Below are 42,278 nucleotides of genomic sequence, written 5' to 3' on the forward strand. Positions count from 1 at the left end.
CCCGACGAGGGAGATGGCCGGAACGGAAAGACGATGAACATGCGTGTGGCGGACGGGCAGCGGCTGCGACTGGGCGGGGTGGGGGTGTCCGTACTGCGTCCCCCGGCGCCCCCGTCCCCGCGCGTGCCCCAGCCGGTCCCGCGCTCGGCGCCCGAGCGCTGGCAGGTCGCGCTGGTGGTGGGCGGGACGATGAGGTTCGAGCGGAACCGCGACACGGTCGACTGCGAGAGCGGTGATCTGCTGCTGTACGACGCCGCCGCGCCGTCCGGTGCGACGGCGGTGCTCGCCAAGGGGCCCGCGCGGGCGGTGATCCTCCACCTGCCCGAGCACCTGGTGCCGGTCCCGGGGCACGCGCTGAGCAGCCTGACGGCGCGGCCGATCCCCGCGCGCCCCGGCCCGGGGGCGCTGCTGGGCGGGTTTCTGCGGGGGTTCGCGGAGGAGGCGGCGTGGCCCCGGCTGTCCGAGACGGGGCGGCTGGGCTCGGCGGCGGTGGACCTGGCGGTGGCCTTCCTGGCGCATCTGGCCGAGGCCGAGGGGCTGCTCCAAGAGGGTCTGCCGTCGGCCCGGGCCCGGCAGGAGGCGCTGCTGCGGGAGGTGAAGGGGTTCGTCCTGCGGAACCTGGGCCGCGAGGACCTGTCCCCCGCGACGATCGCGGCGGCCCACCACATCTCGGTGCGGTATCTGCACCAGCTGTTCCAGCGGGAGGAGCTGACCGTGCGGGACTGGGTCCGGGAGCGGCGGCTGGAGCGGGCCCGGGCGGACCTGGCCGACGCCTCGCTGGCCGAGCGGGGCGTCGGGGAGATCGGCAGGCGGTGGGGTTTCCCGGACGGCGCGGCGTTCAGCCGGGCCTTCAGGAAGGCGTACGGGGTCCCCCCGGGCGAGTACCGCCGCCACCCGCGCCCCTGAGGCGGCGGGCGGGCCGCTTCAGCCGCGCAGGGCGGCCCACGTGTGCACGCCCACCTGACCGTCGGCCCTGAGCCCGTGGTGCCGCTGGAAGCTCTTGACGGCGGCCAGGGTGTCGGCTCCGAACTGGCCGTCGATGCCGTGGGGGCCGATGTCGTAGCCACGGCCCTTGAGGATGCACTGCACCTGCACCACCCGCCTGTTCCGATCCCCCAACTGGGTGAGCGCCGTCCCCGCGTACGCGTCGCAGGACTTCCACGGCTGCGGCTCCCCGGTCGGGGCCGGGGCCTTGTGGGGGGTGGTGGCCTTGTCGCCCGGCTGTCGCGGCTGTGGCCGCGGCGAGGCGCCCTCCCCCGACGGGACGCCGTCCGCCGGCCGGCCGGTGGGCGGCGAGACGACGATCACGGTGGTCGAGCCGGGGGCCGGCGGGCTCTCCGTGCGGTGCTTCCCGCCCTTCTTGGGCGCCTTGCCGGTCGGGGCCGGGTGGGAGGGGGTGGCGGACGCGCTCCGCGGGGAGGCGGCCGGCTTCTCGGCCCGCTCCTTGGGGGCGGAGCCCATCCTCGGTACGGCGAAGGCGAGCGCTCCGACGGCGACGGCGGCGACGGCCGCTCCGGTGAGCACGAGCGGGCGCCGGCTCCGGGTCGCCTCCCCCGCCGCGCGCTCGGGCGCGGCGCGGCGCAGAACCGTCAGCTGGTCCATGGGCGGGACCGCGGCGGTCGGCCCCATCCAGGTGGCTCGGGACTCGATCACCCGCGCCACCGGGGCCGGCCAGGTGAGCGCGGGCTCGTGCCCGCGTGCCAGCTCGGCGATCCGGCGCGGGGTCGGCCGCTCGGCCGCGGTCTTGGCCAGACAGCCGGTGATCAGCTCGGCGAGTTCCGGGTCGGTCTCGGCCACCTTGGCCAGCACGGCCTCGTCCGGCGGGGCGTAGATCACGCGATGGACGACATCGCCGGTCGCCCCCTCGCCGAAGGGGGCCGTGCCGGCGGCGGCCAGCGCCAGGACCGAGCCGAGGGAGAAGACGTCGGACGCGGTGTCCACCTCGCGTCCGTTCGCCTGCTCGGGGGACATGAAGGCGGGGGTGCCCAGCTGCTGGCCCGTCATGGTCAGCGCGCTGGTGTCGGCGGTGTGCGCGACACCGAAGTCGATGACGCGCACACCGTCCCCGCCCAGCAGGACGTTCGACGGCTTGAGATCGCGGTGCACGATCCCGGCGGCCGCGATGGCGCCGAGCGCCTGCCCGATCTCGCAGGCAAGCCGCCAGACGACCGGGGCGGGCAGCGGCCCGAAGCGGCGTACGGCGTCGGCCAGCGAGAGCCCGGGGATGTAGGCCGTGGCCATCCACAGGCGTTCCTCGTCGTCGAACCCGGAGTCCAGCAGCCCCGCCGTGTATGTGCCGTGGACCCGCCGTACCGCCTCCACCTCGCGCTCGAAGCGGCGGCGGAACCCGGGGTCCTCGGCGTACTCCGGCCGGATCACCTTGATCGCGACGAGGGACTCGGCCCGGTAGCCCGCGGCGTCGCCCGCGTCCCGTCCGAGGTAGAGCCGGCCCATCCCGCCCCCGCCGAGCCGGGCGAGCACCCGGTAGGGGCCGATGTCGGCGGGGTCCGTCTTCAGCAGCGGTTTCGCGCCGAGCTCCTCGAGGTCGGCCGCGGTCAGCTCCCCGGCCTCGGGCCGGGCCGGTGCTCTCTCAGACATCAATCTTCCTCAGGGACGCCATGTTCGTTCGGGAACGCCGCCGTCCCGGGCCTGGTGCGGACTCAGCCGTTGCCGCCGGCCCGGGAGATCTCCTTCAGCACCGTGTCGAACTTCCGCTGGAACTCGTCCAGCGCCTGCTTGATCTTCCTCAGGTCGGCCTGCGCCCCCTGCCAGGCGGAACGGAACTCGTTCGCGTGGCGTCCGCTCCAGTGGGTCGGGTCGCTCAGCACGCTGCCGGCCGAGGACAGCTGGTCGATCGAGTGCTGGAAGCCTCCGTCGATGATGGTGAGGAACTTCCGGCTCGCGGTGTGCGCCGCCTCGTCGACCTTGACCGTGCCCGCTCCTGCTGCTCCTGACATGCTGCGATTCCTCTTTCTCTTTCCTGATGTTGTCCGACAGGAATTCTTCTGCCGGGGCTGTGGGGTGTCATTGGCGCCGGGCGCAGGGTCCTTGGCACCCGGCGCACGGCGGACACGCGCCGTCGCGGTGCCGTGCCGCGCCGGCTGACACGGCGGGGGTGGTGGTCAGCGGGCCACCTGGACGCCGGCGGCCGCGCCGTCGCTGATCAGGTAGCCGCGCCCGGGCAGGGCCGCCATCCGGTCGTGCCGGGGCAGCACGGCGCCCAACAGGTCCCCGTCGAGGTCGTGGTCGGGGACGAGGAGCACACCGCAGTGGCTCTCCCGCACCCGCTGGGTCCAGTGGCCGTAGCCCCGGCGGAGGGCTTCGGCGCGGCCCGCCGCGACCAGATGGCGGCCGGGGCCGGCCGAGGACAGCCAGCGGTCCACGACTCCGGTCTCGTCGTCCACCGTGTCGGCGTCGTCGATCAGCAGGAGGGTGGGGCCCGGGCAGCCGGCCAGGGCCTCTTCCAGGCCGTCGTAGCGGTCCACCAGGACCGTGGGGCCCGGCAGGTCCCGCAGGGGCGAGCGGCGGGGGGCGAAGGCGACGACGGCGGGCGGTTCGGCGGCGGCCCGCGTCAGGTGGGCGATGGTGCACAAGGCCGTGCTGCGGCCGGATCGCGGCGGCCCGGCGATCAGGGCGTGTTCGTGCTCGTACAGCCGCAGCCCGGCGCGGCCGAGGGTGTCCGCGTCCAGGCCGACCGGAATCCACCACGGCTCGCCGCCGGCCGACAGCTCCGCGCCGAGGTCGGCGCGGGACAGGTCGGTGGGGAGCAGCCCGATCCGCGGGGCGGTGCGCGGCGCGTCGGGGAAGCGGGCCGCGGTGTCGGCGACGGCCGCCGCCAGGTCCTCGCCCGGCCAGCCGATCTGGATCACCTGCCGGCTGTCCGCCACCACGGCGCGGCCGGGCACATAGCCGGGCACCGAGCCGCGCGGCACGTCGAAGTAGCCGTACTCGGTGGGGTCGGCGAGCCGCATCAGCAGCTTCTGCCGGGTCAGCGACGCCCAGGCGGACGGCACGGCGCCGGAGCGGTCGGCGGTGACCGCGAAGCGGATGCCGACGGCCGGGCCGTCGGCGTAGACCCGGGCGAGTTCGTCGAGGGTGTTCATCCCGGCGACGTCCTTGTCGAGGTCCGAGATCAGCGCGCCCAGGTTGTCCAGCAGCACCAGCCAGTCGGGCCGGTCGGCGGTGCCCTGGGCCTTGCGCTCGTCCAGTTCGCGGCGGAGCAGCCGGACGAGCCGCAGCATGCGCTCGCGTTCGGCCGAGCCGATGTGCGCCCCGGTGTGCGGCAGGGCGGCGAGCGGCGCCAGGTCCCCGGCGCCCAGGTCGAGGACGAACAGATGGCACCGGTCGGGCGGCTGGGAGCCGGCGACCGTCAGGGCGAGCGCAGCCAGCGCGGTGGTGGTCCCGGAGCCGCCCCCGCCGTAGATCAGGACGTTGCCCTCGGCCGGGTCCCAGCCGACGGGGTACTGCCGCTGGCGGTCGGGGTCGTCGGCGAGCGCGTACGCGGGCAGGCCGGCGGCCTCGCCGAGGAGCCCCCGCTCCGCGGCCGCGGGCAGGTCCGCGGAGCGTACGACCGCGGGCAGCGGGTCGGGCCAGGGGCGCCGGGGCGGGGCGAACCCGGCCCCCGCGGCGGCCTTCTGGGCGGCCGTGACCAGGCGGCGCAGGTCGGTGTCGCCGTCGGGCTCCTCGGTGACCGGGCCCACCGCCGGCAGGCCCAGCAGGAACGGGGCGACGGTCACCGGGGCGGTCACCGCGGCCTTGGGGGTGACGCCGGTGGACAGCGCGGTCTGCACCGGCAGCACCTCCCGGGCGCTGAGCCGGTAGTAGGCGCGGCCCCACTGTCTGCTGCCGATCCCGGCCGCCGCCGGGCTGTCGATCACGTCGCGGGAGTCCTCGGCGCTCTCCAGGCGCAGGGCGATGCGCAGTTTGACGTTGTTCTTGATGGCGTCGTTGACCGAGCCGGCGGGCCGCTGGGTGGCCATGATCAGGTGCACGCCCAGGCTGCGGCCGCGCTGGGCGATGCTGACCAGCGAGTCGACGAAGTCCGGCAGCGCCTTGACCAGGGTGGCGAACTCGTCGATCACCACGGCGAGCCGGGGCATCGGCTCGAGATCGGGACGCTCGTTGTCGCGCATCCGCTGGTAGTCGCGCACATGGCTGAGCCCGGTCTCCCGCAGCAGCAGCTCGCGGTGGCGGATCTCGGCCTCCAGGCAGCGCAGGGCGCGCTCGCTGAGCTGTTCGTCGAGGTCGGTGACCAGGCCGACGGTGTGCGGGAACTCGGCGCACTCGTCCAGGGCGCCGCCGCCCTTGTAGTCCACCAGCGCGAAGGTCAGGTGCTCGGGGTCGGCGTCGGTGGCCATGCTCGCGATGAGGGTGCGCAGCAGCTCGCTCTTGCCGGAACCGGTGGTCCCGGCGATCAGCGCGTGCGGCCCGTCGTCGTCCAGGTCCACGGTGAACAGGTCCCGCTCGCTGACCCCGAGCACGGCCCGCACCCGCAGGTCGGGGACGCGCCTGCGCCACCGCTCGCCGACCTCGGCCCCCGAGACGGCGGCCAGGTCCAGCAGCGGCAGCAGGGAGATACGGTCCGGCAGCCCGGCGCCCTCCACCCGCAGCTCCGGGTCCTCGAAACGGGCCAGCGCCCGGGCCGTGTCACGCGCCTGGTCGAACGGCATGCCGTTCAGCAGCACCTTGTCCACGACGTCGCCTGAGGCCACGTCGCGCACCCGCCCCACGCCCTCCGCGGTGGCGGTGACCACCGAGGTGCACAGCGCGGGCAGCCGCCTGGTCAGCACCAGCCCGCCGCACGGTACGGCGCCACCGGCCAGCAGCTCGCGCAGCGGGCAGGGCCGGCCCTCCAGCAGCGTGGCGCCGTCGACCACCACCAGCAGCACCGGGCGGCGCCGGCGGCCGTCCGGGGCCTCGCCCCGCGACGCGGCGAGCAGGGCACGGGCCAGCGTGTGTGCCTGTTCGGCGCCCACGGCCACCAGGCGGGCCGACCCCGAGCCCGGGTCCGCGCCGTGCGGCAGCCACTTCGTCCAGTCCCAGTCCGGCAGCCGCTCGGGGTCGGTGAACAGCGCGAGGGTCACATCAGCCGGTCCGCTGTCCACCACCGCCTGGCACAGCAGCGCCCGCGCGACGGCCAGCGCGGCCGGCCGGTCCCCTTCGAAGCCGACCGCCTCGCCGGCCGCCACCCCGACGACCACCGGCACCTGAGGCAGCGTGTCCCGCTCCGCCAGGATGTCCGCCGCCTCCGGGGCCTGCCCCGAGGAGCCGATGGCCAGCGGCGGGTTCCAGGGCAGATCGGCGGTGCCGGCCACGACCCGCAGGAAGTCCGGCGCGTCCGCGCGGCGCTCCCACAGCCTCAGGCCGGGCGCCTTCGCCCGGTGGACCACTTCGGCGGGATCGGGGTGGGCGGCCCGGCGGGCCCGGACCTCCGCCGCGTGGCGCTCCGCCACGGTCTTCTCGAACTCGGCCACCTTGGCGGCGTGTTCCCGCATGCCGCGGCGCAGGCTGAACCGGCCGCGCACCCGCTCCTCGAAGAAGTTCGCCAGGAACATCAGCGGGGTGAGGGCGGCGATCGCCGCGTACCGGATGTCGTGGGTCAGGGCCACGATCGCCCCGGCCATCAGCAGCGGGCCCAGCATGCTGGAGATGCTGAACGGAGGCTTGTCTGCGCGCGGGGGTGGCTCGGGCACGGCGATCGGGGACGGCTCGGGGGCGCGGCCACCGTGCGGCGCCCGGTTGAACGGCAGGGTCCCGGCGGGCCCCGCCTCGCGCACCGCGTTGACGCGCTGCACGGGGCCGAGGTGGTCCGGGGGCAGGATCCGGGCCAGGGCCTCGCCGCCGAAGGAGACGAGGTCGTCGGGGTGGACGCGGACCGGTTCCGAGATCCGGGTGCCGGCCACGTCCGTGCCGTTCCCCGACTCCAGGTCGGTGACCGACACGCTGCCGTCGGGCAGCACCTCCAGCGCGGCGTGCGACCGGGAGACGCCGGTGGCCGACAGCCGCACGTCCGCCTCGGCGCCCCGCCCGACCACGGTCCGCCCCGGCTCCAACGGCACGCTGCGGCCCGCCTCCAGCCCGCCGACCAGTCGCAGCACGGCCGCGGGCCTGCGGGCCAGCGGCACCCTGCTGGTGCGCGTGACCCTCGAGCCGTGCACCATGCCGGACTCGGTGAGCGCCACGTCCGGCTGGGTGGGGCGCTCGTCGACGGCCAGGGCGTGGCCGGGCTCGCCGAGGGCGGCGGCGAGGTCGGCGGTGGTGGCGTCGGGGCGGCCGAGGTGGAGCTGGAGTTCCTGTTCCGACTGGCCGTCGTCGTAGATGATGCGCATGGCGGTCATTCCTTGGGGTCGGCGAAGTGGTTGACCGCTTCACCCTCAGCGTGGTTCATGCTGGAGTTGGCCTTGTCCACCGAGGCTTTCATGGGGATGTTTTTTTCCTTGCAATATTTGACGAAGTCGCCCTTCTCCGGATCTCCCCACTCCTGCGGAGGCTTCTGCATAAAGATCTTTTGCTTCAGCTCCTCGGGGTCGACCCGGGGGAATTGGGTGATATGCGCGACCAAGGTGGACCTGAGCATCTGGTACACGAGTTCGTCGCCGGCCGCCTGGTCGCTATCGAAGGAAGGCAGCTGATTCCTGAGCTTTTTGTCCTCCAGGAGGCTCTGCGCCTGCTGGGTGAGCCAGTCACCGGCCTTGCCGTACCCGTACTTCACCCCTTCCTCATAAACTTCCTTGACTCCCTTGCCGAAGAGGTTGGCATAGGGGATGGGGAGGTATCCGATACCCGTGCCGACGAGTTGCTTGATCAGCTCGCCCTTCGCGTCGGACTGCTTCTTGTACTGCTCTCCGACCGCGTCGAGCATCTTCTCCCGCAGCGTAAAAATATGTCCCAGCGCGCCCATGCTCTGCGCCAGCGTCTCATCCGTCCCAATGCCGGAGGCGTATCGGGCGTCAAGGCCGATGCGGGTGCGGGCGATCTGGCTGTTGGCCAGGGCCCAGAAGGCCTCGTTGTCCAGTACGACATAAGCCAGGAGGGCGTCGTAGTCCTTCGCGGCCGAATCCTTACCCTCTAAACTGGTTTCCATGTTTTCCAGATGAGACCTCATGATAAGCCCGAGGGAATATCTGAGCCCGGAAAGCTGTTCCCATTGGCCGAGGTCCAGGACCTTCAGCTTTTTGCCGTCGGCTTTCACATTGGCGCGGATGTCCTTGCCCAGGGCTTCCCTGGCCTCCGCGAAAAGCCCCGCGGACTCCGGGTCGTCGTCCGACATCGCCGCTTTCATGGCGAGCCCCAGCGTGGTGCCGTGGTCCGTCCGCGCCCACTTCTCGCGCCGGTCGTGCAGCAGATAGCCGAGGTTGTTCTTGAGGAGGGCCTGGGAGGCCTCCTTGCTGAAGGCCGCCGCCTTCATCAGGCCGTTCAGGTAGTCGGTGGGCCGGTCGAGCCCGTTGCCCTGCTGGGCGGGGGCGTACTTGGCCGGGGTGAGCAGCCAGCCCAGGTGCAGCAGTCCGCCCAGGTCGGGCAGGGGGTCGGTGGACGTCGGGGGCTCGTAGGGCCTTCCGGGGACGATGGGCTGGGGCTTCAGCCCGGGCCGGGTCCGATCGAAGTCGATCATGTCGCGGCCGATCGTCCGCATGAACTGCGGCGAGAACGGCGGATGGCCGTCGCTCATCCCGAGCACCGTCGACAGCGACTGATATCCCCGGTACGTGCCGCCGCCGCCCGGGAAACGGTGCTCCGCGCGCCCTTCCGCCTTGAGCTGATGCATGAAGACGGAATCGGGATCCAGGCCGCGCGGCCCCGTGCCGACGGCCAGTGCCCTGCTGAGCATCTTGAGCGTGCCCACGATCAGCGTCCGGTCCGTGCTCGCCTTGTCCCCGTCGCCCGCGACCACATCGCTCTTGAGTTTCTTGGCGAGCGACGCGGGAAGCTCGATGACCCCCTTGGCGCCGAGCCCCAGCAGCAGCGCCTTGGCGAAATTGGGGTCGCCCGCCTGAGCGCCGTACTTCTGGAGCTGGGACAGCGCCTTGGCGTCGCCCTGCGCCGCCTTTTTCGCGAGTTCGGCCGCCTTGCCGCCGTCCATGCCGGCCTGCAGAGCGCGAATGTCGTCGGGAAGGTCCCACAGCGTCCCCGTCGGCGTCCACTGGGGAACGTACGCCGTGGTCGCCTGGAGATGTTGCAGGATCGCCTGGCGGCGCCTGAGGTCACTGGCCTCCGCGCGCATCCGGCCGGCCATGCCGCGCAGCCGTGTGGCCGGCCCGACGGGCAATTGGGCCTGGCTCAGCTCCCATTGCAGCGCCTGGGCGCACTGTTCCACCTGCCCGCAGGCGGCCGTGAACCGGGCCACCATCTGGTCGAAGGCGGGCTGCTTCACTCCGACCGCGCCGCTCATCGCAGCCCGCTCAGCTCGGTGCGCAATGCGGCGACCTTACGCCGGGCGCTTTCCACCGCTTCGCTCAGGGCGCCCTGCAGTTCCCCTTGGTGTGCGGCCGCGGCGGATCCGAAGGCCTGCCCCTTCGGGCCGAACCAGGCGCCGCCGTTCATGGCGGCGCAGGCCGAGGCGAGAATGCCCCAGTACTGGTCCGACAGGGCCTGGATGCGATTCAGCGCGCCCTGCGCCTGGTCGATCTTCTCTTGCAGTTCTCGCTTTCGGGCCTGCAGGTCCCCGTCAGCCACGGCAAAGCTCCCCGTACCCCAACTCGATTTCCCGTTCTCTTTCCTCGGGCCACTCCACGCGGCTCAGGGGGAAATTCTGGCGTCGGGGTGATCGGGCGTCATTGGCACCGGGCGCACGGTCCTTGGCCTGCGGCGCACCGCGCGCCGGCGGGGCCCGCTCACGGGGTGAGGAGGAGCGGGCCCGGGGCTGCTTTCAGGAGCCTTCAGGGGCTTTCAGGGGCGTGCGGAGTCGTGGAAGCGGCGGTGCAGTTCGCGGATGCGCTCGGCCAGCGCGGGGACCGGCCCCTCCACCACGGCGCCCGGGACGACTTCCCGGATGGGCAGGGTCCGGACGGGCGGCGCGGGGACCCCGAGGTCGCCGAGCCAGGCCGCCAGTTGCTCGGACGAACTCGCGTACACGATGCGGCCGAGGCCGACCCAGCCGTGGGCCGCGGCGCACATCGGGCAGTGCTCGCCCGAGGTGTAGACGGTGGCCGCGGCGCGCTCCTCGGGGGTCAGGTGCGCCGCGGCCCAGCGCGCGATCTCGAACTCCGGGTGCCGGGTGTGGTCGCCGGACGCCACGTGGTTGTGGTCCTCGAAGAGGACGGTCCCGTCCGCGGCGACGAGCACCGACCCGAACGGCTCGTCGCCCGCCTCCAGGGCCTCGGTCGCGAGCTCCACGCAGCGGCGCAGTCGGCGCAGGTCGGCATCGCTCACCATGGTGGCCTCCTCAGGAAGTGATCTTCGCGGCATGCTAGATCGTCACCGCGCGCGAACGCATCCGGATTGAGGCCGACCGGTGGTCAGGAGTAGTTCTTGCCCATCAGTGAGGAGAATTCCTCCGGGTCGGTGTCGAATCCGCGGACCCCTTCGTGGAATTCCCACTCGCCCGAGTCGCTCCGGGTGAATTCGGCGATCGTCGCGGCCTTCGCGCCCAGCGCGCCGACGAAACTGCTGTTCACCAGCTCGGTGATCCCGTCGGCTATCCGGAAGCTGCAGTTGGCCACGTCGCTGAAGGTCTTGGGACCGTGGTTCTGCTGGATGGCCACGCCCACGACCACCCGCCGGTAGTCGGGGGCCAGCCGGTCCAGCTCCAGGGTCATGACCTCGTCGGCGCCGAAGCCCTGGCCGGTCTGGCTGTCCCTGTTGAGGGTGATGGTGCCGTCGGGCGACCGGCTGTCGAAGTGCACCAGGTACGCCGGTTCACCGTACGGGTCCGCCGCGGTGTAGGTCGCCGCGACGAGGTCGAGATCATGGGCGGGCTGCCCCAGCGGGCTGGGGTCCCACTTGAGCGCCACCTGGACTTTGCTCGGACCCTTGTTGAGGCCGGTCACCTGACTCCCCTTCCCGGAATTGAGCCGGCGGAATTCCCGCGCGCCCGGATCCCCGGTGTCTCAATCCCGCTGCCTGGTACTGCGGTTGTCGATTTTATCAGCGGGCTCCCGCCGGGAACGGCGGAACACGGCGGCCGGGCGGACCCGCGGCCTCTCCCGGCCACCCATGCGTTACCGGTCCCCGCCCGCCTACGCCTGTCAGCGGCCGTCACCGGCCGGGCCCCGCTGGACGAGCTGCCGGCGCAGCCGCACCAGTTCGCCGTGGCCGTGCGCTGCGTGGGAACCGGTCAGCCGCCCCGCCTTGTAGAGCCTCAGCCGGTACGGGATGACGCCGGCGAGACGGAGCACGGCCGCCAGGGGGGCCAGAAGCAGCCGCAGCAGAAGTTCGGCCAGCCAGAAGGGCGTCATCACGGCGAAGACGAGCAGGAAGGGCAGAGCGATGATCGCGGAGATCGGATCGTCGCCCAGGCCGCTGGGAGCGTGCTCGAAGGCTACTTCCGGTTTGACCCACCGCGGCCACGCCAGCCTCTGCTGTCGCAGCCGCCACTTGACTCCGGATCCGTCTTTCCACCGCACCCGGGCACCTTATAGGCCCCATCCGGCCGCCTCGTGGCCGGGGCAGCTCGCCATGTGGCCGAATCGGCGCGTTCATCGAATGGAAATCGATGGCCGGCACGGGGATGGGGTTCTGCCCTTGTTTGTCGCAAGCGAGCCCTTCGCTCACCCCGGCCGGTTCGGGACCGATCACCGATCCGGCGGCGGTGTCGGTCTTGACGTTCCATCAGAGCCGTCGTGTAATTCATGCTCGCGTCGCACCCCGGCGGATATCCGAAGCCGTACCTTCGCTGCACGTGCCGGGAATGATCTCCCTTTATCCCGCTCCGCCGAATCTTTCGGAGAAGCCATGAGATCTGCTGCCCGGCTCGGCGACCTCGTCATCGGCATCACCCCCTTCGGACGGCCGGACGCCAGGCTCGCCGCGGCGGTCGGCCGCGCCGGCGGGCTCGGGGTCCTCGACCTGGGGGCCGGGGACCGGTCGGCCCGGGAGGCGCTGGAGCGTCTGCGGGACTGGGCACCCGACGGCCGCTACGGGGTGCGGGTCGGCCCCGGCTGCCGACTGGCGCCGGCGGACCTTGTGGCGGACCCCGGTGAGGTGGGGGCCGGAGGTGGGACGGGGGTCGGAGGTGGCGGCGGGGCGGGCCCGGACACGGTGGTCCTCGCGCCGGACTCCCCCTGGGGGGTGGCCGACGCCGTGGGCCACCGTCGCGTCCTCGCCGAGGTCACGGACCTGGAGGAGGCGCTCGACGCCGTACGGGCCGGCGCGCACGGCCTGATCGCCCGGGGCGGCGAGAGCGGCGGCCGGGTCGGCGCGCTCGGCACATTCGTCCTGCTCCAGCGGCTGCTCGCCGAGCCGGGGGTGTCCGTACCGGTGTGGGCCTGCGGCGGGATCGGCGTCCATACGGCCGCGGCGGCGGTTGTCGGCGGCGCGGCGGGCGTCGTGCTGGACACCCAGCTCGCGCTGCTCGCCGAGTCGGGGGTGCCGGAGGAGACGGCCGCCGCGATCCGCTCCCTGGACGGCTCGGAAACCGTCGTGGTCGACGGCCAGCGGGTGCTGCGCCGCCGGGTCCGCGGGTCGGGCGCTCCCGATCCGCACGTTCACGATCCGCGCGTTCGCGATCCGCGGCGATCCGCGCGTTCGCGATCCGCGCGCCGCCGCGCTGCCCGTGGGTCAGGACGGCTTCCTGGCGGCGCGCTTCGCCGAGCGCCATGGCGACGTGGGCCGGGCCGTCCGGGCCGTGGCCGAGGCCGTGCGGGGCGCCGTACGGGACGAACGCGCCGCCGCGGCGCTGCTCCCGGGCTCCCCGATGAGCGTGGCGCTCGGCACCCGGCTGCCGGTGGCACAGGGGCCGATGACCCGGGTCAGCGACAGCGCCGGGTTCGCCGCCGCGGTCGCGGCCGAGGGGGCCCTGCCGTTCCTGGCCCTGGCCCTCGCCGGGCGGGAGCGGGCCCGCGCCATGCTGGCGGACGCGGCGGCCGCCCTCCCCGGGCGCCCGTGGGGGGTCGGGGTGCTCGGCTTCGCCCCCGAGGAGATCAGACAGGCCCAGTTGGAGGCCGTACGGGAGATCCGGCCCAGCCACGCGATCATCGCGGGCGGGCGGCCCGCCCAGGCCGAGGCGCTGGAGAAGGCCGGGATCGCCACCTTCCTGCACGTCCCTTCGCCGGGCCTGCTGGCGCAGTTCCTGCGGTCCGGCGCCCGGCGGTTCGTGTTCGAGGGGGCCGAGTGCGGCGGACACGTCGGCCCGCGGAACAGCTTTCCGCTGTGGGAGGCCCAGATCGCGGTGATCGAGGACTTCCTCGACGAGGCGGGCCGCGACGGGGGCGCGGCCTGCACCGAGGACGGGGGCGCCCCGGCGGCGAGTTCGGCCCGGACCGAGGGCGGGGACGCAGGCCAGATCGAGGGCGGGGACGCGGGCCGGATCGAGGTGTTCTTCGCGGGCGGTGTCCATGACGAGCGGTCCGCCGCGATGGTCGCCGCCCTCGCCGCCCCGCTGATCCGGCGCGGCGTGGCGGTCGGCCTCCTGATGGGCACCGCGTATCTCTTCACCGAGGAGGCGGTCGCCCACGGCGCCGTCCAGCCGCTCTTCCAGCGCCAGGTGGTGACGGCGCGGCGCACCGCGCTGCTGGAGACCGCTCCGGGGCACGCCACCCGCTGTGTGCCCAGCCCGTTCACCGAGGAGTTCGAGGCCGTCAAGGAGCGGTTGCGCGAGGAGGGTGTCCCCCAGCGGCAGGTGTGGGAGCGGCTGGAACGGCTCAACGTCGGCCGGCTGCGGATCGCGGGGAAGGGGGTCGAGCGGGACCCGGGCGGCGCGTTGGTGGCGGTCGGGGAGCAACGTCAACTCCAGGATGGCATGTTCATGGCGGGAGACGTGGCCGTGCTGCGCTCGGACACCACCACCGTCGCCGCCCTCCACCACCGCGTCGCCCCGGCCGCCGCCGACTTCTTCCGCACCGCCGCGGCCGCGCTCCGCGAGCGCCTGGGCGAGGCCGCGCCCGCGCCGACGGAGCGGGAGGCGCCGCCGCCCGTGGACGTGGCCGTGGTCGGCATGGCGTGCATGTTCCCCCAGGCCCCCGACCTCGCCACGTTCTGGGCCCATGTGGTCGGCGGCGTCGACGCCGTCACCGAAGTGCCCGCGTCGCGGTGGGACCCCGCCGTCCACTATTCCGCCGACCAGGACGGCGCCACGGTCTCCAAGTGGGGCGGCTTCCTGCCCCCCATCCCCTTCGACCCCCTCCGCTACGGCATCCCGCCGGCGTCCCTCGGCAGCATCGAGCCGGTGCAACTGCTCGCGCTGGAGGCCGCGCGACGGGCCCTGGAGGACGCCGGGTACGCCGCCGTGCCCGACGACCGCGGCAGCCCTCGCGGCGCCGCGTCGCCGAGCGGTTCTCAGGCCGGTTCGCGGGTCGGTTCGCCGACCGGCCCGCAGGTCGGTTCGCCGGCCGGTGGCCGGGCCTTCGACCGGTCCCGTACGTCGGTCGTCTTCGGCGCCGAGGCGGGCAGCGACCTGTCCAGCGCCCAGACGCTGCGCGCCGTGCTGCCGTCCTACCTCGACACGGTCCCCCAAGCCCTCGCCGAGCAGCTGCCCGAACTGACCGAGGACTCCTTCCCCGGCATGCTCGCCAATGTGATCGCCGGGCGGATCGCCAACCGGCTCGACCTCGGCGGCGCCAACTACACGGTGGACGCGGCCTGCGCCTCCTCACTGGCCGCCGTCGACGTGGCCTGCAAGGAGCTGGTCACCGGCGGCAGCGACCTCGTGCTGTGCGGCGGTGCCGACCTGCACAACGGCATCAACGACTACGTGCTCTTCTCCTCCGTGCACGCCCTGTCCCCCACGGGCCGCTCGCGCACCTTCGACGCCTCGGCGGACGGCATCGCTCTCGGTGAGGGCGTCGCATGCGTGGTCCTCAAGCGGCTGGCGGACGCCGAGCGCGACGGCGACCGCGTGTACGGCGTGATCAAGGGCGTGGGCAGCTCCAGCGACGGGCGGTCGCTCGGGCTCACCGCGCCCCGGCCCGAGGGCCAGCGGGCCGCGCTGGAGCGCGCCTACCGCAACGCCCGGATCTCCCCCGCCGACATCGGTCTCGTCGAGGCCCACGGCACCGGCACGGTCGTCGGCGACCGCACCGAGCTGTCCATCCTCACCGAGGTGTTCACCGCCGCCGGGGCCACGGCGGGCGGTTGCGCGCTCGGCTCCGTCAAGTCGCAGATCGGGCACACGAAGTGCGCGGCGGGTCTGGCGGGGCTGATCAAGACCGCGCTGGCGCTGTACACCGGCGTCAAGCCGCCCACCTCGCATCTGCGCCGCCCGAACACCTCCTGGGACACGCGGAGCAGCCCCTTCGCCTTCCACACCGAGGCCGCCCCCTGGGTGGCGCCGCCCGCCGAGCGGATCGCCGGGCTCAGCGCGTTCGGCTTCGGCGGCACCAACTTCCACGTCGTCCTGGCCGCCCATGACTCCGGGCCGCCCCCGGCCCACGCCCTGGACGCGTGGCCCGCCGAGCTGTTCACCTTCCGCGGCACCGACCGGGCGGCCGCCCTCCGCGCCGTCGAGGAGACCCTGGCCCTCGCCGAGGCGGCCGGGCCCGGGGAGTCGCCCTGGCGCCTGCGTGACCTCGCCCTCGCCGCCGCCACCCGCGCCGGGACCGCCCAGGGCCCGGTCCACGCCGCCGTAGTGGCCACCACCCCGGGCGGCCCCGCCGGGCTGGCGGCGCAACTGCGTCGCGTCCTGGCGGGGGAACACGACCCCGCCGCGGGAATCCACCTGGCCGCCCCGGAGGGGGCGAGCGGCCCGGAGGGCTGTGGCGGCCTGGAGGGCAGTGGTGCGCCGCGTGGCGACAGCCCGCAGGGCGTTGCCGCACCGGACGGCGGTGGCGGGCCGGAGCGCAGTGGTGTGCCGGACGGCGGTGGCGGGCTGGAGCGCAGTGGTGTGCCGGGCGGCGAGTCCGGGCCGCGTGACGACGGCCGCTCGGGCGGCGGGGGCGGCCTCGCGTCTGCGCCCGGCAAGGTCGCCTTTCTCTTCCCGGGGCAGGGCAGTCAGCGGCCCGGCATGTTCGCCGATCTGTTCGTCGCCTTCCCCGAACTCCACGGCCTCGCCCGGCTCGACCGGGCCCACGCCGCCGTCCTCCACCCGCCGGCCGCCTTCGAGGAGGCGGAACGGGCCGCGCAGCGGGACAGGATCACCGACACCCGGGTGGCCCAGCCGGCCCTCGGCGTCGTCGGCCTGGCCGCGCACGCGCTGCTCACCTCAGCCGGTGTCCGCCCCGACATGGCCGCCGGGCACAGCTACGGCGAGCTGGTCGCGCTCTGCGCGGCGGGCGCGCTCGCCCCGGCGGCCCTGCTGGAGCTGAGCGCCGAGCGGGCCTCCGCGATCCTGGACGCGGCCCGGGACGCCGGTCCCGAGCCGGGCACCATGGCGGCGGTGAGCGCGAGCCGCGACGACGTCGAACGCGTCCTGCGGCAAGGCGGCCTCGGCGACCGGGTCGTGGCCGCCAATCACAACGCGCCGCGCCAGACCGCCGTCTCCGGGCCCCGGCAGGCCGTGGACACCGCCATCGAGCTGCTCCGGGACGCCGGGTACTCGGTGAAGCGGCTCTCGGTGGCCTGCGCCTTCCACAGCCCGCTGGTGGCCGCCGCCGGCCGCCGGTTCGCCGAGGCACTCGGCCGACAGCCGGTACGTCCGCCCGAATACCCGGTCTGGGCGAACCGCACCGCCGCCCCGTACGCCGGCGACCCGGACGCGATCCGCGCGGAGCTGGCCGCCCAGATCGGCGCGCCGGTCCGCTTCGTCGAGCAGATCGAGGCCATGTACGAGGCCGGGGCCAGGGTGTTCGTCGAGGCGGGGCCGGGCACCGTGCTCACCCGGCTGGTCGGCGAGATCCTCGGCGACCGCCCGCACCGCGCCATCGCCTTCGAGGGACGGCGCGCCGGCGCGCGGGGCGCGGCCGTCGGCGGCGGCCCGCGCGGGCTGTACGGCTTCCTCGACGCACTGGCCCAACTGGCCGTCGCCGGGCTGCCGGTGCGCACCGGCTGGCTGTTCCGCGGCCGCGACGCCGTGGACGCCGGCAGCGCCACCGCGCCGAAGCGGCCCGGCTGGACGGTGGACGGGCAGCTGGTCCGTACCGCAGCGGGGGAACTCCTGCCCGGCGCCCTGGCGCCAGCCCGACGTGTCGTGGAGGCGACGGTGAGCCAGACGGACCGGGACGCGCTGATCCTGGAGTTCCTGAGGACCAGCCGCGAGATGGTCGCGGCGCAGCGCGATGTGCTGCTGACCCACCTGGAGGCCGTGCCGGGCACCGGCCCCGCGGCGCCGGCGGCGCCGTCCGGGTACGGGGTGGCCGGTTCGCTCGCGCAGGCCGAAGCGGGTGGCGGTGTCGGTGTCGGTGTCGGTGTCGGGGAAGCGAGCACGGCCCTTGCGCCGGGGCCGGTAAGCGCCGCGACGGCGGCCCTCGCCGAACCGGTGGTGCCCGACGCGCCGGTGGCGGTCACCGAGGCCGAGGTGGCAGGGATGGTCGCCCAGATCATCAGCGAACGCACCGGATACCCGGTCGACATGATCGAGCCGGATCTCGATCTGGAGGCGGATCTGAGCATCGACTCGATCAAGCGGGCCGAGATCGCGGGCGAGCTGGCGATGCGCCTGGGTGTGGGCGGCACCGGCCGCGACGGCGCGGCCGCGCTCGCGGACGAGGAGCTGGAGGAGCTGACGAAGGCCCGCACCACCGCCGCGGTCACCGCCTGGCTCACCCCGCGCCTCGCCGCCGACCCGGCGCAGGAGAGCCCGGCGCCGCTCGCGGCCACCGTCGCCGTAAGAAACCAAACCCCCGCGCCCCCGGACACCGCTCCCCCACGCGCCGACCTCGCGGCGGCCGGCGCCACGCCCGTCGCCCCCGACGACAGCGGACCGCACGTCAACGGCAGCCCCGAACCCCCCGTTTCCGGGCCGGCCTCCCCCACCCTCACGGGCGTGGCGCCCCAGCGCATGCTGCTGCGGGCCGTACCACTGGCCGAGGCCAGGGCGACCGATGAGCCCTCGGCCGTCCTCGCCGGGCGGCGGTTCGTGCTGCTGGGTGGCGACGAGGCCGTGGCCGAGGCGGTCGGCGGGCGGTTGCGCGGGCACGGGGCCGAGGCGGTGGCCCTGGCGGGCGGGCATCTCCTCGGCGAGGACGACGGCCCCGTGGACGGGGTGGTCCTGCTCCAGCCGTGGGGCGGATCGGGCGCGCCGGTGCTGCCCACGGCCTACCCGGTGCTGCGGGCGGCCCTCGGGCGCCGCCCGCGGTGGCTGGTGGCCGCCCGGCGGGCGGACCCGCTGGATGTCGGGACGGCGGGGCTGCACGGCCTGTTCCGCACGGTCGCCCGGGAGTACCCGGACACGGCCGCCACGGTCGTGGACCTCCCCGCCACCGCGTCCGCCGCAGACGCCGCCGACGCGCTGCTGGCCGAGGTGCTCGCCCCCGACCACCCGCCCGTCGTGCTGCGCACCGCCGACGGACGGCGCGGACTCGAACTCGCGGAGAGCGGACTGGGGATCCTCGGCAGCTCCGGCGCGGGTCCCGCCGGGGACGGGGCCGCGGAGGCGGCGGCCATCGGCCTCGACCACGACTCGGTGGTCGTGCTGGTCGGCGGGGCGCGCGGGATCACCGCGCGGTGCGCGGCGGCCCTCGCGGCGGCCGCCCGCTGCCGCATCGAACTGCTCGGCCGCACCCCCGCCCCCACCGGCCCGGAGGACCCGGCCACCGCCGGGGCCCGGGACGAAGCCGCCCTGCACGCGGCGCTCGCCGCGCGGGGCGGCCGGAAGCCCGCCGAGATCCAGCGGGAGGCGGCCCTGATCCTGGCGCGCCGCGAAGTGGCCGCCACCCTGCGGGAGCTGGGCGGCCTCGGGGCCCGGGCGCGCTACCGGTCGGTCGACGTCCGCGACCCCGACGCGGTACGCCAGGCCCTCAAGGAGATCCACGCCGACCACGGCCGGCTGGACGGTGTCGTCTACGCGGCGGGCGTGATCGAGGACCGGCTGATCGAGGAGAAGTCCGCCGAGTCCTTCCAGCGGGTGTTCGACACGAAGGCGGGCGGGGCGCGCACCCTCCTGGACGCGCTGGAGGAGCTGTCGACCGGCCCGGGCGGGCCCGCCGCCGGGCCGGGGGTGCCGTCGAGCGGGCCGGGCGGAGGTCAGGGAGGGGGCGGCGGGCCGGCGTTCGTGGTGCTCTTCGGCAGCGTCTCCGCCGTGCTCGGCAACCGCGGCCAGGCCGACTACGCGGCGGCCAACGACGCGCTGGAGGCCCTCGGCGCGCGGTGGGCGGCCCGCACCGGCGGCCGGGCGCTGACGGTCCACTGGGGTCCCTGGGCGCCCGCCGGCGCGCACGCCGGCATGGTCAGCCCCGCGCTCGCCCGCGCATACGCGCGGCGTGGCGTCGAACTCATCGACCCCGAAGAGGGGACGCTGGCGCTGCTGCGCGAGCTGGCGTGGGGCGGGGAGTCGGCCGGGGCCGTGGTCTACACCGCGTCGGGCTGGTGACGACCGTGGCGTACGACGACCACGGTGCGGCGGCGCCGGGCAGAGGCGGCCGTACGCCCCCGGTGGCGATCGTCGGGATGGCCGTGCTGCTGCCCGGCGCGCCTGATCTGCCGACGTACTGGCGCAACGTGGTGTCCGGGGTGGACGCGATCAGCGAGGTGCCGGCCCGGCGGTGGGACGCCGAGTTCTACGCCCCCGGGAGCGGGCGCGGCCCGGCCGGCCAGGGCGCCGACCGGGTGTACTGCCGCCGGGGCGGGTTCGTCGACGACCTGGCCGAGGTGGAGGTCACCCGCTTCGGGATCATGCCCGCCTCCGTACCGGGCACCGAGCCCGACCAGTTGATCGCCCTGCACGTCGCGGCCGCGGCCGTCGCCGACGCGGGCGGCGAGCGGCGGCTGCCCGACCGGGGGCGGGTCGGGGTGGTGCTGGGCCGCGGCGGCTACCTCACCCCCGGCCTGGTCCGCCTCGACCAGCGGGTACGCACCGCCCACCAGCTCGTACGCACCCTCGGCGAGCTGCTGCCCGCCCTCGGCGCCGACCAGTTGGAGCGGGTGCGCGAGGCGTTCACCGAGCGACTGGGCCCCGACCGCCCCGAGGCGGCCATCGGCCTGGTGCCCAACCTCGCCGCCTCGCGGGTGGCCAACCGGCTCGACCTCGGCGGCCCCGCGTACACCGTGGACGCCGCCTGCGCCTCCTCGCTCGTCGCCGTCGACCAGGCGGTGGGCGAGCTGGCCTCCGGGCGGTGCGACATGATGCTGGCGGGTGGGGTGCACCACTGCCACGACATCACCCTGTGGAGCGTCTTCGCGCAGTTGCGCGCGCTCTCGCCGAGCGAGCGCATCCGCCCCTTCCACCGTGCGGCCGACGGAATCCTGATCGGCGAGGGCACGGGCGTCGTGGTGCTCAAGCGGCTAGCCGACGCGCGGCGGGACGGGGACCGGGTCTACGCGGTCATCAGGGGCACCGGGGTCGCGGGCGACGGGCGCGCCGCGGGCCTGGTCAACCCGGACCCGGGCGGCCAGACGCGGGCGGTGCGGCAGGCGTGGCGGGCGGCAGGGCTCGACCCACGGGAACCCGGCTCCCTCGGGCTGCTGGAGGCGCACGGCACGGCGACCCCCGCGGGCGACGCGGCCGAACTCGCCACGGTGGCGGAGGTCTTCGGCGCCCCGGCCGGCGACGGCACCGACCGGGCCGTGATCGGGTCGGTCAAGTCGATGATCGGCCACACCATGCCGGCGGCCGGGGTGGCGGGCCTGGTCAAGGCCGCCCTGGCGGTCCACCACGGCCTGCTGCCCCCCACGCTCCACTGCGACGACCCGCACCCGGCCCTGGCCGAGACCCGCTTCCGTACGATCGGCACCGCCGAGCCCTGGGAGAGCGCCCCGACCACGCGGGTGCGCCGCGCGGCGGTCAACGCGTTCGGCTTCGGCGGGATCAACGCGCATGTGGTGCTGGAGCAGGCACCACCGGCGGCGACGTGGGCCCCGGCGGCCCCAAGCCCTCGGCCATCGGAAGGGGCCGGCGCGGCGGTCGGGATCCGGCCGGGTGATCGCGCCCCCCGTGTCCGGGTCGTTGAGCCGGAGCGAGTGGTGGCGCTGGTCGGGGGGACGGCCGAGGAGTTGGGCGCGCGGCTGGCGGCGGATGACGCGGTCCTGCGAGAGGCCACGCCCGGCGAGGGGCCCGGCGCCGCGGGCCGGGTTCGGCTCGGTGTCGTCGGGCCGACCGCGAAGCGGCTGGCATTGGCGCGGCGGGTGGTCGCCAAGGGGTGTTCGTGGAGGGGGCGCGGTGATGTCTGGTTCACGCCTGCTCCGCTGCTGAGCGAGCACGCCGCGGTGGGGCCGGGGCGGGTGGCCTTTGTCTTCCCGGGGCTGGAGGCCGAGTTCGCGCCCCGGGTGGACGGCGTCGCCGAGTACTTCGGGCTCTCCCCCGCCACCGCCGGGTCGGCCGGCGGTCGGGCGCGGGTCGGCGATGTCGGCCGCCACGGGGTCGGCGTGTTCGCCGTCAGCCGCCTGCTGGACGGCGCGCTGCGGCGCATGGGGGTGGTCCCGGACGCGGTGGCCGGGCACAGCGTCGGCGAATGGACCGCGATGGTGTCCGCCGGCCTGTACTCGGGCGCGGCGGTCGACGAATTCCTCGGCTCGTTCGACCCGGACGCCCTGCGCGTGCCCGGGCTGGCCTTCGGTGCGCTGGGGGCGTCCGCCGAACGGGTGCTGGCCGCGCTCGCGGAGACGGCGGGCGGCCGGGTCGTGCTCTCCCACGACAACGCGCCGAGCCAGTCGATGGTGTGCGGGCCGCTGGCCGATGTCGAGGCGTTCGTGCGGCGGCTGCGCGCCGAGGGGGTGATCGGGCAGGTCCTCCCGTTCCAGTCCGGCTTTCACACCCCGATGCTCGCGCCCTACCTGGGGCCGATCAGGGCCGCTGCGGAGCGCTTCGAGCTGTACCCGCCGAGCGTGCCCATCTGGTCGGGCACGACCGCGGCACCGTACCCGCCCGGCGAGGCCGACGTACGGGAGCTGTTCATCCGGCATCTGCTGGAGCCGGTGCGGTTCCGGCTGCTGACCGAGGCTCTGTACGAGGCGGGGTTCCGGGCGTTCGTGCAGGTGGGCCCGGGTCAGTTGGCCGCGCTCATCGGCGACACACTGCAGGGGGCGGAACATCTGGCGGTGGCCGCCGACTCGCCGCACCGCGACGGCGTCGCGCAACTGCGACGGGTGGCCACCGCCCTGTGGGTGGAGGGCGCCCGGGTCGACCCGTCGCTGCCGCGCCCCTCCGCCGGGCCTTCGACCGCTCCTGCCCCGACCGCCGCCCCGGTCCCGGTTACCTCCACCTCCGCCGCCACCATCACCGCGGGGCCGAAGCCCGTACCGCTCGACCTGGGCGGTGCGCTGATCTCCCTGGACGAGCGACGACTCGCCGGCCTGCGCCGTGCCTTGGCCTCGGCCCTGGACGACGTCGGTGCCGGAAGCGCCCCTGCCGATGTCCCCGCCTTCCGCGCGGAGGACGCGTCCACGCTGGACGCGATGGCGGAGCGGTTTCCGGTGGCCGCGGAGTTCGGCGCGCTGCTCCGGGAGACGGCCGGCGCCGCGGCCGAGCTGATCGCCGTCGCGGGCCGCGGGGGCGGACCACCGGCCCCGCGGCCCCCGGCCCCCGTCACGCCACCGTCAGCGCCCTCGCAACGGCCACCGACCCTGTCACCGCCACCGCCACCGGCCCCTGCCGAGCCCTCGCGGAAGACCTGGCGCACCGTGCTGCGCGTCTCCACCGACACCATGCCGTACCTGCGTGACCACTGCTTCTTCCGGCAACGCCCCGACTGGCCCGACGAGTCCGACCGGTGGCCGGTCGTCCCGGCCACCACCATCATCGGGCACCTCATGGACGCGGCCGAGCGGGCCGCTCCCGGGCGGCGCGCGGTCGCCGTGCACGGGGCCCGGTTCGGCCGGTGGGTGACCGCCGCGCCGGCCGCGGAGGTGGCCGTCACCGTGGCGCCGTCGCCCGAAGGCCCGGACCGGCTGGCCGTGGACTTCGGCCGCAGCGCGCACGCCACGGTCCAGCTCGCGCCGCGCTATCCGTACCCCCGCCCCGACCCCTGGCCGGCCGACCCGGCCGCCGAACGCGCCCCCGACCACACCGCGGCGCAGCTCTACGACGAGCGCTGGATGTTCCACGGTCCGGCGTTCCAGGGGGTCAGCGAGATCACCGCGATCGGCGCGGCGCGGGTGCGCGGCGTGATCACCACACCGGCCGCGCCCGGCGCGCTGCTGGACAATGTCGGCCAGCTGCTCGGCTACTGGCTGATGGCGACCCGCACGGAGCGGACCGTGGTGTTCCCCGTCGGCATGCGGCGCATCCGCCTCTTCGGACCGCATCCGCGCCCCGGGACCCCGGTGGAGTGCCTGATCAGGGTTGTCGCGCTGACCGACACCACGCTGGAGGCGGATGTCCAACTGCTGGTCGGCGGGGAGGTGTGGGCCCGGATCGACGGCTGGCAGGACCGGCGTTTCGACAACCACCCGACCACGAGGCCCGTAGAACGCTTCCCGGAGCTGAACGCGCTCTCGGAGCCGCGGCCGGGCGGCTGGGTGCTGCTCCACGAGCGCTGGCCGGACCTGGCGTCCCGTGACCTGATCATGCGCAACCACCTGGGCGGCGTGGAGCGCACGGCGTACGAGCGGCATGCGCCGCGCGGCCGGCGGCAGTGGCTGCTGGGCCGGATCGCGGCCAAGGACGCGGTGCGGCGGTGGCTTTGGGCGCATGGGGAGGGCCCGGTCTTCCCCGCCGAGGTCCAGGTGTGCGAGGACGCGCGGGGTCGCCCGTACGTCCTGGGGGCGCACGGGCGGACGCTGCCCGCGCTGGACGTCTCGCTGGCGAGCCGGGCGGAGGCCGGGGTGGCCCTGGTGGTGCCGCGCCCGCCGGGGCGCGGGGGTGGCGGGCCCGGCCCCGGCATCCGCATCGAGGAGTTGACGGGCGGGACCGCCGGGTTGGAGGGCACCGTCCTGCGCGCGGTGCGGGGGGCGGTGGCCGAGGCGGAGGGCGTCGTCGGCGGCGGGCCGGGCTTCACCGTGCTCGACGCCGGCCCGGGGTGGCTGCTGGCCGAGGTGGCCTCCGCGGCCGGCGGGCCGCGCCGCTACCGGGTGCACAGCGTGCGTACGGCCAACCCTCCGGGGTTGCCCAGCCGGGACTACGTCGTGGCCTGGACCACCGGCCCGGCGGACGACGAGTGAGGAGACCGACCCGTGAGCGACGCGCGCGCGGGCGGAGAAGCTGACGAGGAGGCACCGTGAGCACCGCCAAGCACACCGTCCCTGCCCCCGCGGCGGTCGACGAGGAGACCGTCTTCGCGGAGATCGCCGGCATGCTCCGGAGCATGCTCGACGAGTACGGTCTGGACGACATCGAGATCGCCCCGGAGAGCCGCTTCATGGAGGATCTGGAGCTGGAGAGCATCGACCTGGTCACCCTGGCGGGGCATCTGCAGGCCCGGTACGGACGGCAGGTCAACTTCGCCGAGTTCGTGGCCGGGCTGGAGCTCGACGAGATCATCGACCTCAGCGTGGGCCGCCTCGTCGAGTACGTCGTCGGTTGTCTGAAGGCCGGCGAGGGGAGCTGACCGCGATGGCCATGGTCCACACCGGCGGACCGGACGGCGTCAGGCTCCATGTGCAGCGGCTCGGCCCGGAACAGGGCGGGCCTCAACAGGACCGCCCCGGCCGGGGCGGCCCCGGCCGGGGCGGTGCCGCCCCCACCGCCGTACTCCTGCACGGCCTGCTCACCGACAGCCTCGCCGCCTACTACTTCACCGTGGGCCCGGGCCTCGCCGCGGCCGGGGTCGACGTGGTCATGTACGACCAGCGGGGCCACGGGCGCAGCGAGCGCCCGGCCGGCCGCTACCGGCTGGAGATGTTCGTCGGGGACCTGGAGCGGCTGCTCGACCGGCTGGGGATCCACGGCCCGGTGCACCTGGTCGGCAACTGCTTCGGCGGGACGGTGGCCTTCTCGTACGCGGTCCGCCATCCAGAGCGGGTGGCCGGCCTGTCGCTGATCGAGTCGGAACCGGCCACCGGCGCCTGGGCGGCCAAGCTGGACCGGCTCCTCGGCTACGCGGCCGCCCAGCTGTCGGAGCACGAGTCCGACGCCCTGGCCTGGATCGACGCCCACCACGGCGGGCACACCGCCCGGCTGGCGAGGTCGGCGGCCCGGCTGGTGCGCACCACCTCCATCGCCCGGGACATACCGTCGAGCGCGGTGCTGGACGAGGGGCGGATCCGCTCCGTGCGCGGTCCGCTTCTCGCCCTCTACGGCGCCGATTCGGACATGGCCGCCCAGGCGCCGTGGCTGGAGTCGCTGCTGCCGGGCACCCGCACGGTGATCGTGCCGGGGCATGAGCACTCCGTGCTGGTGGAGGTGCCCGCCTTGGTGCTCGAACACGTCCTCGCCCACGTCCTCGATCACGACCGGGACGGAGACCGGGACGGGGTCCGGGAGCCCGGCGGGAGGCCCGGTGGGAGGCCGCGGGTGGCGGCTCTCGCCGGGCTGGAGACGGCCCCGTGAGCGGCGGCGGACGCCGTTTCCTGTTCGTCGTGCCGCCGCTCGTCGGGCACATCAACCCCACGCTCGGCGTCGGGGCCGAACTGGCCGCCCGGGGCCACCGGGTGGCGTGGGCCGGGGTGCCGGAGGTGGTGGGGCGGCTGGCCGGAGAGGGGGCGGCGGTGTTCCGCTGCGCGGGGCCCGCGCTGGGCGAGGGCGGCGCCGATGCCGTACGCCCCGCCGATGTGCGGGGCCCGGAGGCGCTGAAGTTCCTGTGGGAGCGCTTCCTGGTGCCGCTCGCCGAGGCGATGGCCCCGGGGGTGCGGGCGGCCGTCGAGGAGTTCCGGCCTGATGTGGTGGTCGCCGACCAGCAGGCGGTGGCCGGTGGGCTGGTCGCCGAGCGGCTGGGCGTGCGGTGGGCGACCTCGGCCACCACCTCGGCCGAGTTCGCCGGGGCGCTGGACGGCATGCCGAGGGTCGCCGCCTGGCTGGAGGGGCTGCTGGAGGGGTTGCGCGGCCGTGTCGGCGACCCGGCTGGGACGGCCGATCCGCGCTTCTCGCCCCATCTGGTGCTGGCCTTCACCACCGAGGAGCTGGCGGGGCGGCCGACGCGGGCCGCCGGGCGGATCCGCTTCGTCGGGCCGTCGATCGCCGCCCGCCCGGCCGCTCCGGACTTCCCCTGGGAGTGGCTGGACCCGGCGCGGCCGGCGGTGCTGGTCACCCTCGGCACGGTCAACGCCGAGGCCGGGGCGCGCTTCCTGTCCGTCTGCCGGGAGGCCGTGCGCGCCCGCGCGGGCCGGCTGCAGGCGGTGCTCCTCGACCCCGCGGGCACGCTGGACACCGGGCCGGGCGCGCCGCCGGGCACCTGGCCCGGCGCGCCCCTGGACGACGACGTCCTGGTGGTGCGCGAGGTGCCCCAACTGCCGCTGCTGGCGCGGGTGGCGGCCGTCGTGTGCCATGCCGGGCACAACACCGTGTGCGAGGCCCTGTGGCACGGCGTACCGCTGGTCGTGGCGCCCATCCGGGACGACCAGCCCGTCGTGGCCGGCCAGGTGGTGGCCGCCGGGGCGGGGGTGCGGGTGCGGTTCGGCCGGGTGACGGCGGCCGGGCTCGGCGAGGCCCTGGACACCGTCCTGTACGAGCCGGGCTGTCGCGCGGCGGCCGAGCGGGTCGGGGCGTCCTTCCGTGCGGCCGGCGGTGCGGCCGCGGCGGCGGACCACCTGGAGCGGCTGGCCGCGTCGGCCGCCCCGGGCGCACCGCCGCCCGTACCTCAGCCAGGTCCCGTGGCCGTCCCGTTGGAGGAGAGATGAGCAGCGGCGTCGAACGGTCCCCCTCCCCCGGCCCGGCCGGGGGGCACCTCCCCGGGGCAGCGGGGGAAGAGCCGAAGGGGCGCGCCGCCGTGGACGGGGCGGGCGGGGGCCGTGGCGCCCCGGAGGCCGGTCCGTACGGGAAAGAGGGGAACCGGGCCACGAAGAAGGAGACCCGCGCCGCGGCCGTCGCCGCGCTGCGCCCCCGCTACGCGGAGGATCTCGCGCGGGGCACCGAGCGGTTCTTCGAGCCGCGCCGGACCGACTGCCCGTGGTGCGGCTCGGCCCGGCTGGAGGGGCGGCTGCGCACCACCGATCTCTTCCAGCACAAGCCGGGCCGCTTCGCGCTGGACCGGTGCCTGGACTGCGGGCATGTGTTCCAGAACCCGCGGCTGAATCCCGTGGGTCTGGAGTTCTACTACCGGGACTTCTACGACGGGCTGGGCGAGCGGGACATCGGCGGGCTGTTCGCCGGGCGGCGCAGGGCGTACGTCAAGCGGGCCGAGTCGCTGCGCCCCTTCGCTCAGGCGCCGGGGAACTGGCTGGACGTGGGCACCGGGCACGGCCACTTCTGCGAGGCGGCCCGCGCGGTCTTCCCCGGGACCCTCTTCGACGGGCTGGACCTGAGCGCCGGGGTGGAGCTGGCCGAGCGGGCGGGGCGGGTGGCGCGGGGCATCCGCGGCGGCTTCGTGGAGCGGGTGGCGGAACTGGCCGACGGCTATGACGTGGTGAGCATGTTCCACTACCTGGAGCACAGTACGGACCCTCGCGGGGAGCTGCGGGCGGCCCATCGCGCGCTGCGTCCGGGCGGGCATCTGCTGATCGAGGTCCCCGATCCGGAGAGCCGCTTCGCCCGGCTGCTGGGCCGCTGGTGGCTGCCGTGGCTGCAGCCGCAGCACCTTCATTTCGTGCCGGTGGCCAATCTGCGCCGGGAGCTGTCCGGGCTGGGTTTCACCGTCGTCGCCGAGGAGCACGCGGGGCCGCACGACCCGGTCGATCTGCTCGGCGCGGTGTGGCTGCTGCTGAACGCGGTCGCCCCGCCGGACGACCTGCCCTGGCTGGCGCCGCCGCCGGGCCGGCTCCGCCGGCTGCTGCGCACGGCGGTCCTGCTGGCGGGCGTCCCGGCCCTGTTGGCGGCCACCGTGCTGGACCGGCTGCTGGTCAAGCCGCTGGCCGGGCGCGGCCGGCTGGCCAACGCCTACCGGGTGCTCGCCCGGCGCGACTGACCGTTTGTGGTGAGTACGGGACAGCGACACGCCGTGACGACGGCGTGTCGCTGTCCCATACTCACCACAAACGCGGCTCCGCTTCAGTCGGCTCCGCCCCGCTCCCGCTCCACCATCGCCGCGTAGGCGAACTGGAGTGCGTCCGCGCCGGCGACGGCGGTCAGCGCCGCCGTCGCCAGCCGGGTGGCCCTCGGGCACAGCACAAGCCCGGCCGTGACCGTGGTGGCCACCCACATGTCGGTACAGAACGGGCAGGTGATGAGCTCTCCGACCGCGCGCCGGCCGCCCTCGCCGCGCGCCTCCTCGCTCAGCTCGGCCGCGCCCGCGCCGCCGCGGGCCACGGTGAACGGCACACGCAGCGGGCTGGCCACCGTGCTCTTGGTGAGCAGCCTGCTCAGCCGGAAGGTGGCGACGCCGCACAGGGCCAGGTCCCAGGGGTCGACGCGGGACGGCAGCCGACGCCCGGTCAGCCGCCCGGCCCCGGCGAGCGCCGCGACATACGCCCCGTAGCCGAGCATGGCGGCCACGTACCGCTCGGGGGCGTGTCCGCTGTCCCCCGCGTACGCCGCCTTCTGGCCCCGGAGGGCGGCGGTGAGCCGCCCGGCCCAGTTCGCCGCCGCCCGGGCCGGCCGCCCCCTGCTCTCTTTCCTGTCCATGCGCCCATCTTCACGCGGGGCGGGGCGGCGGCCGGGGCGCCACGCGGTCGGGCCCCGCCAAGCGGTCGGGCCCCGCCGCGCCGACGGCGAACCGGCGGCGCGGCGGGGAGGCGCGGGGGAGGGTCAGCGCTGCTCGTAGCGGATGAGGGAGCGCACCATGCGGCAGGTGGTGTCGGAGGGCGGGCGCACCCCGATCCGGGCCGCCGTGGTGCGTATGGTGCGGTTGGGCGCCTGCTCGGGGCGGTAGACCCCGGAGTTGAGCAGGGCGATGGCCAGGCGCATGGCCTTCAGCCGGCGGTGGTGGGTCTCGTACCACTCGCGGGGGCGTCCGGCGGGCACTCGTTTCGTCGGGAGGGTCGCATAGCTCGGCAGGTCCGGGACAGGTGTGACGGCAGCGGCCATCGGCATCCTCCAAAGGAGGTCGGGGACCCTTGTTCTTGACCCCTCCATTCTACTGCCGGGCACTGACAAAAGCCCCTGGCCACAGGCAGTTTGAGGGGTTCCGGAAGAGCGCCGGGGGCAAGCCCCGGGGGCCGCTGGGCCGTACCGCGACCGTGGTACGGGGGGCGGGCAGGATACTCCCCGGGGAGGGCCGCGGAATCCACCCGGTGTCAGCGGCCGCGCCGGCGTGCCCCGCTTAGGGTGCAGGCATGATTCTGCGAAAAGCCCGGTCGCGCGGCCGCCGGCTGCTGGTGTCGGCGGGGGTCGCGGTCGCCGTGCTCGCGGGCGCGGGCACCTGGGCGGCCGTCGCCGCGGACGACCCCCCGTCCGTCCACCGCGAGGACCGGGTACTGGACATGCCCGGGGCGCACATCGACACCTCGTACTTCACCGCGGGTTCCGGCCGCAGGCCCGCGGTGCTGCTGGCCCACGGCTTCGGGGGCAGCAAGGACGATGTGCGGGCGCAGGCCGAGGAGCTGGCCCGCGACGGATACGCCGTGCTGACCTGGTCGGCGCGCGGCTTCGGCGCGTCCACGGGGAAGATCGGGCTGAACGACCCGGACGGCGAGGTGGCCGACGTCCGGCGGCTGATCGACTGGCTGGCCAAGCGGCCCGAGGTGCGGCTCGACGCCGCGGGCGACCCGCGGGTGGGGGTGGCCGGCGCCTCGTACGGCGGGGCCGTGTCGCTGCTCGCCGCCGGGTACGACCGGCGCGTCGACGCGATCGCGCCCGCCATCACCTACTGGAACCTGGCCGACGCGCTGTTCCCGAACGGGGTGTTCAAGAAGCTGTGGACCGGGATCTTCTTCACCACCGGCTCGGCGGACCCCGCCGCGGAGCCCCGGCGGGGCGCCTCGGGCTGCGGCCGGTTCGAGAAGCGGCTGTGCGAGATGTACGAGCGGGTCGCGGTGGCCGGCAAGCCGGACGCCGCCGCGCGGCGCCTGCTGGAGGCCCGCAGCCCGTCCGCCGTGGCCGACCGGATCAAGGTCCCGACGCTGATCCTCCAGGGCCAGACCGACTCCCTCTTCCCGCTCGACCAGGCGGACGCGATGGCCAAGGCCATCAAGGCGGGCGGGGCGCCGGTGGCCGTCGACTGGATCGCCGGCGGACACGACGGGGGCGAACCCGAGACCGGGCGGGTCCAGGCGCGCACCCGGGCCTGGTTCGACCGCTATCTCAAGGGCGACAAGGGCACCGACACCGGGCCGGCCTTCCGGATCACCCGCACCGGCGGGTTCGACTCCACCGACGGCGCCGCCCTGCTGCGGGGCGCGACGGCCGACAGCTACCCGGGGCTGACCGGCGGCGGGCGGACCGTACGGCTGGGCGGCGACGAGCAGTCGTTCGCCAACCCGGCGGGGGGCGGGCCCTCGGCGGTCTCCTCGGTGCCCGGGATAGCGGGTCTCTCCCAGGCGTCGTCGCTGGGCGTCGGGGTGTCGCTCGACTTCCCCGGCCAGTACGCCCGCTTCGACTCCGCGCCGCTGCGCCAGTCGCTGCGGATCACCGGCTCGCCCTCGGTCCGGGTACGGGTGAAGGCGGACGCGCCCGACGCGGTGCTGTTCGCGAAGGTGTACGACGTCGGGCCCGACGGGAGGCAGGTGCTGCCCGAGCAGTTGGTCTCCCCCGTGCGGATCACCGGCGCCGAGCGGGGCAGGACCGTCGAGGTCCGGCTGCCCGCCGTCGACCACGAGGTGGAGGCGGGCCACCGGCTGCGGCTGGTGCTGGCCGCCACCGACCTGGGCTACGCCTCGCCGGTCGAGCCCGCCACCTATACGGTCGCGCTCGCGGACGGCGCCCTGACGGTGCCGACCGCACCCGGTGTGCGCACCCAGCCCGCCCCGCTGCCCGCGTGGGTGTGGGGGCTGCCGCTGGTGGCCGCCGTGGTGGCGCTCGGGCTGTTGCTCACCGGCAGGCGGCGCACGGCCGCCCCGGCGCCCGACCCCGAACTGGCCGAGGTGCCGCTGCGGATCACGGGCCTGAGCAAGCGGTACGCGAAGTCGGTGGACCGGTACGCGGTCCAGGACCTCTCCTTCACCGTGGAGAAGGGCCAGGTCCTCGGGCTGCTCGGGCCCAACGGCGCGGGCAAGACCACCACCTTGCGCATGCTGATGGGGCTGATCACCCCCGACAGCGGGGAGATCCGGGTGTTCGGACACACCATCAGGCCCGGCGCCTCGGTGCTCTCCCGCGTGGGCGCCTTCGTCGAGGGCGCGGGCTTCCTGCCGCACCTGACCGGCCGGGCCAACCTGGAGCTGTACTGGCGGGCCACCGGCCGCCCCGCCGAGGACGCCCACCTGGACGAGGCGCTGGAGATCGCGGGGCTCGGCGACGCGCTGGAGCGCGCGGTGCGCACCTACTCCCAGGGCATGCGCCAGCGGCTGGCCATCGCCCAGGCCATGCTGGGCCTGCCCGATCTGCTGATCCTGGACGAGCCGACCAACGGCCTGGACCCGCCGCAGATCCGCGAGATGCGGGAGGTGATGATCCGGTACGCGGCGGCGGGCCGCACGGTGATCGTCTCCAGCCATCTGCTCGCCGAGGTCGAGCAGTCCTGCACGCATCTGGTCGTCATGGACCGCGGCCGGCTCGTCGAGGCGGGCCCGGTGGAGGAGATCGCCGGCACCGGCGACAGTCTGCTGGTCGGCCACGAGGGCGAGCTGAGCGAGGCCCTGGTGGAGAAGGTGGCCGCGCTGCCCGGCGTCGCCTCCGCGGCGCGCACCGGCGACGGGCTGCTGGTACGTCTCGACGGCACCGGCCCCGCCCAACTGCTGGCGGAGCTGGTGCGGCTGGAGATCCCGGTGACCAGCTTCGGGCGGGGCCGCCGCCTGGAAGACGCGTTCTTGACCCTGATCGGAGGAGGGGCCGCGTGAGCGCGGTGACGAAGGAAGCGCGGGAGCGAGCAGTGACGAGGGAAGCCCGCGCGTTGGAGCGCGCCAAGACTGAGCGGGAGGGCGACACCCCATGAGTTCTGTCGAGGAGGCGGCGCCCGGGCACCGTCCGGGCCGCACCCTGCCCCTGCGGGTCGAGGCGATCCGGCAGTTGCGCAGGCGCCGGACCCTGGTGATGGCCACGGTGCTGGCCGCGCTGCCGTTCGTGCTCGTCGCCGCCTTCGCGCTCGGCGGCGCCCCCGAGGGGCGCGAGAACCGCACCACGTTCATGACCACCGCCACCGCCTCGGGGGTCAACTTCGCGGCCACCGCGCTGTTCGTCTCGGCCGCCTTCCTGCTGGTGGTGCCGGTGGCGCTGTTCTGCGGGGACACCGTCGCCGCCGAGGCCAACTGGTCCTCGCTGCGCTATCTGCTGGCCGCGCCCGTGCCCAGGACCCGGCTGCTGCTGAGCAAGCTGGCGGTGGCGCTGGGGTTCAGCGCGGCGGCGATGGTGCTGCTGCCGCTGGTGGCGCTGGTGGTGGGGACCGTGGCGTACGGCTGGGAGCCGCTGCGGATCCCGACGGGCGGGTCGCTGGCGACGGGCGAGGCGGTGGGCCGGCTCGCGGTGGTGGTCGCGTACATCTTCCTGTCCCAACTGGTCACCGCGGCCCTGGCGTTCTGGCTGTCCACGGTCACCGACGCCCCGCTGGGCGCGGTCGGCGGGGCGGTCGGGCTGACGATCGTGGGCAATGTGCTGGACGCGGTGACCGCGCTCGGCTCGTGGCGCGACTTCCTCCCCGCGCACTGGCAGTTCGCGTGGATCGACGCGCTCCAGCCCCATGCGGAGTGGAGCGGCATGGTGCAGGGCGTGTCGGTCTCCGTCGCGTACGCGCTGGTGCTGTTCGCGCTGGCGTTCCGGGGGTTCAGCCGCAAGGACATCGTGTCCTGAGGCCCCGTCGGCGCCGGTACCGTTCCCGCCGGTGAGCGCGCCGGGGCGTCATGACATCCTGAGACGTTGTGGCGCGCCGGACCGGTCGGCGAACGTCCGGCGTGACAGGGAAGGTCGATGAGGCTCTGCTTTCTGGTGGAGGAGCACTACCGCTACGACGGCATGCCGGTGGAGGTGATCCGCCGGCTCATCGCCTGGGGGCACCGGGTGGATGTGCTGCGGCCGGGGAGTTCCCTGGTGAACGTGGAGGAGGCGGTCAGGGCGGGCAGCCACGACGCGTGGGTGCTCAAGACGGTCTCGGGCGGCCCGGGCCTGACGCTGCTGGAGGCCGCGGCGGCCGTGGGGCTGACGACGGTCAATGACGCGCGGTCGATCCGCGGGGTGCGGGACAAGGTGCTGGCGGCGGCGATCGGGCGCGCCCGGGGGCTGCCGATGCCGCGGACCTACGCGGCGGCCCGGCCCGAGTCGCTGGCCGAGGTTCCGGAGGCGGAGTTCCCGCTGGTGGTGAAGCCCGCGGACGGGAGTTCCGGGCGGGCGGTGCGGCTGGTGTCCTCCCCGGACCGGCTGGCCGGGCTGTGGCCGGAGCTGGCGGGGGAAGGGATGCTGATCGCGCAGCCGTATGTGGCCAACTCGGGTGTGGACCTCAAGGTCTACTGCGTGGGCGGCGAGCTGTACGCGACGGAGCGCAGCTCGCCGCTGCACCCGGACGGTCCGGTGCGTGAGCGGCGGGTGCCGCTGTCCGCCGAGGTGGCCCGGATCGCCGCCGACGCCGGGGCGGCCTTCGGCCTGGACCTGTACGGCGTGGATGTGCTGCTGGGGCCGGACGGCCCGGTCATCGTCGATGTGAACGACTTCCCGAGCTTCCGTCAGGTGCCGGACGCGGCGGCGCGGGTGGGGCGGGCGGTGCTGGAGCTGGCCCGCCGGGGCGCGGGCGGCACGGGCGGGGCGGGGCCGGCGGCCGTGGTGCCCGCCCGGCCGGTGCCGCCGCGGGTGGCGGAGCAGGTGCCCGCGAGCGCCGGCGAGGGCCGATGAGGATCGGTCTGATCACCCCGGAGCCCGGTCATCCGCTGCTGGCCGCGGCGACCGCGCTGCTGACGCCCCGGCACCGGGTGGAGGTGGTGGATCCGGGCTCCTGGGGCGGCGCACCGGACGAGCCGGGGTCCGTCGGCGCGCTCGCGGACGTCTATCTGCTCAAGGCGCGGACGCCGGGGGCGCTCGGCCTGGCCCGTCACCTGGAGGAGCGTGGCGCTCCGGTGGTGAACGCGGCCCGCGCGACCGGGCTGGTCCAGGACCGGACGGCGATGGCCCGGCTGGCGCTGCGGGCGGGGCTGCCGTTCGCGCGCACCCGGACCGCGCCGGACCTCGCCTCGCTGGACGCCGAGGGGCTGCCGTATCCGGTGGTGGTCAAGAGCCGGCACAGCAGGCGCCATGACCTGGTGGCCCGGGTCGAGAACGCCGCCGGGCTGCGCGCCCTGGGCGAGGTGTGGCCGGGCGAGCCGGTGGTGGTGCAGCGGTTCACCGAGAACAGCGGCTGGGACCACAAGCTGTGGGTGATCGCGGGCCGGGTCTTCGCGGCGGTGCGCCGGTCGGAGCTGGCGGACCCCGGGCGCGGCCCCGCGCTGCCGCTGCCGCCCGGGGAGCTGCCGGACGGCTGGGCCGGGCTGGCGCTGCGGGTCGGGCCGGTCTTCGGGCTGTGGGTGTACGGCGTGGATGTGATCGACGCGGGCGGCGGGGCGCCGCTGATCGTGGACATCAACGCGTTTCCCGGCGTACGCGGCCAGGCGGGCGCCCCCGAGGCGCTGGCCGAGCTGGCGGTGCGCACCGCCGAGAGGGGTGCCGTCCCGGTCTGCTGAGCCGCCCCGGATCGAGGCCCCCGGGTTCGATTGAGCGGGCCCGGGTCCGGGGACCATGTGGGTAGGGAGCCGTGGCGTCGGGCCGCAGGCCCGGGCGCGGCGACGTGGCCCGGCGAGGCAGACGCCGATGCGCAAGGACGATTTCGCCAGGTATCGAGGCGAGGACCAGGAGCTCGGGCACCGGGGGGCCGCTCCGCTCTCCGCGGCGATCGAGGTCGACGCCCGTGGCTGTGTCACGGCCTGGGGGCCCGACGCGGCGCGGGTGCTGGGCTACCGCTCCGGGGAGGTGCTGGGGCGGTCGGCGCGGGAGCTGCTCGCCGGCGATCTCCCGGCGTGGGCGCGCGGGAGGCTGCGCGCCCGGCCGGGCGAGGCCCTGAGCGGCCGGATCGCGGCCAGGCACCGGGACGGGCACCGGGTGGAGCTGACGGTCCGGGCCCATCCGCTGACCGACGCGGAGGGCGAGGTCCGCTGGCTCGTGGTGGCGGGCCCGGGGGCGGCGGCCGCCCCGGAGGCCGGTGAGGCCGGGCCGTCCGAGGAGGCGCGGCTGCTGTCGGACTGGACGCTGACCCAGATGCCGCTCCCCGTGGCGGTCTACGACACGCGGGCGCGCCTGGTGGCCGCCAATGTGGCGATGACCCACCTCATGGGCCTCTCCGTGGACGAGATGCGCGGGCTGAGGCTGCGCGAGATGGACCCGCAGCCCCTCGCCCAGGAGGTCGACCGGCTCCAGGACCAGGTGCTGCGCACCGGGGAGGGCGTGCGGTACGAGGGCTTCGGCCGGGCGTACGGCGAGGGCGACAAGCGCGCCTGGATGATCTATCTGATCCCGGTGAAGGACGCGGCGGGCCGGGTGCGCGGCATGTCCGTGGTGGTCCTCGACTACACCGAGCAGCACTGGGCCCGCCGCCGGCTGACGATCGTCAACGAGGCCAGTGTGCGGATCGGCACCACGTTGGACGTGACCCGCACGGCACAGGAGCTGGCGGACGTGGCGGTCGGCCGGTTCGCCGACTTCGTCACCGTCGATCTGCTGGACGCGATCTACCACGGGCAGGAGCCGGTCAGGAGCCGGGCCAGCCGGGCGGTGGACTTCCGCCGCATCGCCCACCAGTCCGTGCTGGAGGGCTGCCCGGAGGCGACGGTGGAGGTCGGGGGCGCGGATTCGTGGCCGGAGTACTCGCCTCCCGCGCAGGCCCTGGCGGCCGGCCGCGGCGTGCGGCACGCGGTGTGGGACGAGGAGTTCCGGCGCTGGACCGGGGAGGAGCCCAGCCGGGCCGAGTCGGTGCGCCGGTACGGGATCCACTCGGTGATGGCGGTGCCGATGAGCGCCCGGGGCACCACGCTCGGGGTCGCGGTGTTCTACCGCCACCGGACGCGGGAGCCGTTCGACGACGACGATCTGCTGCTGGCCGAGGAGATCACGGCGCGGGCCGCGGTGTGCGTGGACAACGCCCGCCGCTACACCCGCGAGCGCGCCGTCTCGCTGGCCATCCAGCGCAGCATGCTGCCGCGGCGGGGGATGCGGCAGGCGGCCGCGTCGATCGCCTCCCGCTACCTCCCGGCCGGCACCGCGGCGGGGGTCGGGGGTGACTGGTTCGATGTCATCAGGCTCTCGGGTGCCCGGATTGCCCTGGTGGTGGGCGATGTGGTGGGCCACGGGGTGCACGCCGTGGCGACCATGGGCCGGCTGCGGACCGCGGTGCGTACCCTCGCCGACATCGGCCTGCCGCCGGACGAGCTGCTCACCCACCTCGACGATCTGGTGCTCCGGCTGGACGAGGAGGAGTTCCACACCCCGGAGGGCGAGGTCCTCCCCCAGGCGGGCGATGCCACGGCCGGGGAGAAGGGCAGCACGGGTGAGCTGGGCGCCACCTGTCTGTACGGGGTGTACGACCCGATCACCCGCACGGCCTCGTTCGCGAGCGCCGGCCACCCCGCGCCCGTCGTCGTCGCCCCGGACGGGGCGGTCACGCTGCCGAACGTGTCGCCGGGACCGCCGCTGGGGGTGGGGGGCCTGCCGTTCGAGACGGTGGATCTGGAGCTGCCGGAGGGCAGCACGCTGGTGCTGTACACCGACGGGCTGCTGCGGTCCGCCGCCCGCGACCCCGACGAGGGGCTCGCGGTGCTGTGCCGGGCGCTGGCGGAGCCCGCCGAGTCGCCCGATCAGGTGTGCCGGTCCGTCCTGGGCGCCCTCGGCCCCGAGCGGGGCGGTGACGACATCGCCCTGCTGGTCGCCCGGACCCGCACCCTGGACCCCGGCAGCGTCGCCACCCGGGATGTGCCCGCCACCCCGGCGACCGTCGCCGAGGCGCGCCGGTGGACCTCGCGGCAGCTCGCGGACTGGGGCCTGGAAGACGCGATCTTCACGACCGAGCTGGTGGTGAGCGAGCTGGTCACCAACGCCATCCGCCACGCCAGCAGCCCCATCCAGCTGCGGCTGATCCATGACACCGGGCTGATCTGCGAGGTCTCCGACGCCAGCAGCACCGCCCCGCACATGCGCCGGGCCCGCACCTTCGACGAGGGCGGGCGCGGGCTGCTGCTGGTGGCCCAGCTCAGCCAGCGCTGGGGCACCCGGCAGACCTCGCACGGCAAGGTCATCTGGGCCGAGCAGAGCCTTCCGGTGAGCCGGGCGGACGCCGCCCTTTCGATCTCCGCTTGAAACCCGAGCAGCCTGGGAGACGGTTACCGCGTCTTCATGGGTAGAACGTGAGAGGGGGCCGTTGTGAACTGTAGTCAGTGCGGAGCGCCGGTCATCCAGGGTCCGAGCGGCGGTTGGAGCTGCAACAACTGCGGGGCCTCGGGATGACCGGCTTCGGACGAAGACCGTCCCGCCGTAAGGCGTGCTGTGCGCGGGGCGCGCGTCCTGGGGAGGATGCACGCGTCGTTGTGGCCGGTGAGGAACTGGTCGTCGAGCGGGTGGAAGACGCCCCGCATCATCTCGGACCAGGCGTTGAGGATGTCGCGGGCGGCGTCGGCGGCGGCCGCGGTGACGGCGGCGGTGAGGCCGCCGGCCGCGCCGGCGAGGGCGAGCCCTCCGGCGGCCTTCAGCACTCCGCGGCGGCTGGGCTGGTGGGTGTTCTCGCGGCTCTCGATACCCCGACCGCGCCCGCGAGGGATGCGGAGGGCCGGGCAGAGACCGTTTTCTAAGAGGTTTCCCGGGGGCGGCCGGGTCCCCGGGTCGAGGCGCGGATGACGATGTGGGTGCCGAGCACCTGGTGCTGGCTCTCGGGGAACTCGTCGCGGTGCAGGGCGAGCCGCACCGCGGTGCGGCCCAGCTCCTCGTGCGGGACGTGGACGGTGGTCAGCGCCGGGTAGACGTCGATCGCCACCGGGATGTCGTCGTAGCCGGCCACCGAGACGTCCTCGGGCACCCGTACGCCCCCCTCGCGCAGCGCCTGCAGCGCCCCCGCCGCCACCATGTCGGTCCCGGCGAACACGGCGCTGAAGTCGGCCCCGGAGGCCAGCAGTTCCCTGGCCGCGCGGTAGCCGTGGGCGCGGGTGAACTCGCCGTCCAGGATGAGCGCCGGGTCCGGGGTGAGGCCCATCAGCTCGTGGGCCCGGGTGAAGCCGCTGATCCGCTGGGTGCTGGTGGACAGGCCCGGCACCCGGGCCAGGTAGGCGATCCGCCGGTGTCCGGCGCTGAGCAGGTGGGTGGTCATCGCGAAGGCGCCGGCCTCGTTGTCGTAGTCCACGACGGTGGCGGGCACGCCCTCGCCCAGCGGGGGCCTGCCCACCAGCACCAGTCGCGAGCCCACCCGGTCCAGGGCGTGCGCGAAGTGGGTCATGCGGTCCTGGTAGGCCTTGTCCTCCCAGGCGCCGCCGACCACGATCACCGCGTCGGCCCGCTGCTCGCGCATCATCTCCACCACGGCGAGCACGCGCTGCGGGTCGCCGTGGGTGGTGCACAGCATGCACAGCCGCCCCTCGGCGGACGCCTGCTCCTCCACGCCGCGCGCGATGTGCGCGTAGAAGGGCCCGGTCACGTCGTCCACGACGAACGCCACCGTCTTGTTGGTGGAGCCGCCGAGCGCGCGGGCGTGCGCGTTGACCACGTAGTCCAGCTCGCGCATGGCCTTGAGCACCTTGGCCCGGGTGGCCGCGGCCACCGGGTAGGTGCCCCCCATGACACGGGAGACGGTGGACGCGGACACCCCGGCGCGCCTGGCGACATCCCTGACCGTGGACACGTCCCTGCCCGCGGCGCTCTCCGTCCGCCTGCCGGTCTTGCCCGCGCTCACCTGTGCCGCCTCGTTCACGTAGGCCTTTCCCCTCACCCTGACCACCGCGTAACCGCTCACGATAGCCCAGCGGGGACCGTCCCGGGCCCGTCCCGGCGCTCCTTGCGGCGTCCCGCTCAGCGAGCGCGGGAGCTGACCTTGCGCGGCCGCAGCAGGAAGCGCTGGGTCTTGCCGCTGGAGGTCTTGGGCAGCTCGGCGACGAAGTGCACCCGCCGCGGGTAGGCGTGCTTGGCGAGCCGGTCCTTGACCAGCTGCTGCAGCTCGGCGGCGAGGGTGTCGCCGCCCTCGGCCCCCGGGCGCAGCACCACGAAGGCCTCCATGACCTCGCCGTGCTCCTCGTGGGGGACGCCGACCGCGGCCGCCTCCACCACGGCCTCGTGCTCCAGCAGGACGCTCTCCACCTCGAAGGGGCCGATGCGGTAGCCCGCCATCAGGATCACGTCGTCGCTGCGCCCGGAGAAGAACAGGTGGCCGTCCTCGTCCCGCGCGGCGGTGTCGCCGGTGTAGAACCATTTTCCGTCGGGGCTGAACTTCTCCGCGGTCCGCTCGGGGGCGTCGCGGTAGCCCTCGAACCACATCAGCGGGCTCTTCGCGATGTCCACCGACACCCGGCCGGGCCTGCCGGTCTCCGCGGCGGCGGAGTTGGTGTCCTCGCGCAGGACGGTCACGCTCCAGCCGGGCAGGGGGCGGCCCATGGAGCCGGGCTTGAGGTCGTCGCGCAGCGCGGGGTGCCAGGCGTTGGCGATCGCCATGCCCAGTTCGGTGGAGCCGTAGTGGTCGCGGACCGGGATGCCGAGGGTGCGCTCCGCCCAGGTGATCACATCCGCCGGGAGCGGCTCGCCGGCCGCGGAGGCGCAGCGCAGCCGGACCCCCTCGGGGGCGGGGGTGCCGCGCAGCTTGCGGTAGACGGTGGGGCCCGCGGTGAAGTTGGTGACGCCGTAGCGGGAGAGCACCGCCCAGGTGGCCTCGGCGGAGAACAGGCTGTTGAACAGCAGGCTGCGCAGGCCGAGGGCGAGCGGGGCGATGATCGCGTAGTACAGCCCGTAGGCCCAGCCCGGGTCGGCGGCGTTCCAGAACACGTCCGTGGGCCGGTGGTCGAGGCCGAACTCCTGGTACATGGCGAATCCGGCGACGGCCCGCAGCGGGATGGGCACCGCCTTGGGCGGGCCGGAGGTGCCGGAGGTGAACAGCTCCACGATGGTCCCGTCCCCGCCGACGGCGGCCGGTCGCTCCAGCGGCGGGTGTCCCTGGAGCAGCTCGGCGAAGGACAGGTCGCCCGCCTCGGTGGGTCCGGTGGTGACGATCCGCCACGGCGGGTCGGCGGGGAGGTCGGGGCCAGCGGCGAGCTTGGAGCGCTGCCCGGCGTCGGTGATCACGACCTTGGTGCCGTTTCCGGTGATCCGCAGCGCGATGGCCGGTGGCGCGAACGCGGTGAACAGGGGCACCTGGACGGCCCCGATCCGCCAGATGGCGAGGGCCGCCACGACCAGCTCGGTGGACTTGCCCATCAGCGTGGCGACCCGGTCGCCGGGGCCCACGCCGAGCGCCATGAGGGCGCTCGCCATCCGCGCTGAGGCGTCGCGGAGTTCACCGAAGGTCGTGTCCTGCCCGTCGAGGTCGGCTCCGACCACCGTGAAGGCGACGGCGTCGGACGGGTGCCGGTCGCACAGCAGATGGGCGGTGCACGCCGCCGGATCTCCAAAGGTCTTGAGCAGGTCGGCCATGCGCTGTTCCGGGCTGGACAAGTGGGCTCCTCGTGCGTGCGGGCGAGCGAATCCAAGGCCAGGGGGTGTGCTGTCCCCATTGGCTTGTACACGCTATCGCGCCCGCTCGCCACCTCGGCAACCCATGGTGACCAGACCGTTGTCAGCCGACCGGGGCGGCGGGGTTCTCCTCCTTGCGGAAGGTCAGCTTCCCTTCCTCGACATCGACTTCCACGTGGCTGTGCGGTGACAGCTTGCCGTTGAGCAGCATCCGGGACAGCGGGTTGTCGACCTCGCGCTGGATGGTGCGGCGCAGCGGCCTGGCGCCGTATTCGGGCTGGTAGCCGTGGTGGGCCAGCCAGTCGACGGCCGCGGGGGTGAAGTCGACCGGCACGTCCTGGGCGCGCAGCCGGCGCCGGGTCTCCTCGAGGAGCACATCGGTGATCTGCCGCAGCTGTTCGTCGGCGAGGCGGCGGAAGATGACGACCTCGTCGACGCGGTTGAGGAATTCGGGGCGGAAGTGTTCCCGCAGCGGGCGCAGCACCCGCTCGCGGCGGGCCTGTTCGTCGCTCTCCGTGCCGCCGCCGAAGCCCATGACCGTACCTCGTCCGGAGATCTCCTCCGAGCCCAGGTTGCTGGTCATGACGATGACGGTGTTCTTGAAGTCGACGGTGCGGCCCTGGGCGTCGGTGAGCCGTCCGTCGTCGAGGACCTGGAGGAGGATGTTGAAGACGTCGGCGTGGCCCTTTTCGATCTCGTCGAACAGCAGCAGCGAGTACGGCTGCCGGCGCACCGCCTCGGTGAGCTGTCCGGCTTCCTCGTGGCCGACGTAGCCGGGCGGGGCGCCGATGAGCCGGCTGACGGTGTGCTTCTCCTGGTATTCGCTCATGTCCAGGCGGACCATGCGGTCCTCGCTGCCGAACAGCGCCTCGGCCAGGGCGCGGGCCAGTTCGGTCTTCCCGACCCCGGTGGGCCCCAGGAACAGAAAGCTGCCGATGGGACGGCCCGGGTCGGCGAGGCCGGCACGGGAGCGCAGGACGGCGTCGGCGACGGCCGACACCGCCTCCTCCTGGCCGATGACCCGCTGGTGGAGGTGTTCCTCCAGGCCCAGCAGACGGTCGCGCTCTTCCTGGGTGAGGCTGCTGACCGGGATGCCGGTCTGCCGCGAGACGATGTCCGCGATGTCCTCGACGGTGACCTCGGACACCCGGCAGGCCGCGTGCGGTTTTCCGGACCCCTCCTCGATGCGCCGGTTCAGCTCGGTGATCCGGTCGCGCAGGGCGGTGGCGCGCTCGTACTGCTCGGCGGCGACGGCCTGGTCCTTGTCCCGGGTGAGCTGCTCGACCTCGCGCTCCAGCGCCCGCACATCGGTGCCCCGGGTGCTGGAGCGCAGCCGTACGCGGGCGCCGGCCTGGTCCATCAGATCGATGGCCTTGTCGGGCAGGAACCGGTC

25 protein-coding genes and 2 pseudogenes are annotated in these 42,278 nt (G+C 74.8%); 13 read left to right on the forward strand and 14 right to left on the reverse strand.

Going from position 1 to position 42,278, the window contains the following annotated elements; translation table 11 throughout:
* Nucleotides 1-906, forward strand: a 906-nt coding sequence (locus tag BBH68_RS32780) for a helix-turn-helix domain-containing protein (RefSeq protein WP_065967406.1), incomplete at its 5' end; no start/stop codon positions are given.
* Between the two features lie 18 nt (nucleotides 907-924).
* Here the strand turns inward: BBH68_RS32780 and BBH68_RS32785 are convergent.
* The 8 genes and pseudogenes from BBH68_RS32785 to BBH68_RS43620 form a co-directional block, all read right to left on the reverse strand.
* Nucleotides 925-2,598 (reverse strand): serine/threonine-protein kinase, encoded by a 1,674-nt coding sequence (locus BBH68_RS32785; RefSeq protein ID WP_065967397.1) that lies wholly within the window; start codon nucleotides 2,596-2,598, stop codon nucleotides 925-927.
* 62 nt (nucleotides 2,599-2,660) lie between these two features.
* Nucleotides 2,661-2,957 (reverse strand): hypothetical protein, encoded by a 297-nt coding sequence (locus tag BBH68_RS32790; RefSeq protein ID WP_065967398.1) that lies wholly within the window; start codon nucleotides 2,955-2,957, stop codon nucleotides 2,661-2,663.
* A 165-nt stretch (nucleotides 2,958-3,122) separates the two neighbouring features.
* Nucleotides 3,123-7,328, reverse strand: coding sequence for a type VII secretion EssC family protein (locus BBH68_RS32795; protein ID WP_065967407.1), 4,206 nt, complete (start codon nucleotides 7,326-7,328; stop codon nucleotides 3,123-3,125).
* A 5-nt stretch (nucleotides 7,329-7,333) separates the two neighbouring features.
* Complete coding sequence (locus BBH68_RS32800) at nucleotides 7,334-9,388, reverse strand: hypothetical protein (RefSeq protein ID WP_065967408.1); 2,055 nt, start codon at nucleotides 9,386-9,388, stop codon at nucleotides 7,334-7,336.
* Complete coding sequence (locus BBH68_RS32805) at nucleotides 9,385-9,672, reverse strand: hypothetical protein (protein WP_065967409.1); 288 nt, start codon at nucleotides 9,670-9,672, stop codon at nucleotides 9,385-9,387. The genes BBH68_RS32800 and BBH68_RS32805 overlap by 4 nt, the downstream gene beginning before the upstream one ends.
* A gap of 213 nt (nucleotides 9,673-9,885) precedes the next feature.
* Nucleotides 9,886-10,371, reverse strand: a complete 486-nt coding sequence (locus BBH68_RS32810; protein ID WP_065967410.1) for a nucleoside deaminase — start codon at nucleotides 10,369-10,371, stop codon at nucleotides 9,886-9,888.
* Between the two features lie 83 nt (nucleotides 10,372-10,454).
* Nucleotides 10,455-11,000: pseudogene (locus tag BBH68_RS32815) on the reverse strand (TerD family protein); the annotation flags it as partial.
* A 183-nt stretch (nucleotides 11,001-11,183) separates the two neighbouring features.
* Nucleotides 11,184-11,561, reverse strand: coding sequence for a hypothetical protein (locus BBH68_RS43620; RefSeq protein WP_065967412.1), 378 nt, complete (start codon nucleotides 11,559-11,561; stop codon nucleotides 11,184-11,186).
* 328 nt (nucleotides 11,562-11,889) lie between these two features.
* Here BBH68_RS43620 and BBH68_RS43625 point away from each other — a divergent pair.
* The 7 genes and pseudogenes from BBH68_RS43625 to BBH68_RS32850 form a co-directional block, all read left to right on the forward strand.
* Nucleotides 11,890-12,519 (forward strand): annotated as a pseudogene (locus BBH68_RS43625) (nitronate monooxygenase family protein); the annotation flags it as partial.
* 190 nt (nucleotides 12,520-12,709) lie between these two features.
* Nucleotides 12,710-19,555 (forward strand): type I polyketide synthase, encoded by a 6,846-nt coding sequence (locus BBH68_RS42630; protein WP_245738422.1) that lies wholly within the window; start codon nucleotides 12,710-12,712, stop codon nucleotides 19,553-19,555.
* Nucleotides 19,556-19,632: 77 nt separating this feature from the next.
* Nucleotides 19,633-24,279, forward strand: a complete 4,647-nt coding sequence (locus BBH68_RS32830; protein WP_065967424.1) for a type I polyketide synthase — start codon at nucleotides 19,633-19,635, stop codon at nucleotides 24,277-24,279.
* Between the two features lie 56 nt (nucleotides 24,280-24,335).
* Nucleotides 24,336-24,665, forward strand: a complete 330-nt coding sequence (locus BBH68_RS32835) for a phosphopantetheine-binding protein (protein WP_065967413.1) — start codon at nucleotides 24,336-24,338, stop codon at nucleotides 24,663-24,665.
* A gap of 5 nt (nucleotides 24,666-24,670) precedes the next feature.
* Entirely contained in the window at nucleotides 24,671-25,606 is a 936-nt protein-coding gene (locus BBH68_RS32840) for an alpha/beta fold hydrolase (protein WP_065967414.1), read from the forward strand.
* Complete coding sequence (locus tag BBH68_RS32845; protein ID WP_065967415.1) at nucleotides 25,603-26,892, forward strand: glycosyltransferase; 1,290 nt, start codon at nucleotides 25,603-25,605, stop codon at nucleotides 26,890-26,892. Before BBH68_RS32840 ends, BBH68_RS32845 begins: the two co-directional genes overlap by 4 nt.
* On the forward strand, nucleotides 26,889-28,115 hold the full coding sequence (locus BBH68_RS32850; protein ID WP_245738423.1) for a class I SAM-dependent methyltransferase: 1,227 nt from the start codon (nucleotides 26,889-26,891) through the stop codon (nucleotides 28,113-28,115). Before BBH68_RS32845 ends, BBH68_RS32850 begins: the two co-directional genes overlap by 4 nt.
* An 83-nt stretch (nucleotides 28,116-28,198) precedes the next feature.
* Here BBH68_RS32850 and BBH68_RS32855 read toward each other — a convergent pair whose 3' ends face one another.
* Entirely contained in the window at nucleotides 28,199-28,771 is a 573-nt protein-coding gene (locus BBH68_RS32855) for a DUF1360 domain-containing protein (protein WP_065967416.1), read from the reverse strand.
* Between the two features lie 123 nt (nucleotides 28,772-28,894).
* Nucleotides 28,895-29,179: a hypothetical protein gene (locus BBH68_RS32860; protein WP_065967417.1), complete on the reverse strand. Its 285-nt coding sequence runs from the start codon at nucleotides 29,177-29,179 to the stop codon at nucleotides 28,895-28,897.
* A 242-nt stretch (nucleotides 29,180-29,421) separates the two neighbouring features.
* Here BBH68_RS32860 and BBH68_RS32865 point away from each other — a divergent pair, with 242 nt between their 5' ends.
* The 5 genes from BBH68_RS32865 (at nucleotide 29,422) to BBH68_RS32885 (ending at nucleotide 37,543) form a co-directional block, all read left to right on the forward strand.
* On the forward strand, nucleotides 29,422-32,082 hold the full coding sequence (locus BBH68_RS32865; protein WP_065967418.1) for an alpha/beta fold hydrolase: 2,661 nt from the start codon (nucleotides 29,422-29,424) through the stop codon (nucleotides 32,080-32,082).
* Nucleotides 32,083-32,173: 91 nt separating this feature from the next.
* Nucleotides 32,174-33,028, forward strand: coding sequence for an ABC transporter permease (locus BBH68_RS32870; RefSeq protein ID WP_065967419.1), 855 nt, complete (start codon nucleotides 32,174-32,176; stop codon nucleotides 33,026-33,028).
* Nucleotides 33,029-33,145: 117 nt separating this feature from the next.
* Nucleotides 33,146-34,060 carry an ATP-grasp domain-containing protein gene (locus BBH68_RS32875; RefSeq protein WP_065967420.1) on the forward strand — a complete coding sequence of 305 codons (915 nt, stop codon included), beginning with the start codon at nucleotides 33,146-33,148 and terminating at the stop codon, nucleotides 34,058-34,060.
* Entirely contained in the window at nucleotides 34,057-34,881 is an 825-nt protein-coding gene (locus BBH68_RS32880; RefSeq protein ID WP_065967421.1) for an ATP-grasp domain-containing protein, read from the forward strand. Before BBH68_RS32875 ends, BBH68_RS32880 begins: the two co-directional genes overlap by 4 nt.
* A gap of 127 nt (nucleotides 34,882-35,008) precedes the next feature.
* Nucleotides 35,009-37,543 (forward strand): SpoIIE family protein phosphatase, encoded by a 2,535-nt coding sequence (locus BBH68_RS32885; RefSeq protein ID WP_079151354.1) that lies wholly within the window; start codon nucleotides 35,009-35,011, stop codon nucleotides 37,541-37,543.
* 74 nt (nucleotides 37,544-37,617) lie between these two features.
* Here BBH68_RS32885 and BBH68_RS42635 read toward each other — a convergent pair whose 3' ends face one another.
* The 4 genes from BBH68_RS42635 to BBH68_RS32905 all read right to left on the reverse strand — a co-directional run.
* Entirely contained in the window at nucleotides 37,618-37,935 is a 318-nt protein-coding gene (locus BBH68_RS42635; RefSeq protein WP_065967422.1) for a hypothetical protein, read from the reverse strand.
* A 92-nt stretch (nucleotides 37,936-38,027) separates the two neighbouring features.
* Complete coding sequence (locus tag BBH68_RS32895) at nucleotides 38,028-39,071, reverse strand: LacI family DNA-binding transcriptional regulator (protein ID WP_079151358.1); 1,044 nt, start codon at nucleotides 39,069-39,071, stop codon at nucleotides 38,028-38,030.
* Nucleotides 39,072-39,238: 167 nt separating this feature from the next.
* Nucleotides 39,239-40,867 carry an AMP-binding protein gene (locus tag BBH68_RS32900; RefSeq protein WP_079151355.1) on the reverse strand — a complete coding sequence of 543 codons (1,629 nt, stop codon included), beginning with the start codon at nucleotides 40,865-40,867 and terminating at the stop codon, nucleotides 39,239-39,241.
* 121 nt (nucleotides 40,868-40,988) lie between these two features.
* A partial coding sequence (locus BBH68_RS32905) for an AAA family ATPase (protein ID WP_141713118.1) occupies nucleotides 40,989-42,278 on the reverse strand: 1,290 nt, incomplete at its 5' end.

The organism is Streptomyces sparsogenes, from assembly GCF_001704635.1.
Lineage (GTDB): Bacteria > Actinomycetota > Actinomycetes > Streptomycetales > Streptomycetaceae > Streptomyces > Streptomyces sparsogenes.

Coding starts and splice junctions, on each gene's coding strand:
- BBH68_RS32785 (WP_065967397.1), bottom strand. CDS start 2,598: ATGTCTGAGAGAGCACCGGCCCGGCCCGAGGCCGGGGAGCTGACCGCG.
- BBH68_RS32790 (WP_065967398.1), bottom strand. CDS start 2,957: ATGTCAGGAGCAGCAGGAGCGGGCACGGTCAAGGTCGACGAGGCGGCG.
- BBH68_RS32795 (WP_065967407.1), bottom strand. CDS start 7,328: ATGCGCATCATCTACGACGACGGCCAGTCGGAACAGGAACTCCAGCTC.
- BBH68_RS32800 (WP_065967408.1), bottom strand. CDS start 9,388: ATGAGCGGCGCGGTCGGAGTGAAGCAGCCCGCCTTCGACCAGATGGTG.
- BBH68_RS32810 (WP_065967410.1), bottom strand. CDS start 10,371: ATGGTGAGCGATGCCGACCTGCGCCGACTGCGCCGCTGCGTGGAGCTC.
- BBH68_RS32830 (WP_065967424.1), top strand. CDS start 19,633: ATGGCCGTGCTGCTGCCCGGCGCGCCTGATCTGCCGACGTACTGGCGC.
- BBH68_RS32840 (WP_065967414.1), top strand. CDS start 24,671: ATGGCCATGGTCCACACCGGCGGACCGGACGGCGTCAGGCTCCATGTG.
- BBH68_RS32850 (WP_245738423.1), top strand. CDS start 26,889: ATGAGCAGCGGCGTCGAACGGTCCCCCTCCCCCGGCCCGGCCGGGGGG.
- BBH68_RS32855 (WP_065967416.1), bottom strand. CDS start 28,771: ATGGACAGGAAAGAGAGCAGGGGGCGGCCGGCCCGGGCGGCGGCGAAC.
- BBH68_RS32860 (WP_065967417.1), bottom strand. CDS start 29,179: ATGCCGATGGCCGCTGCCGTCACACCTGTCCCGGACCTGCCGAGCTAT.
- BBH68_RS32865 (WP_065967418.1), top strand. CDS start 29,422: ATGATTCTGCGAAAAGCCCGGTCGCGCGGCCGCCGGCTGCTGGTGTCG.
- BBH68_RS32870 (WP_065967419.1), top strand. CDS start 32,174: ATGAGTTCTGTCGAGGAGGCGGCGCCCGGGCACCGTCCGGGCCGCACC.
- BBH68_RS32875 (WP_065967420.1), top strand. CDS start 33,146: ATGAGGCTCTGCTTTCTGGTGGAGGAGCACTACCGCTACGACGGCATG.
- BBH68_RS32880 (WP_065967421.1), top strand. CDS start 34,057: ATGAGGATCGGTCTGATCACCCCGGAGCCCGGTCATCCGCTGCTGGCC.
- BBH68_RS32885 (WP_079151354.1), top strand. CDS start 35,009: ATGCGCAAGGACGATTTCGCCAGGTATCGAGGCGAGGACCAGGAGCTC.